This window comes from Brevibacterium sp. ACRRH (genome assembly GCF_022346365.1).
GTDB classification, from domain to species: domain Bacteria; phylum Actinomycetota; class Actinomycetes; order Actinomycetales; family Brevibacteriaceae; genus Brevibacterium; species Brevibacterium paucivorans.
The window spans coordinates 288,358-345,825 of sequence record NZ_JAKRMN010000001.1; the positions used below are offsets into that span (position 1 = coordinate 288,358).

A 57,468-nucleotide genomic window follows, 5' to 3' on the forward strand; every position below is an offset into this window, starting at 1 on the left:
CGACGTCGGTGTTGTCGTGCTGAGTAGTCATGATTCCAGTGTGCGCTTTGATTCTGGACGTTTCCTGGATTTAACCTGCATATGAATGTGCGGTTCATCACATTCCGTTTGGCGCTGTTGCGAGACACTCTTGACCGCATAAATAGCGGTCTGCTCCAATATCGCTTGATGTGACTATCTGTTTGATACGTGAGGGGGGTACGCGATGACGACACGACCAACGCTGTGGGGTTTTGTTCTCACTTTAATTTCCGTTGTGGCTTTTGCTTTAGCCGCTCCAATTGCTAAGACGATGTATGCGTCGGATTGGTCGGCCGGTGGCGTGACGTTTGCGCGCCTGACCGGCTGCGCGACCCTCCTCATGGTCCCTGCCTTGTGGGCGATGCGCGGAAAGTGGGAAAGCCTCAAAGGCAACTACGTCCGTGTTTTCACTTACGGTGTTGTGACCATGGCTGGTGTTCAGCTGCTGTTCTTCTTGGCAGTCGAACGGCTCAAACCGTCCATCGCTCTGCTGTTGGAAATGATGGCACCCATCTTGATCGTGCTCTTCTTGTGGATCCGCACGCGCGTGAACCCTGCCGTTGCCACGTTGGTGGGAATGGTGGTGGCCATGGCCGGTGTGGTCATTGTTTTGGACCCCCGAGGTGCCACGTTGGACATGCTGGGTGTCCTGTATGCGATGGCTGCAGCAGGGTGCTTGGCAACGTTCTTTGTCATGTCTGCGCGTTCCGATATGGGTGTGTCTACAGTCCCCCTCCTGGCGTTTGGAATGGGGGTGGGCGCGGTTGTCGTCGCGTTGGTCTGCGCGGTGGGGCTGGTGCCGTTCAAAGTTTCGTATGAACCGGTGACGGTAGCGCACTTCACGATCCCGTGGTGGGCTGCCGTTGTCGCGATCGTACTAGTGACGATCTTTGCGTATGTGACTGGCGTGATTGGTCTGCAGCTTATCGGTGCCACAGTGGGAAGCTTCTTAAACCTGTTGGAAGTTCCGGCATCGGTTCTGGCGTCGTGGTGGATGCTGGGCGACCTCCCTACGTATGTGCAACTGTGCGGTGGGGTTGTCGTTTTGGCTGGAGTCGTCTTCGTCAAGCTGGGTGAATACGCGCAGATGAAGCGCGAGCGTGTGCGCATCGAAGATATCGACCCGGCAACTGGCCAGATTCCCGTCATCGTGGAGGAGCCAGACGAGGACGAACACACACTGGACGATCCTCCTTCACAGGCCCCTTCGCAGACCGACCCTGCGGACACCTCGGCCGAGGTGGTTTCCAAGGTACGCTCAGCGGAAGGTTAGGTCCCGGGGAAGTTTTCGATGGTGTAGGAGTACCCCTGTTCGGTGAGGAAGCGCCGGCGGTGCTGCGCGAAGTCTTCGTCGATGGTGTTCGACGTGACGATCGTGTAGAAGGTGGCCGGGAGCGCGTTTTCTTTTGGCCGTAGGATCCTGCCCAGCCGCTGCGCTTCTTCTTGCCTGGAGCCGAAGGATCCGGAGACCTGTATGGCGACGGATGCCTGCGGGAGGTCAACGGAGAAGTTGGCGACTTTGGACACGACGAGCACTCGTACGTCACCGTTGCGGAAGTCTTCGTAGAGGCGCTCGCGTTCCGCCTCCGGAGTCTTACCGGTCAGAACGGGAGCGTTGAGCGCGTCACCCAGTTCTTCGAGCTGATCCAAGTACTGCCCGATCACCAGGATTTGGGCATCGGGGTGCTTGTTCACGATGTGCGTGGTGGCCCGTACTTTGGCTTCGCAGCTGGCGGCTAAGCGGTACCGGTTTTCGCCTTCGGCATTGGCGTAGGTGGTGCGCAGGTCCCGGTCCAGTTTGACGCGAATTTCGTGGCACGTTGCTGTTGCGATATGCCCGGCTGCTTCGATTTCTTTCCACGGTACGTCGAACTGCTTGGGCCCAATGAGCGAGAAGACTTCTTCTTCGCGCCCGTCTTCGCGCACCAGGGTGGCGGTGAGCCCTAGTCTGCGCCTGGCTTGGAGTCCGGCGGTCAGCCGGAAAACAGGTGCGGGAAGCAGGTGGACTTCGTCGTAGATCACCAGTCCCCAGTTGCGCGCGTCCAGCAGTTCCAGGTGTAGATACGACCCTTTTCGGCGGGTGGTGAGGACCTGGTAGGTGGCAATCGTGACGGGGCGAATCTGTTTGAGGTTCCCGGAGTATTCGCCGATCTCCTCCGGCGTCAAACTGGTTCTGCGCAACAGTTCAGCTTTCCACTGTTTAGCCGAAACCGAGTTTGTCACCAGGATCAGCGTGGTGGTTTGCACCTGGGCCATGGTGGCTGCGCCCACCACGGTTTTGCCTGCGCCACACGGCAGGACCACGACCCCTGATTCGCCGTGAATAAACGCGTCGATGGCACGCTGTTGGTAATCGCGCAGGCTCCACGTATCGCTCAGCCCAATAGTGTGGGCTTCACCGCTGATGTAGCCGGCGCGGTCGGCGACGGGGTGGCCCAGTTTGAGGAGCCGGTGCTTGAGTTCACCGCGCTCTGACGGGTACACCTCGGTGGATTCTTCGTCGATTTTTTCGCCCAGGATTCCCTGCATGTCCGGGTGTGCGCGCAACCGCTCCAGTAGGGCGGGATCCGTGGACTGGAGAGTCAACCCGTGCGTGGGGTGGTCGATCAGCGTGAGGACACCAAACCGGTCCATCGTGTCGACAATGTCGACTAAAAGTTCGTGTGGCACGGGAAACTTGGCGTACTCCAGCAGCGTGTTCACGACTGATTCCGCGTCGTAACCGCTGGCGCGAGCATTCCACAACCCCAGTGGGGTGATCGTGTAGGTGTGAACGTATTCGGGAGTCTTGGCCAGTTGCGCAAACGGCGCGATCGCTAAGCCCGCCACCTGCGCGTCCGGGTGCCCTGACTCCAAAAGAAGCGTGCGGTCTGACTGAACAATTAGAGGCCCGCTCATGACACCTCCTTGCTGGGTTGCGCTGCGATCACTCTGACCAGCGGGACGGTCACTTCCCCGGAGCTGCGACGACCTCGCACCATTCCACCCGCGACCGCGACGGGAGTGAGCGTCACCGCTTTGCGGTCACCAGCCGCGGTCGCAACTGTGAGTGTGAGCGGGGTGCGTGAGTCGATCGCATCCCGGATCGTCCCCGCGATTGTGGTGGGTGCTCCTTGAGGTTCGCCGGGGTGGGACATGAGTGTGTCATAGAACGCGCCGAGGTCGTTCATCCGGGTGGTGCGTGTGCGCACTGGGCGCGTGTTTGAGGGGACGCGAGCCCGGGTGGGGGCCGGTGCCGAGGACTTCATGACGTCGATTCCGTGCGTGGACAGGAGTACGCTTAAGCGTTCCGGTCCCACGCTGGAAATTGCCACGGTGGGCGCGACCCGGGTGAGTTTCGCGGCTGCGAAGAGGGGGTCGGCGATGAGCGGGTCGAGTTCTTCGGGGTCGTTGACCACAATGACGCCGCGGGCAGCGGAAACGGCGACGCGACCCAGTTTGGCGGCAGTGTCGCGGATGAGGAAGTCCAACGGGCCGGGCACCTCGGTTGAGGAAACGCGTTCGATGAGCTCAAGAATCGCTGCTGTTGACAGCCCCGACTCCAGAGCGCGGGTGATCGATGCGGGGGTGAAACGGTACACGGTTCCTTGCCCGCGAGTTTCGACGGTTGCCACTTGGTCCAGGGCCGCTGCGGTTTCCGGGTGCAAGGGGCCCGTGGCTATAGCGGTGAGGTCGGACTGGGTGATCACCGTGCGTTCCAGCTCAGGGAGAAGCGGTGTGACCAGCTGTGCGAAGTCATCTGGGGCGGCCAAGCGGTCGCGGTCAAACCACAAGGGGCTGAGCTCAGAAGTCATGCGTGATGTCACATGTTCGGCAAGTGTTGCGCCTAGGTGCGTGAGTCCGCACGCGTCGGTGGCGTGGAACGGGGTGAACGCGAGCCCTAGGTGTTCAGCTTCGGTAAGTATGCGGCGAACAGTGGGTTCGTCGAAACCGCGCGTGAGCGGGTGGCGGAACTGCGCGTGTGCCACCAAGCCCGAGGCGGTAATCGCCTGCTGATCGGGCGCGAGCTCGTTGAGTAAGGTCAACACCCGGTACCGGGCGAACGGCATGACCGGGCGGGGTGCAGGTGGCGGCTGGTGGTTGCCCAAGACGTGGACTTTTTCGTCGTTCCAGGTGGTTCCTGCGGCCACGTGAAGCGGGTTGGGTATTAGGTTGAGCCAACTGTTGACGACCGACACATACGCCGCCGCACGGTCGTCGTGAAATGTATCCCAGGCAACTGTGGGCATCCACTGGGGGTCGTCGTGCGAATCGCCCACGCCAATGATCCCCAGCGCGCGTGCTACTTCCAGCAAGAACACCACGGTGGGAACCGCCGCCGAGGTGCGGGCCGCCAAAGTGGACGCATCTCGTTTGCCTATCCCACCTCGGACCAGTTGGGAAGGTTTGAGAGCCGCGAGCGCTTCCACGACAGCGCCGAGGTCTGTCAAGACTTGGTTGACCGCCGCCGCGGCGGCATTCGTGGGTACGTTCTGTGGAACTATAATCTGTTCCGGTTGGGCTGGGGAGGGGCGGTCTGCCCACGCGGGAGGCGTCGCCGTTGCCGAGGCGGTGGTGGGCAGGATTGCAATGGTCTCTGGTTGAATGCGGAAACCGTCGCCGGATGGCCAAGCGAGGGCCGTGTTGATGAGAGCTGTGAGCACGGGGCCTTCTTGCAGGTCCGTGATGACTGGCTGTGTGCGTGCGCTACGGGCCATTGCCCATGCCAACTGAAGCTGTTGCGCGTTGAGCGACTCCAGGCCCACGGCTACCGCGGCACGGGAAGAAGCGAGACCGGCTAAGCGTTGAAACGATGCGGTGTCAGAACGGACAAGGTCACGGCGGCACTGCAAAACAGCCATGAGTGATTCCTTGGGTGCGGAGCTGATCCACGACGCGAATGACACAGTAGACATCTCGACTCAGTCTAGTACCCGTGTGGGGGGAGGTGTCGGGAGATTGCGAAGCACGGTATAATATTCGAACAACACGCGTATTTACGGACTCGCTTGAAGCGGGTTCGCCACTGTATTTACGAACTGTATTTACCACCGGCCCAGCATCTGGGCCATTGTTTTTGCTGAAGGAAGGAGGCCGCATGACCGGTGACAGACAAGACCGCGTACCTCAACGACCGTCGACCATGACGGGGGCGGACTTCCTTCTGGCCGTGTTAGCGCTGGTCTTCTCGATCGCAGGAGCGTTAGCAGTAGCCGCGGTGGTTCTCATGGGAGTACGAGACCATACGCCGCCTACATTCCTGATGGCCATTGCATATGTCGCCTCGCCACTCGGAATTCTGTTACTGGGTGTGCTGTGGGTCCGCATGGTCATGAAGCGTCGCAAAGCGTAAATCTCTTCCTTCTGTATCTTCAAGATTCTTATCTCATCTCCGAAAGGAAACAATTATGCCTATTGGTCGTGTTAAATGGTTTGACCAAGAAAAAGGATTCGGCTTTGTCACAAGCGACGAAGGCGACATGTTCTTGCACCAGTCAGCTCTTCCAGACGGTGTGAAAGTAGCGCCCGGAACACGTCTCGAATTCGACGTTGTTGACGGGCGTCGCGGAAAGCAGGTTCTCAAGGCTCGCCTTGTGGACGGACCCAAGCGGAACCGTGACCCCAAGAAGTCTGCCGATATGATCGATGATGTCATTACACTGCTTGAAGACACTTCGGCGGGACTTCGTCAGGGCCGATTCCCTGACCCTGTGTTCTCGAATAAGGTCGCTGAAGTGCTCAGGCACATCGCAGACGACCTGGAGGGCTAATGAGCGGTCTGTTTACCGCATGGCTCGAATCTGTGGATCCTGGCTCCACGATGGAACTGGACCCAGTACTCGAGAACGCTGTCGACATTGCGCGGCGGGCACTTCTTGACGTTGTACCCGCCGAGGTCGTGGGTGAGCACATCGGTGTCACCTGCGAAGCGCGGTGTAGCGCCACCCACACGTTCGCGTGTTTGGATCCGGCGTACCCCGGGTGGGCGTGGACGGCCGTCATTGCGCGTGCCCCAGAAGAAGATGCTCCCGTCACCGTGTGTGAAACTGCTTTGTTGCCCGGTGACCAAGCCTTGACAGCGCCCAAGTGGGTCCCCTGGCAAGACCGTATCCAGCCAGGTGACCTGGGCGTGCGGGACGTCTTGCCAAAGAAAGACTTTGACGACAACTTAGAAGGTGGCTTCGAGCAGGTCGAGGTGGTCGCAGGCGACAACGTCGACCAGATTCCTAACTATGAACTGGGTCTGGGGCGTGTGCGCGTCCTGTCACCAACAGGTCTGACACGTGCCGCTTCCCGGTGGGAGCGTTCCGAGTCTGGTTCCGAGGGTGACTATGCGCGCCACGCGTCCGCGCACTGCTCCACGTGCGGGTACCTGTTGCCGATCGCGGGTTCGTTGCGTATGCAATTTGGTGTGTGTACCAACGAGTGGTCGCCGTTTGATGGGCGAGTGGTGTCGCTGGACGCAGGGTGTGGTGCGCACTCAGAAACTGATGCGCGTAAACGCCGCGATGAAACACCGCAAGCGGTTGTCGACGACAAGGTCGAACACTTCGACATGGTGGACACCTCGGGATCAGAAACTTCAACAGTCTCCGATGACACCGCCCAGGGCAACCAAACGGAACACTGACGTAGAGTACGTAAATAAACGGTTGTGGACGACCGCTTAAAGGGGAGCGGGTAGGAGGACACGCGCAATGGGGGCGGGCACATGAGCTCGACATTCCGCTCATTGAGCGAGCCCAATTACCGGAACTGGTTCGCAGCAGCTCTTACCTCTAACACCGGTATGTGGATGCAACGCACCGCCCAAGACTGGTTGGTGCTCACCGAACTTACGGACCACAACGCCACTGCCTTGGGTATTGGTATGGCGTTGCAACTGGGTCCCCAGCTTCTCTTATTCCCGTTTGCTGGGGCGATAGCCGACCGATTCAGTAAACGCGGGGTACTCATGATCACGCAGGCTCTTCTAGGGGCCAGCGGTTTTGTCTTGCTGACTCTGTACCTAACCGGTGCGCTGACCATCTGGTGGGTGTACGGCATGTCTCTGTTCTTGGGCTTGGTCATGTGCGTGGACGCCCCAACCCGCCAGTCTTTCGTTTCAGAACTCGTGGGCGACCGCCTGCTACCCAACGCCGTTTCACTGAACTCAGCGTCCTTCAACGGGGCCCGCTTATTGGGTCCCGGGGTCGCGGGACTTTTGACCGCCTCGGTAGGGGCAGGAGTCGTGTTTGCGATCAGTGGCGTGGGCTATATTGCCACCCTGGCAGTGCTCATCTCACTAGATAAGTCTCGCCTGCACCCTTCGCCCAGATCCAAGGTCCGCGGTCTGAAATCTGTAGTGGGTGGTTTCAAATACATCAAAACACGCCCCGACATTGTGGTGGTCTTGTCGATCCTGTTCGTGATTTCGAGCTTGGGATTCAACTTCAATATCTTTTCCGCCACGATGGCGCGCGTGGAGTTCGGAAAGGACGCCGCTGGTTTTGGGCTCTTGTCCTCGATCATTGCGATTGGGTCAGTCGCAGGTGCTCTACGCTCGGCTAGCCGCGAAAAACCCAGGCTGCGATACGTGTTTTGGGCTGCCGGCGGATTCGGTTTTGTGGGGATTCTGGCTTCGGTCGCACCCACATATGAACTGTTTGCGATCACGCTTGTGGGGGTTGGGTTTGTCACCATCACAATGCTGACGTCAGCCAATGGTTTTGTGCAGACCACAATTCCGGCACACGTGCGAGGTCGCGTCATGTCCATGTACACGGCAGTTCTCATGGGTGGGGGAGCCGTGGGTGCCCCGATCTCTGGGTTTATCGCAAACACATACGGGCCACGAATAGCGCTACTGGTAGCAGGGGCGTCGGGAGTCATCGGGATATCGATTGGTGCGATCTGGATGATGACGGCGAAGAACCTTCGCGTCCACCGGGCCCGTTCTCGCAGGCTGGTGTACTTCACGTACGACGGGCAACACCCTCACCCGTAGTCGCATTAGACTGTGTGCGACGAAAGGAACTCGAATGACCGCGATGATCATTGCGACCGTGCTGTGTGCCTTGGCCATTTGTGTGGGGCTGATGGGGATTGTGATCCCCGTTCTACCCGGCTCAATCCTCATTTGGATCGCCAGCCTGGTGTGGGCAATTTTTGCCAACACAGCTCCCACCTGGATCGTTTTTGCGGTCATCTCGCTGTGTATCGTTGCGGGAATGGCTTCATCGTGGGTGCTTACTGGTCGCAAACTCGCGAGCATGAAAATCCCCAAGTCCACCCTCCTCGTTTCGGGTGTCCTGGCTTTAGTGGGATTCTTTGTAATCCCGGTGGTAGGACTCCTGTTGGGCTTTGTCGTGGGCCTATTCGTGATGGAATATCAGCGTTTGAAAGACGCCTCGGCTGCGTGGTCGTCGTCGTGGGAGATCCTCAAAACAGCGGCACTGGGCATCGTCGTTGAGCTGAGCTTCGCATCGATCGCGGCGCTCGCCTTCGCTATTGGGTGCTTTGTCTACTTCACATAGCGCAGTCGCGCCCGGCTGCGTGTCTCTTAGCGGTTGTCCAGCACGTAATCGATGCACGCAAGAAGCGCCTTGACGTCTTCAGGCGGCACTGAGACGAACGTGGCGATGCGCAACTGATTGCGGCCTAGCTTCCGGTAAGGCTCGACATCGACAACTCCGGAGGCGCGCAAAGTCTTTGCCACCTCGGCGGCGTCTACCGAGTCATCGAAATCCACGGTACACACAACTGCGGAGCGGTCCTGCACCTCGGTCACAAACGGGGTGGTTTCACTGCGCTTCTCAGCCCAGTCGTACACCAGCTGCGATGACGTGCGGGTGCGCTCCGTAGCCCAGTCCAAGCCGCCGTGGGTGTTGATCCATTCGATCTGTTCGGCCAGGAGCAACAGAGTGGACACCGCGGGGGTGTTGTAGGTCTGGTTCTTCCGCGAATTATCGATGGCCGTCACCAGGTCCAGGGAAGCTGGAATCCAACGGCCGGACTCCTTGATTTCTTGTGCGCGCTGGAGGGCTCGCGGGCTCATGATCGCAACCCACAGGCCACCGTCGGAGCCCATGTTCTTTTGAGGTGCGAAGTAGTACACGTCGGTTTGGGAGATGTCTACGGGGAGGCCACCGGCGGCTGAAGTTGCGTCGACGACCACTAAAGCGTCGTCGTCAATTCCGTGGGGGCGGGCAATGTCGGTTGCCACACCCGTTGAGGTTTCGTTGTGGGGCCACGCGTACACGTCAACCCCGTCGGTTGCTTGCGGGATGGTTGCGGTGCCGGGCTGGGCGTCAAAAATGACGGAGTCTTCTAGGAATGGGGCCTGTGCTGTGGCTTTTGCGAACTTGGAACCGAACTCGCCAAACTGCGCGTGTGCGGCACGCGAACGTACCAGGCAGAACGTTGCGACGTCCCAAAAGCAGGTGGATCCGCCGTTGCCCAGGACTACTTCGTAACCTTCCGGGAGTGAGAACAGCCGGTGGAGACCCTCGCGGACGCGTTTGACCAGGTCCTTTACGGGGGCTTGCCGGTGCGAGGTGCCTAGGACTGTGCGTCCGGCTTGAGTGAGAGCGGTGATTTGTTCGTCGCGGATGCGAGCAGGTCCGGCGCCAAAGCGGCCGTCGCGGGGGAGCAGTTCAGGCGGGATGGGTTTAAAAGTAGTCTCAGTCACATTTTCAAGTGTAGGTCGCGTGGAAGGTGCGGGTGCGGGCGGGTCCGTATTTTGTGCTGGTGGCCGGGCGGTAGGGCGCAGGTGCCCCGGCGGTACTATTGGCCTATGAGTCATATTGAATCGCTTGCCACGACTCGAACCGAATACCAGGACAACGCATATGAGCTGGTGGGGGACAACCCGTTTGACCAGTTCAGCCGCTGGTATGAAGAAGTGGCCCAGCACGTGCACGAGCCCAACGCCATGGTGGTTTCGACTGTCGATGAAGACGGTCCGGATTCGCGCATTGTGTTGCTCAAGGAGTTCAGCCCGGACGGGTTCGTGTTCTTTACCAATTACGACTCGACGAAAGGACACCAGATCGCAGCAGACCCGCGGGTGGCGTTGGTGTTCCCGTGGCATTCGGCGCAGCGTCAGGTGCGCGTCCGAGGTGTAGCTGAGCGGGTTCCCGCCCAGCAGTCGGATGCGTACTTTGCGGTCAGGCCGCGGGGTTCGCAGATCGGTGCGATCGCGTCCCGGCAGTCCCAGCCGGTGGGTAGCCGCGCAGAGTTGGATGAGGCGTATGCCAGCGCCGAGGCGGCTGCTGGCGACCCGGTTACGCGGCCTGACAATTGGGGTGGGTACCTGGTGAAGGCGCACACGGTGGAATTTTGGCACGGGCGCGAAAGCCGGTTGCACGACCGCTTTCAGGTGAGGGCTTCACAGGTGACGCGTTTGGATGACCCGGAGGCGTGGACAGCGCAACGGCTGTTTCCATAAGTCGCAGAGTGTTCTGGCCGAATAAAAGATGCCTAGCGATTTATCGGTTTCTTAATAGAATGATGAAATGGACCACTGACCAAGTGGTAGTCATGAGCTGAGGGGTATTGTGAAGGACCTGATCGACACTACCGAGATGTACCTTAAGACCATTGTGGAGCTTGAGGAGCAAGGGATCAGGCCATTGCGTGCTCGTATTGCTGAACGTCTGGAACACTCTGGCCCCACGGTGTCTCAAACGGTTGCGCGTATGGAGCGTGACGAACTTCTGATTGTGGATTCTGACCGGAGTCTTGAACTCACGGACTCGGGGCGTCAGTTGGCTACTTCGGTGATGCGTAAACACCGGTTAGCTGAGCGGCTCTTGTTCGATGTGATCGGGTTGGATTGGGAACTCGTTCACGATGAAGCGTGCCGGTGGGAGCACGTGATGAGTCGACAGGTAGAAGAGCGCTTAGTGAAGATGTTGCCGTCAACTGCGACCAGTCCGTATGGCAATCCCATTCCGGGGTTGGAGGATCTGGGGGTCGAAACTGAAGCGGGTTCCCAGGCGCGTCCGCTGACGGACGTGGTCGCTAAAGATAAAGACGTGACGGTGAAGATTCAGTGGCTAGGCGAACCACTTCAGGTGGACACGTTTTTGTTGGGCCAGTTCAAACGCACGGGCATTGTGCCGGACGCAGTTGCATCCCTGCGGGTCAATGGCGAGTACTTGACGTTGAGCGTTGAAGGTGAACCGGAGGTCTTGGACTTGCCACCGGAGACCGCCGACAACGTGTTTGTCACCGTGGTGTGACAAGCGACGCGATCCATTCGCGTGTAAGCACCACTGCGGAATCAGGCAACGCTACGTGCGTCAGCTCAGTCCCACAGCGGTGCATACGACATAATTTCCTCTACTTCCGGTACTTCTTGAGTTCGTGGCGGGCAATGGTCATCTTGTGAACCTCGTCTGGTCCATCAGCAAGGCGCAAGGTACGCATGTGCGAGTACATCGAGGCCAGCGGGAAGTCGTTCGTGACACCGCCACCTCCGTGCACCTGGATCGCACGGTCAATGACCTTCAACGCCATGACAGGGGCTGCGACCTTAATCTCTGAAATGAGCGTGCGCGCCACCTTGTTACCCACCGTGTCCATCAAGTGCGCTGCGTGCAGGGTCAGCAGGCGCGCCTGGTCAATCTCAATACGCGACTCAGCAATCCAGTCCTGAATGTTCGCGCGCTGCGACAGCTTCTGACCAAAGGTCACACGCTCCTCAGCGCGCTTACACATGAGCTCAAGTGCGCGTTCGGCACACCCAATCGCACGCATGCAGTGGTGGATGCGGCCCGGTCCCAAACGAGCCTGGCTGATCGCGAACCCTTCACCCTCGCCCTTGAGAACGTCCTTAGCCGGCACGCGCACCTGGTCGAAAACCACCTCGGCGTGGCCCTCACGGTCGTCATACCCAAACACCGGCAGGTTGCGCACAATGGTGACGCCGGGAGCGTCAGCTGGCACGACCATCATGGACTGCTGGCGGTGAGTGTCAGCGTTAGGGTCAGTCTTGCCCATCACGATGAACACGCCCAGGTTGGGGTGCATCGCGTTGGACGCGAACCACTTGCGACCGTCCAGAATGTACTCGTCGCCGTCCTTCTTCATGAGCAACTCAATGTTGGTCGCATCCGAGCTGGCCACGGCAGGCTCCGTCATCGCGAAGGCCGACGCCATGGTCCCGTCCAGCAGCGGCTTCAGGTACTTTTCCTTGTGCTCATCGGTCCCAAACAGCGTGAACACTTCCATGTTCCCCGTGTCGGGAGCGTTACAGTTGATCGCTTCAGGCGCGATTTCAATCGAGCGGCCGGTGATCTCAGCTAGCGGCGCGTACTCCGAGTTGGTCAGGCCCGGCCCCCACTCCGGGTGCGGGTGAAACAGGTTCCACAGGCCCTGGGACTTCGCTTCAGCCTTGAGGTCCTCCAGAACCTGCGGCATGCCGTGCGGCCCAACTTCGCGCATCTGTTCGCGGTACACCGGTTCGGCAGGGTACACGAACTCGTCCATGAACGCGTTGAGGCGCCCTTCGTAGTCTTTTCCACGTTCGGTCTGTTCAAACATGTTTTACTCCTTGTGTTGGTTGGTGAGGGTGGTTTGGTAACGCTGCATTCCGCCGATCCAACGCTGGTAGTCAGACCCCTTCATGCGATACATGTCGAGAACTTCAGGGTGGGGCAGAACCAGGAACTCGTTGTTCTCAACCCCGTCGAGCACAATCTGTGCCACGTGCTGCGGTTCGTGGACTGGGCCCGCTTGCGTTACGGCCGCGGCTGCGACTTTTTCCGTGACGCTCTGTGCGGTTGTTCCAGCCTGGAGCATCGCGGTGTTGACTCCCATGGGGCACACACATGTGACGTTGATGCCGTCGTCGCCGTACGTGATGGCCAGCCATTCGGCGAATCCCACCGCCGCGTGCTTAGTAACGGAGTATTCCGCCTGCCCCAGTTGGGTGAGAAGCCCCGCCGCCGAGGCCGTCGACACAAAGTGCCCGCGTCCCCTTTCCTGCCACCCGGGGATCAGAAGCTTGGCCGCACGGATGTGCGCTCGCACGTTGACATCGATGGCGGTGTCCCAGCTTTCCTCGTCGCCGAGCCCTGACTGCCCCATGATTCCCGCGTTCGCGAAGAACAGGTCGACGGGGCCGTATTCTTTTTCGGTTTCAGCAATGAGTGCCTCGATTCCAGCGACTGTTGACACATCGCCGTGCCAACCGTGGCACCCTAGCTTTGCTGCCACCTCGGTCACCGCCTCGGAGGCGTCAGCTACAACCACGCGGGCACCCCGGCTGACGAGCTCCGCTGCCAGGGCCTGCCCAATCCCGCCGGCGCCCCCGGTCACGACCGCTACGTTTCCGTTTACTTCCATGTGATCTCCTCTTCGAGCCCAATGAAGTCTGTAGAAACATCTTCACCGATCGATCGCTCGGGAGCAAATATTGTTTTAGTATGTGAGTACCTAACCGCCATGCTTCAAAGGAGAATCGTGGAATTTGCACCGTTAAATCTCGCAACGCCGGTTTTCGACTTCGCGCGTAAAGACTCCGACCGCCTACAACTACGTGGGCCCTTGACGGAACCGCGCGTGGAAATCACCCGTGGACAGTTGGCCAGCTTGGTCGCGCGCCGCGCGCAGCAACTATCCACTGAGATGAACGAAGGGGACCGGTTGCTCCTCATCGCTCCCACCACACCAGAATTTGTGGTGGAATTCTTTGCCGCCCAATCAATTGGGCTAACAGTCGTGGCCGTCAACCCTCTGGCTACCTCGCGTGAAATCGACTACTTCATTGACGACTCCGGTGCTAATCGCGTCGTGGCGCACCCGGCCGTGGCGCAAGCAGGCCAGGAGTCCGCCGAAAAGGCCGGTATCGCGTTCGAACTCTGCCAACTGATCACACCGGCTGACCTCGCCGAACTTCCCCCGTTTGACGACTTCACCCCAGTCGAACGCAAGGGTGAGGACGTCGCGGTCCTGCTGTACACCTCGGGCACCACAGGACGCCCAAAGGGCGCCATGCTCACGGTGAGCAACCTGACCAACGCGGCCCGCATTGGTGGCATCGACTCGAAGATGACAGAAGACGACCGAGGTGGCACCTCCCTCCCGCTGTTCCACGTGTTCGGCTTGTCGTCCGTTCTCATGGTGGCGGTTGCGCACGGAACGCAGCTGACGCTGTTGCCCCGGTTTGACCCGGTTGAGCAGCTGAAGGTCATGAGTCACGACAAACTCACGGTGGTGTCCGGGGTCCCAACGATGTGGAACGCGATTGTGCACGCGCCAGAAGGTGACTACGACTTCTCCCATATGCGGTTCGCGCTCTCCGGAGGGGCGTCCGCGGCGGTTGAGCTCATTCGTAAGTTCGAGGAACGTTTTGGTGCGGTGCTCACGGAAGGGTATGGGTTGACGGAGACCTCGGCGATGGTGAGTATGAACCCGCTGGATGGTGTGCGTAAACCAGGGTCGGTGGGGTTGCCGTTGCCAGAACTCGAGTACTGCATTAAGGACCTGACCGGTGCCGAGGTGCCAGCAGGTGAGGTCGGTGAAGTGTGTTCGCGTGGCCCGGTGAATATGCCCGGCTACTGGAAACGAGAAGACGCTACGGCCCAAGCGATCGACGAAGACGGCTGGTTCCACACCGGGGACCTGGGGCGGGTCGATGAGGACGGATACCTATATATAGTGGACCGGCTCAAAGACCTGATCATCCACGGTGGATACAACGTGTACCCACGTGAGATCGAAGAAGCGATGTATGAACACCCTGGTGTTCTTGAGGCCGCGGTGCTGGGAACGGACGACGACCACTACGGCCAGATCGTCACGGCGGTTATTACGCCCATGCCGGGGGTCACGTTGACGGAAGAAGAAATCGAGAAGTTTGCCCGCGAGAGGCTTTCGGCGTACAAGATCCCGCGGATTATCAAGTTCGTGGACGCATTGCCTAAGGGACCAAGCGGGAAGATCCTCAAGCGCGCGATCGACGTGTCGCAGTTGTAAGGTGTGGAGGTCATAAAGGTGGCCGGTAGCAGTGTTGCTACCGGCCACGTTCTTGCTATGAAGCCACTGCTATGAGGCTATGACACGGGTTCGGTGTCCTCGCGCGAAACCTCCGGGTGGCGAGTTGCCTGCGCTGGTTTCTTTGCGTACAGGAACTCGCCCGGAACCGCGTGAGGGTCTTGCCTGACCCACTTGGGGTTGGTCTCTTTCAACAACACGGCGCTCACAACCGTGATGACCCCCATGATCATGACCATGACTGTCACGCCGTGCGTGGTTCCAGAAGACGCGATGAGTGAGGTCATGAGGATCGGTGTCGCACCGGAGATCAAAATCGCTGCGAGCTGGTAGGCAAGTGAAGCGCCAGAGAACCGCACCTCGGGTTCAAACAGCTCACCCAGGAACGCGGCCAGAGGCGCGTAGACCGCGCACTGGAACACCGACGAAACGCACACGGCTACTCCGAACAAGAAAATGTTTCCGGTGTTGATCAGCATGAAGTAAATCGGCACGAACAGGAAGATTCCTGCTCCACCAAAGATGATGACGGGTCGGCGACCGATTCGGTCTGACCACAGTGCCAAGAGCGGTGTGGTCGCGATCCCCACGACACACGCCAAAGCTCCGGCAATCAACATGTGAGTGCGGTCCAAGCCCAAGTAGTTCGCACCGTAGCTAAGAACACCAGCAATCGAAATGTAGAAAATGCAGTTGGTCGAAGCGAGAAGACCACAACCCAGCAGAATCGTTTTCCAGTGCTTCTTCACAGCGACCCACAGGGGTGCCTTGACGATTTGAGACTCAGTTTCGGAAGTCTTCTTCTCCAGCTCGCGGAACTCTGGGCTGTCTTCAACCTTGTGGTGGATAAACAAGACGACGGGGAAGAGAACTGCTGTGAACCAGAACGGAATGCGCCAGCCCCACGCGATGAACTGTTCTTGTGTGAGCGCATAGGTGGCAGTGATGAAAACGATGTTTCCCAGGAAAGCTCCTGCCGGAACGCCGATCTGGTTGAACGAGCCAGAGTATGCCCGGTTCTTAGGGCCAGCGGATTCGGTGAGGAGAAGGGCAAGCCCACCCCACTGACCGCCTGCGGCCAGACCTTGCGCAAACCGGCAAAGCCCAAGCGCGATCGGTGCGACCAAACCAATGTTCTCTGCGCCTGGCAAGCACCCGATGACAAATGTAGCTGCACCCATGACAAGGAGAGATACGACGACGATAGGTTTACGGCCGAATTTGTCGCCGTAGTGTCCGGCAATGACACCGCCAAGAGGTCGGGCGATAAAGCCTGCCCAGAATGTTGCGAAGCTCAGAAGGGTGGCAACCAGTGGACCTTCCGAGGGGAAGAACACATGTGGGAACACCAAAGCGGCTGCCGTTCCGTAGAGGAAGAAGTCGTACCACTCGATTGAGGATCCAACGACACCGGAGGCAAGAAGTTTTCGGTGCTTGAGGTGGTGTGCGTTAGGGGTGGCAGTTGCAGATGACGCGGTCATGGAAGCTCCTATCGCCTTTGATGAAAGCTCGTACCGATCGTTTGATCGGTTTGAATAAGTGTGACGCACGCCACCGAGTGAGTCAAGGGTTTGAAGTCGCGGCGTCGTGAAGTGTTGTTTTTCTGTGCGCTAGCGTCGGTGAGGGGGCGGTGATGATCCGCTTGAGGTAGAAAAGTAGAGCCGGATCACGCAAATATAACCACGGATCAAAATTCGTTATAAACTTTTTTATGTGCTCTGACCTGGAGTTATATAGAAAAATGCGTCCTATCTGTGCTCGGGTTGTAACTGAAATGTGACATTGGGGTTTCGTTCGGTTACAGTTTTCACTGTTGGATTTTGAACTGATCCACTCACGGGCTGCTACCGCTAGTCACACGGCCCAGTGAGAGTACCGATGAAAGTGGCGGCCTAGGGCTGGTAGATGGAGGAATCTCGTGGCTGGAAAGAAGATGGGACGTCACGGGTCTGACGCACGCGTCAAGACGCCGCTGACTGAACTCACTGAAGCACTGAACGCCAACTCAGGCGCAATGGGTAAGCGTGCAGCTGTTGTAGCTGCTGCTGGTGGTCTGCTCGTGACCGCTACTCTCCCTTCAACTGCTGACGCTAAAGACGATGCAACCGTTTCCGCGGATGCACCAAAGGCTGAAGAAGCTGAAACCTTCACCGCCCAGAAGGCAACTGCTGTAGCAGACGCTGACGTTGCTGACATCGCAACCGGTGTGGCTGCAAACGTCACCGCAAAGAAGGCTCCTGAACCAGTTGCTGAACCTTCCACCGATGACGCTGACGCTGACGCTAGTGCTCCTACCTCAAACAGCCGTTCCGGTGCCTCGGCTGCAGGTTCGTCGAGCTCGTCCTCCTCTTCCTCGAAGAAGAGCTCGAAGAGCTCCAAGTCCGAAGCTAACGAAGACGTTGCACTCCCAAGCGGATCAAAGGCACAGCAGGTTATCGCCCTGGCTCGCCAGTACGTCGGAACCCCTTACGTATCCGGCGGAACCAGCCCAAGCGGTTGGGACTGCTCCGGCTTCACCTCGTACGTATACGGCAAGGTGGGCGTGAAGTTGCCTCGCACCTCGGGTGCTCAGCGCGGCGCTGGAAAGACCGTGTCGCGTGCACAGGCCCAGCCTGGTGACATCATCTGGTCGCCTGGACACGTTGGTATCTACGCAGGTAACGGCATGATGTACGACGCAGGTAACCCACGCGTCAAGACCTCCTACCGCTCCATCGACTGGATGGTTCGCTCCGGAGCCACGTTCGTCCGCGTTCTCTAAGACTTCGCAGATGTGAAAGCGAAACCCCCGCGCAAATCGGTACAGCGCGGGGGTTTCGCGCATTCACGGTGAACTTTTGACAAACTGTTCGTAATTCTCTTCAAATCGGCGCCAACCGCAGGTAAATCGCGGTGCACGCCCGGTAATCTAGGTTCTGCTGAACATTTTCACTGCTCACGATGTAAGGAGGCCAGCATGCACAACCGCAGTGGTCGACTTATATCGTTTGCGGAACCCATACATTCGATAAGTGTGGAGCCCGTAAGTGGCTCCTGTCTGTCTTTAACGAGGCGTCGCGCTTTTGCGCGGCGCCTCGCGCGTTTTCCCATCCGCCTCAGGAGAAAAAAGTGAAAACACTGGTTCTTAACGCTGGCTATGAACCCATGTCGATCGTGTCCTTTAGGCGCGCGATTGTCCTGGTTTTGGCGGGCAAAGCCACCGTGCTGGCAAGCGAAGACATGCTCATTCGTAGCGCACACGTATCCATGGACCAGCCTTCGGTGATTCTGCTCAACCGGTATGTGCAACCACCTCGGGGGCGGACAACAGCGCTTTCCCGTAGGGGAGTGCTGCGACGTGACAAGAACCTGTGCGCGTACTGTGGCGAAGGCGCGAACACCGTGGACCACGTGCTTCCGCGTAGCCGAGGCGGCCAGAACTCGTGGACCAACCTGGTCGCATGCTGCCGCTCATGCAACAACGTGAAAGGAAACCGCACGCCAGAAGAGATGGGCTGGAAGCTCCTTTTCACTCCGGTGGCCCCACAAACCGGCCACTGGTGGTTGCGGGACATCGACAACCCGGCCGAACGCTGGTTGCCGTTCCTTGAACTGGCGCGCTCACCCGAGGTTGCAAAAACCGCCTAGACTGTCGCACCTCGGGCCCGGGGTGAGCCACGGGCGAACCCTCTTCGCTAGGGCACGTTTATCGACGCGCAACACATGTGCAACAGTCGTCGGGCAACCGTTGTCGTTTCGTAGCGGGTCGAACGCTGAGGAAAAAACCGGCAGGAGTAGACTGAAGGATAAGCGGTTTCGATCTGTAAGGAGTGCCCGTGTCGGAAGAGCAGATGACCACCGAAGTTGCCGATCCTGAAGCAATCATCGTTGGAATTGACGGTTCGAGTGCCAGCCGTAACGCGCTGACCTGGGCGATTGATGAAGCTCGGGCGCAGAAGAAGTCCATTCGACTTGTTGGCGCTTACACTGTCCCAAGCGTGGCTTCTGCGACCGTAGACGTATCGTATGTGCCCATCGACGACAGCGCGGTGCGCGCAACGGTTTCGGACTCGCTCAGAGAAGCGGCCTCGCTGGTCAAGGATGCAGGCGTCGAAGTTGAGGCGATCATCGAAATTGGTGACGCTGCCGGAGTTTTGGTTGAAGAATCAAAGCAGGGATCGCTGGCTGTGGTTGGGTCCCGCGGCCGAGGTGGTTTTGCCGGCCGTCTTTTGGGTACCGTGTCGTCGGCTTTGCCTGTTCACAGTCACTGCCCAACCGTAGTGATTCCGGTTTCGTGGTCGGACGACTCTGATCGCGCCCCTGAACAGACGGCTTCGCGTCCTATCCGCAATGCTGGCGGTGACTCGTTTGAAGAAACCATTGACGCCGACACGGTAACCGGGCCCGACTACACCGGCCAGGTAGTCGTAGGTATCGACTCGCTGGGCGCAGAGTCGCAAGCTCTGTGGGAAGCGGCTGAACTCGCTAATCGCCGAGGTAGCTCCCTGGTTTTGCTTGGCGTCATCACCACGACTGTTGTTGGGCCGGAATGGTTGCCTTCAACCGGTGACATGAAGCGTTACGTCGATAAAGGCGCTGACAAACTTGCGATCGCTGCGCAGGCTGTGCGCGAAAAGTACCCGGACCTTGACGTGAGCTGGTCGCTGTACGACGGTCAGCCGGCAGAAGCGCTGGTACGCGCCTCGGATACGGCGTCGGTTTTGGTTATTGGGTCCCGAGGTCGTGGCGGGTTTGCGGGTCTCCTTTTGGGATCGACTTCCCAGTCTGTTTTGCCGTACTCCAAGTGCCCCACCATGGTGGTTCGCGTTAAGCGCGAATCCTGAGGTTCGGTCCAGGTAACTCAAGAAGCTTTTATACATCGTCTGTATTGACGGAGGGTTTTCGTGCTGTTTAAAAAAGTGTTCGCATTGACGGCGCTTGTTGCGACCGTTCTTGCTGGTGGTGTTGCATGCACCTCCAACGTTAAGGAAGAGCGTGGTGAGCAAGGAGCCTCCACCTCATATGACGGTGTTCCCGAAAGTGTGAAGGAACGCTTGCAACGTTTGGCAATTGTGAAAAACAAAGAGGGTGTTTCCGTTGACGCTCAGCTAGTGGCGGTCAACGGCGCCGCGTCCCTGAACGAAGAGGTCGAGAAGTTCGCGCTCGACCAGCTTGAAGAAGGTGGCGCTTTCGCTGGTAAGAAGACCTTCACTCCAGCGCCCACACCTGCAAGCAAGCAGGCTGAGCTCGAGACGTTTATTCGTGAGCCTGACGAAAAGCCTGAAGGGTCCGATGACTCTACAGCGGAAGCCGGCGGTCTTACGGAACCAAATTCCACCTCGGAACCCGAGGGCGTAACAGGGGGCGCAACGGAAACTGACTCCACGTCGACAACGGAGCCTACCGAAAACGAAACCACTGCGCCGGGAGCTGAAGAAACAGCGGGGGCAGGCGACACCTCGGCCGATGGCGACGCCGACGTCACCCTGCGCAACGAGATCCTTTTTGCCGGCGGTAAATACGTGGTAAGCCGAGTTGAAGCACTGGTGAAGGGTGAACAGTCGGTGAAGTTGCTGGTCACGGACCTGGAAGCAGACAAGACTGTGCCGGCCAAAGACATGTTCACCGGTGAAACATTGCCAAGTGACGACGACCTGGATGACCTGACCTTTGGCAAGGACGCGTTGCCGTCCTATAAAGACCAGAAGAAAAAGTATGAAGAGCTTTCTGACCTGGGTAAAGAGGTCGCAGACAACGGGTCGAAGGATGTAGCGAAACTCGATGAGGACAGCGAAGAAGGTTCCGGCTTTTCATGTGCGCTGGCGGCCTGCGTGGCCTTGACCTACGATGACGGTCCTGGTGGAAACGACCTCACGGATCGTCTGATTAAGTCGTACAAGAAGCACAACGCGCGCGCCACGTTCTTTGTCATTGGCAAGAACGTGAAGGAATACCCTGAGGAAGTTAAACGAATGGTTGATGCGGGGCACGAAGTGGGTAACCACTCGTACACGCACCCGATTCTCAGCAAGATTGGTGCTAAGAAGGCAGATAAGGAGATCGCCGACACTGACGCAGCGCTTGAAGACGCAGGGCTCGAGAAGCCGACGCTCCTGCGACCACCGTACGGTGCCACCAATCGCAAGGTCGATGAGATTGCAGGCGATTATGACAAACGCGTGATCATGTGGGACGTTGATACGCTCGACTGGAAGACTAAGTCAACACCCAAGACGGTCGCGGCCGTCAAGAACAACGTACACCCTGGTTCGATTGTTCTTATGCACTCGATTCACCAGCCGAGCGTTGATGCGACAGATGACATTCTGAAGTTCCTGGAAAACCAGGGCTACTCGATGGTGACCGTGTCTGAGCTGTACCGTGGTTCGAAGTTTGATGCGGGGAAAGAATACTTCTGCAAGGGCTCTCACATGGAGATGTGTTCAACCCCGGACCACCCCTACGTCACGAAAAACTCGTAACCGTAGGGCCGAGCGTACGGTTTACGTGTGACAGAGATTATATTGACAGGTCCCCTTCATTTTAATTTGAATGTTTAGTGGACAAGTCACTGCTTATGTAGGGCGTGCCTACTAGGAAAGGACGATTATGGGACTTCTCTGGTCGATTATTTCGTGGATTATTATTGGTGGTCTGATTGGGCTTATCGCCCGTGCTGTTATGCCAGGTAAGCAGGGCATGGGCTTCATGATGACTGTGATTCTGGGTGTTGTTGGTGCCATCGTGGGTGGCTTCATCGGTGGCTTGCTCGGTGGTGACGGCGTTTCGGGAATCATGAACAACCCGTGGAGCCTGGGAACCATCCTGTTGGCTGTTATCGGTGCGCTAATCGTGATGGTTATTTACGGTTTCTTGGCGCGTAAAGCTAACGACTAATTCGCTAGCTAACGCTCAAAGTGGCTCCGGCATTGAATTGCCGGGGCCACTTTTGTGTTCGGGCTACGTGGGGTCCTTGTGATGCTCTTTAGCGGCAGTCCAAAAGGCGCAAAGCGAGCGAAACTACGCTATATAATGCGCCGTCTTGCTCGCTTTGCGCCGTCAAGACTTGGCTAAATCACCCTGAGTGCTTCACTCGGGCTGATCTACCGGGCGCACGTGACTCACCATGCAGGTGTAGCGACCACACAAAAAATCGTTTAGCCAACACAAGCCGAAATGCTGTGTTGACTAACTACCAATTTAGTTCGTTTTTTTCACGTTTTCGGCCCAAAATCTGTCCATTACCCACCACAACTAAAGAAAATCATCTGGCTTGTGGTGAGTAACTGGGCGTTATAGACCAACAAACACAAACGCCGCAAAGCTAGAACAGGGTTCTAGCCTTGCGGACTATTTGCGGACTGAGGGCGATTATTCGCGGGATACTGAATAGCTAAGTGAGCGTTTCCCCTGGTCAGATGGTGCGCCCCCGGCGTGATTCGAACACGCGACACCGGCTTTAGGAGAGCCGTGCTCTATCCCCTGAGCTACGGGGGCAACTAGACCAGGCAATACTACCAGGTCGTCGGATTTACGTATAAGTGCCGGTTGCGCAAAGTGAGTGTGACGGCGCAATATATTGCGCCGTCACGCTCACTTTGCGAGGTGTGGCTTTACAGCAGTTCCAGGATCGTGGCGTTGGCCTGGCCGCCACCCTCACACATCGACTGCAGGCCGTACTTAATGTTGTTGTTCACCATGTTGTGAATCATGGTGGACATGAGGCGGGCACCCGATCCACCCAGCGGGTGGCCCAGCGCAATTGCGCCACCGTGTGGGTTCAGCAAGTCAGGGTTAGCGCCCGTTTCCTTCAACCACGCCAGTGGAACAGGGGCGAATGCTTCGTTGATTTCAAACGTGCCAATGTCGTTGATCGACAGACCGGACTTCTTGAGTGCCTTCTCCGTTGCTGGGATAGGCGCGGTGAGCATCATGATTGGGTCGGCGCCGGCCAGCACAGCAGTGTGAACACGCACCAGTGGGGTGAGGCCCAGTTCCTTAGCGCGCTGCGAGCTCATGACCAGCATGGCTGCGGAGCCGTCGGAAATCTGCGACGCGTTACCAGCGTGAATAACACCGTCTTCCTTGAACACGGTCTGGAGCTTCGCCAGCTTCTCGACGCTACCACCTCGGCGGATGCCCTCATCAACGGATACGGTGCCGTTTTCAGTTTCCACCGGAATGATCTGGGACTCGAATGCACCGGCGTCAGTTGCGGCAGCTGCGAGTTCGTGTGAACGCACCGCAAACTCGTCCAGCTCGGTACGCGAGAAGCCCCACTTTTCAGCGATCATTTCCGCGCCGATTCCCTGGTTGGGGTCGTCTCCTTGGTAACGGTCCTTGAACTTGGTGCCGTAGGGCGACTTACCCATCGAGGACGAGAACATGGGGTTGCGTGACATGGACTCGACGCCACCGGCGATCGCGATGTCGTACTGACCAGAAGCCACTCCAGCGGCAGCAAAGTGCAGTGCCTGTTGCGACGATCCACACTGGCGGTCAACCGTCACACCCGTGACGGATTCGGGAAGTCCGGCGGACAGTGCTGCGGTGCGTGCGATGTCACCGGTCTGCTCGCCGGCCTGCGTGACACAGCCCCAGATAACGTCGTCAATGAGGTTGGGGTCAATGCCAGTGGTCGAAACGATATCTTCAATTACCAGGGCAGAAAGGTCTGCCGGGTGGATTCCACTGAGCATTCCTTCGCGCTTACCGGTGGGGGTGCGGCGAGCGGCAACAATAACTGCGTCGTTCATTTTTCTCCTCGTGCGGTAGAACCTATCCCGGCCAAGCTTATGCGCTAAGTCACATATTCATGAAACGTTGTCCAAGGTATGGAGATGGCGGTGTGGCACCACTAAGCAAGACTTGAAAACCGATAGTGTTGCGATGTGTCTATGAGCAATTCCTCTATCAACTCTGCAGTCGCCGAGTGGAACGAACGTGCCACAAAAATCGGTGGCCGAGACACGATGCTCAACTTCCGTGACTCGCGTGACGGCTCACTCGATCTCTCTGGCGCTCACCCTTCCGGCGTGGCACAGCTACTTGCCGGGCGTGCCACGCGCCTGTCCAGCCTCATTCGCAACGCGGAACAGCTTGCGGATGCACGTCGCCGGGTCAAATCAATCCGCCACAAAGCCGACCAGCTGTCCTATGAACGAGGAATCCACACCGCGCACTTAGCGATCGGTTTCGCTCAGTGGTCGCGTGACATCGACGGCACCCGCACCGACTTTTCCGCCCCTATTTTGTTGCGCCACGTTGAACTGGTGCCCCGCGGAACTAACGTCGAAGACTTCGAAATCACCCTGGCCAACGACACCGTCGTCAACCCGGCTTTGGTGGAGTACCTGCGCAAGCACCACGGTGTCCACATCGACACAGACGAATGGATCGCCTCCACGCAGGAGTCGCACGGTTTCGACCCCACCGGCGTGTACAAGCGACTGCGCACGGTAACCCGGTCGGTCCCGGGACTGCTCGTGGGCCAGCGCCTAGTGGTGTCCACATTCGCCAACATCACCACGCCGTTCGGACGCGACGACCTCCCCATGGACCACCCCGTCGTGCGCGCCCTGGCTGGTGACGCTGACGCTCGGGGCTCCCTGTCCCGAGGTCGTTCCAGTGACCCTGCACCTGCACCCGCTGCGGGGGAAGGGAAGGGAACCGCGGAGGCGGCGACGACCTCGGCGAAAAAACCACGACTGTCCGCAGGCGTTTCTGACGCCAACACGAAAAACCTCCCCACGCTGGGAGCGAACGCGGAGTCTGAAAACGCGGACGCGACGAAAGCGGCTGGCAGCAAGGCAGTTTCAGCGGCTAAGACCTCGGGTGAGAAAAAACAGAAGCGCTTGCGCAAGAGGCGCGAACTGCGCGCCTCGATGGCCGCGCAGACGACCCCGCGACTACCGGACCGTTCACCGTCCTCAGAATTCCTGGCACTTGACGTAGACGGCGACCAGCAAGCCGTTGTCGACGCGGCACTGGCGGGAGAGTCTCTCGTTGTCGACACGCCACCAGGAACGGGCAACACTCAGGTGGCCGCTGCGCTCGCCACCTCACTGGCTCACGCAGGCAAGAGCGTGCTTTACGTTGCGCAAAGCTCGGATGCGTTGGATGACCTCGCCACTCGACTCGACGACGCAGGTGTTCGTAACTTCGTCGTCGACGGTCGCGAACGCATGAGCGAGGTGAAGAAGCAACTCGTTTCACTCATCATTTCCGCGGAACGCAGCTCAAAACCCGAAAACACTGACCTGCTCAAGAAGCTCACCGACGCGCGCGACCGACTGAACGCGCACACAGCGTCACTGCACCAAGAGCGGCAGCCGTGGGGCACCTCGGTCTTTGCCACCCTGGAGCACCTTGCGGCGCTTACCGCCTCGGACCCGGGACCCTTGACCGACGTGCGGTTCGATGACCGTGTCATGAAGCTCAGCTCGGCTGCGCGCGACGCACTCAGAGACGAGTTGCTCAAACTATCCGACCTGGGCGCGTTCACGATGGATGTGGAAGACACCGTGTGGTTCGGGGCGCGATTCGCTAACAACGAAGACGCCGAAACCGCACGCGCTACCGCCGAACGAGCCGCCCGCCTGGTCACAGACCTGACGAAGCAAACTGAACCCGTTTTGCGCGCGGCTGGAATGAACCCGGCACGCAACGTCGACGAATGGGGCGCGTGCCTCAAGACGATCGTTGACGTGTCGCGCCTGCTCAAACGGTTCAAAGAGCAGGTGTTCGATGCCAACCTGGAAGAGCTCATCGCAGCGACTGGTTCAGGGCAGTACCGCAGGGAACATAACATCGACCAGGGCATGTTTGAACGTGGTCGTTTGAAGAAAGAAGCTGCGTCACTCACGCGCGGACCCGTTGCCGACCTGCACGAAGAACTTCAGAACGTGCGCGAACTGCGCGACCAGTGGTACCGGCTCACGCGCGACACGTCCCAGGCGCCGCGGGCCGTTGACGGTGCAGTTGAAGCGTTCGACGTGTACCAGGAACTCGAGATCAAGTTGCGGCAACTCGACCCCATCATGGACGACACCCCTGACGGTGGCGACCTGGGACGCATGCTGGTCGAGGAACTCCAAGCCCGCTTGAGTGCGATGGGTGAAGACCGGGCGGCGCTGGCAGATTTGCCGGCGCGCACCTCGGCGGATGACAAGCTGCGAGAGGCCGGACTGGGTGACCTTCTGGATGACCTGCGCGCACGCAAGGTGCGTCACGCGGGAGTGGGAGCCGAATTCGACCTGGCCTACTGGGCAACCGTGTTGCAGCAGATGGCCGCGGCTGACACACAGATCAGTGGCCACGACACCCGTGCGTTGGACAGTTTGGCTCGAGAATTCCGCGAAGCCGACCGTGAGTTCGTGAAATCCGGTGGCGAACGCCTCATGTACGCTCACGCTGCGGGGTGGCGTCGCGCTATCGCAAGCTTCAAGGCCGAAGCAGAAAGCGTGCGCACAGCGCTACGCGCTCCTCACCTGCACATTCGACAGCTCGCGCTTGAAGCGCCTCGCGTGCTGTCGGCGTTGGCACCAGTGTGGATGATGAGCCCGTTTGAAGTGCCAAACGTGTTTGCGACTCAAGACTTTTTCGACGTGGTCATCATTGCCGACGCGGCTCGTCTGTCGGTGCCCGAGGCACTGCCGTCAATTGTGCGAGCACGCCAAGTTGTGGCTCTAGGGGACCCGAGGTTGCCTGGTCCTAAGCCGTTCTCGGTGAGTGTGAATAGGCACGCTGTTCCTGCAGAGCCCAGCTCATCGAGCGTGTTCACCGAATTGGCTGAGTTCCTTCCGCTGAAGGGGCTGCGCACGTACCACCGATCTGCCCCACAAGGGTTGCTGGACCTGGTCAATGGGCACTTCTATGAGTCGGCTATTTCGTCTTTGCCTACTGCACGTACCAGCGAAGGCAGCGGTCTGGAGTTTGCTTACGTTCCCGATGCGACGGGTGTACCGGATTCGGTGACCGGCCAAGTGGAGAGCCCTGACCAGGAAGTTTCGCGTGTTGTTGACCTGGTTTTGCGTCACGCGCGAACCAAACCACGCCAGTCGCTTGCAGTCATCACCTTGACACCGTGGCACGCGCAACGTGTTGCGTCGGCGGTTCAGTCTGCGATCAGACAGTACCCGTACGTGGCGTCGTTCTTTACCGACACCACAAAGGAACCGTTTGTTGTCACCGATGTTGAGCGTGTTCAAGGTTTTGCACGCGACGCAGTGATTTTCTCCGTGGGTTACGGACGCACCTTGCAGGGTCGTGTCCTGTATAACTTTGGGTCGCTCGAACAGCCGGACAGCGAAAAGCTCTTGGCTTCAATTGTCACTCGTGCGCGCCAGAAACTGACGTTGGTGTCCAGCTACGGACCTACAGACTTAGAACGTTCGCGCCTCAAGCACGGCGCACGGTATTTGCTTGAGTTGATTTCGACGGTCGTGGCGACGTCGCGCAGTGAAGCGACACGCACCGGCGAACAGGAATCGGCTGGTGCGCGTGGCATGCGAGACGCGGGTGGTGCCACAGGTGCGACGAATGCGCAAAACCCACTTGTCAACGACATTGCTGAACGTATGCGCAAGCTGGGCGCGCACCCTATTGTGAACTACCACGGGATTGATATTGCAGTGCCGGTTGGCAAGACCGTGGATCAGGGCATGGTGCTGGCGATCGAAACCGACGGCCCTGCTTACGCATCGACGCCAAGCGTGCGCGAACGTGAACGCCTACGCCGTGACTCGCTTGAACGCCGTGGCTGGACCTGTGCGCGCATGTGGTCGATGGACGCATTTGCCAATCCGCAAGCGGTCGCCAAGCGCATGTATGACCTGTGGCGTGATTCCGTGGAAGCACACTCGCCACAGTCGGTTTTGGACGCCGCGCGTGCGGCTTCAGTTGTCACCGGGCGTCGCGGGTCCCGACCCAAAGTGACCCCGGGGTTGCCCCTGCACGCGTACTCTGAGACCGAGCTCCACCAGATGCTCGAGTGGATTCAGTCGGATAACCAGTTCCGTGATGATGCTGAACTTGAACACCAGTTGCAGACGGCTCTGGCTTACCGTGGGCACACTGATCTCAACGACACGATTGCTAGGGCTGTGCGCCGCTACCGTGAGGCGCAGGCACGTGCCAAGGCCGTGTTTGAAGAGCAGTCGCAGGAGGGTGCTGCAACCAGCCCAGGTGACGAGGGCCGGGAGCTTGACCAGGACGAGGTCATGCCCACATATGACACGGGCGTATTGCGGGACGAGGACTTGATCGACGCCGGGCTTCGCGAAGAAGAGCGAGAAAACGAGCGTGACGACTCGTAACGGAAATTCGGACGAACAGTCAGAGGCACAGCGCCGGAAACGAGCTCAACTAGCCAAAGAAAGGTACCGGCGACTGTTGGGTAACCGGTCGGGAGAAACCGCTGCGAGTGACTCTGGTTTGTCGCACGAGAAGCCACCTCACTGGGGCGACCAGTTGTTTACGCGCCCCGATCGTGGGTAAACAAAAAGAAGCAGGCGCCCCGAACATCAATGCGGAGCGCCTACTGCGAAAACTTATTCAGCTCTTACAGATTAGTGCTTCCCGGCGTCGCCAAAGTCGCTGTCAACGTTGTCAGATGCAACGGTGTTGACCTTAGCATCAGCAGGAAGGCCAGCGTCTACGTTCTGAGCAACCAAAAGGTCGCGGATTTCGGTGAGCAGTTCTTCGCTGGTAGCTGGAACGTCTTCTTCTTCAGCGTTGCGGTTACGCCATTCGTTGAGGCGGTTCATTGGCATGATGATGATGAAGTAAACAACTGCAGCAATGATGAGGAAGTTGATTGCTGCGGTGATAACGGCACCGAAGTCAACAAACGTTTCCGGGACTTCTGGGCGGATACGGAATCCGAGTCCACCAACTTCAGGTGAACCAATAGCCGCGATCAGTGGGTTGATGATTTTGTCCGAAACAGCGGTAACGATTGCGGTGAACGCGCCACCGATAATAACGGCGGTCGCCAATTCGATGACGTTTCCGCGCAGAATGAAATCCCTAAATCCTTTGAACATGTCTGCCTTTCAACGGGCACGCCAGATTGGTGCCGAAAATACTGAAGTGGATTTTGCGCTCAATTGAGCATTAATAATTTATCAAAGTTTAAGGGTCAACTTCTTGTCGGTCTCTCGTTTAGTAACTAAAAACACATCATGAGGTGTTCTGCGTCTCACTGCTTCCCAGCAGCCCAAAACTCAGCCCTGCATTCCCCGCTAACTTGGGCGCGTCCTCCTGTTTCACAGCTATGGTCACCACACTTGTTTGTCCGGTGAACTGGTCGTTCGCAGTCGTCACGGCTATCACCAACGCGTTGTCCACCAGCGAACTGGCCTGCTCAGCTGTTGCGGAATACACCTGGATTCGGTGGCCGGGTTTGAGTACCGAGGTGGTTGCCGGGTCGCTCACACTGATGGGCACCCGCACGTGCCCTTCAGGGATGTTCGCGGGCGCGGCATCCAGCAGTGCTGTTGTGGTCACCGGTGTGCCTGCGTCCAAGGAAGATGCCGAGGTCGTTCCCACTACCTGCGAAGGGTCAGTAACTGCGTTTTCCGGTATGAGTTGAGGAGGAAAGACTTTGGTTGTGACCTGGCGAGATGCGATGACGGTGCCGGGGTCGATGTGCGTGTTCGCAACCACGATGCGATCACCGTGGGAGCGGGGGATAAGCACCATGACGAGGGTTACTGTTGCGAGCCCCGCGCACACTGCTGCCAGGAGTCGACGTTGCGTGTGCGTGAGTCGACGGGGCGGTGCGTGGGGGCGTTTCTTGTCCGTGGAGCCTGTCAGGCGCTTCAACCATGCGTTCATACTTCAAGTGTGTGAGCGCGAACCGGCTACGGGAAGGGCTCTGGCGAATCTGTGGAAAACTCGTTCACCTGTGCCATTTAGTTGAAGGGGCTTATGACCCAGAAGACCCTGACGAGCTCGAACCGGATGAGCTTGAGGAGGAAGGTGAGGTCGACGACGAAGAACTTGAAGACGATCCTGATTCAGATGACCCAGATCCGGCTGAATTGCCAGATTTAGACCCGCCGGACTCAGAGCTACGCGAGTCAGTGCGGTAGAAACCGGAGCCTTTAAACGTGACACCCACTGAACCGTAGACTTTGCGCAGTGACTCCTTGCCACATTCGGGGCACGTGGTCAGTGAGTCGTCGCTGAAGCTTTGGTGGATATCGAACGAGTGATCGCATTCGCGGCATGCGTAGGAGTAAGTGGGCATCATCAACCTTTCTGACCGCCCAATTATATGCACACATGCACGCGCCCGAATGTGTCGCGCCATGCGCCGTGCCCCTACACCATGTGCAACCCGTTCTCAGTAACAACGCCATCAACCGTCAGATCCCATGGGGCAATTGGAAACTCGGCGCCGTACTCGGAGTCAAAACACACGCCTACGCTCAACAACGTCCCACCCCGTGACACCTCACCTAGTGGTGCCACTCCCTGCGGCCCAAACGTCCGGTCGTAAAATCCGCCACCGTTGCCCAACCGGCCACCTTGGGTGGAAAAGCTCAGGCCGGGAATCAGCGCAAGGCCGAGGTCGTCGATCAGCTGTTCTGGCCCCATAGTTGGGTGTGGCTCGCGAATGCCCCACTTGCCAACCGGGGCAAGGCCACGCAAGGGACTCGTCACCTCCCCAAACATCAACGGCTCACCCGGTTCAGTGACAACAGGCAGGAACACGCGCGCACCATCGAGGCGCGCCTGGTCCAAGGCACCGTCAATCGACGGTTCGTGGGCAATGCTGGCGTACGCCAGGATATTGGGGTGCGCACCTTTACGCATGACAGATTGGATGAGTGCGCCCACCTGAGTATTCAGGTCCAAACGCGCAGAGTGATCCGCGGGGAGAGCCTCCCGGCGAGACCGAATTTGTTGACGCAACTCTTTCTTACGGGCGTGTGCCACAGAACCTTCCATATCATCACCTTAGAATGAGGGCATGAGTAACTCGAAGTCTGTTAAGAAAGCCGTCATTCCCGTTGCTGGTCTGGGAACCCGTTTCCTGCCCGCAACCAAGGCGACTCCAAAGGAAATGTTGCCGGTTGTCGACAAGCCGGCCATCCAGTACGTGGTTGAAGAAGCGGTCAACGCCGGTATTCAGGACGTACTCATGGTGACCGGGCGTAACAAGCGCCCGCTGGAGGACCACTTTGACCGGGTTGACGGTTTGGAAGCAGCGCTTAAAGCAAAGGGTGACGACAAGAAGTTGCGCTCGGTTCAGCACGCTTCTGAACTTGCAGACATTCACTACGTGCGCCAGGGTGACCCGCTGGGTCTGGGACACGCCGTGCTCAAAGGTGAACAGCACGTGGGTGACGAACCGTTCGCGGTTCTCTTGGGTGATGACCTCATCGATGAAAATAACCCAATCCTGCCCACCATGATGGCGGTACAGGAAGCGACCGGTGGTTCAGTTGTGGCCCTCATGGAGGTGCCCGCTGACAGCATCAACCTTTACGGTTGCGCGGCCGTGGAAGACACAGACGTTGAGAATGCCGTGAAGATCACTGACCTGGTTGAAAAGCCTGCCGTTGATGAGGCTCCGTCGAACCTGGCAATCATTGGGCGTTATGTTTTGGCTCCCGAGGTGTTCGAAGTCTTGCGTAACACCCCACCCGGCCGTGGAAACGAGATCCAGCTGACTGACGCTCTCAAGACCTTGGCCGAAGACCCCAACTCAAACGGTGTGTACGGCGTGGTCTTCAGCGGAGACCGCTACGACACCGGTGACAAACTCAGCTACCTCAAAGCTGTGGTGACGTTGGCTGGGCGCAGGGACGACCTCGGCGAGGATCTGAACGCGTGGCTGACCGAATACGTTGCGGGTCTTAAGTGACAGCTGGCCAGTTTGAACCACCGCAGTTCAGCGCGGTAATCGCGTATGATCCTGCGGTGGTCGCGCCTAAAGCACTCAAACAAGCGACGTACGTGTGCTTGATTAATGAGTTCAACGCGGTAGAGCATCCGGTTGAAAACGCTGAGGATGTCAGTGCTCTGCTCACGAAGGCCAGGACCACGTTGGATTTGGTCGTGTATTTGGGCGATTTGCCAGTGCGGTCCATTGACCCGGTATGCCACACGATTGAATTGGAACTCGACTCCCGAACGCCTGGTGTTGTGAACGTGGCACGTGATGTGCTCATGGAATCCGGGCACAACCGGGCCATGTTTGAACACATGGTGGCTGGTTGGGTGGGTCGGACCCTTGTGATGACATTGCCGGCGAATTCGGGTGCGCTCACCGAAACGCTCATTGAGATTTTGCCGGCGTATGCGGAACTCATGGACCCCAACCCCCAGCCACCCAAACCACGTTTGACCGCAGCCGGTAGTGCAGATGACCAGGGGCAGGGGAGCGACACTGCCACAATTCTTCGGATGCCTAAGCGTTCGCGCGATTAGCCATGGTGGATTGGTGGCCGTCTCGGCTGGTCGATACTGACCTGACTTTGCGTCCGCTTGAGCGAGCGGACAAGCGTCAGTATGTGGAGGTTCGGTCCGTCAACTCGCAGTGGTTGGAACCGTGGGAGGCCACCACGCCAGGTGCTGTGGGGGAGCTGCCCACGTTTTCGCGTTTGCGCAAACTGCTGAACAGTGCTGGAAAGCGGGGTGAACTACTTCCGTACGCAATTGTTGTGGACGGTCGTTTCCGAGGTCAGCTCACCGTCAGTGGGATCAGTTGGGGATCGCTGAGGTCGGCGTCGCTGGGGTACTGGATCGACTCACGGGTCGCAGGCAGGGGGTATACACCTCGGGCCGTTGCCCTTGCGACAGATTTCTGTTTCTTTGAACTTGGGCTTCACCGCATGGAGATCAACATTCGACCGGAAAACTCAGCCAGCTTGCGCGTTGTCGAAAAACTGGGATTCAGGGACGAAGGCGTGCGCAAGGAGTACATGCACATCAATGGTGAATGGGCAGACCACCGTACGTTTGCGTTGCTTTCCACTGAGGTGCCAGAAGGTGTATTGAACCGGTACCGCAGGAACGCTCAGTCGCGCGTATCACGCGAATAATACAGAGGCTTTCGCAACACTCCGCACGTTGTCCTCAGCGGTGAATCACATTGCTCATAAGGTAAGAATGTGGACACGAGTATCGTCATTCTTATCATCATCGGAGTGCTTGTGTTCGCGTTACCATCCCTGGCAAAAGGGGCGGCAAAGACAGGTGACGCGGACACGGTTCCGCCGTCTGCCCGCGCCCCACGAACTGGCTCGCGAACACATTGTGACGGCCAGGCATCTCAGCCGAACATGTTGCTTCAAGGCGCTATCGCTGACATCCCTGAAACTGGTGTCCCACTCGCAGCTCAGCCGCCAAACATTTCTTTGCGACGCCCTGAACCTCATCTCACCGTGGTCTCCGGTGGGCGGGACACAGCCGAAATGGCGCAAGAAGACACCCACGACCACATATACCTAGCCCCGGCATCCGGGATGGAAACCGTCGCTGTTTCACACCGACCATTGGACACTCACATGACCGCACAGACTCCTAAGAACCACGCACCTCAGAACCACACGCGCAAAACCACTGCTCCAACGGCCGCTACACAGGCACGCATGGCCCACACCAGGGCAACCGGGGGATCGCAGGGTAGCGTGACCGTCTCCGCGCCAGGACAGCACGAAACCAACAAGCTCAAGCGGTTGCTGGCGTTGGGCTTCGCAGGCTTCTTCGTGGCGGCAGTGGTCACGGGAGCGTTTTCGATCTTTGGTCCTTTGAGTTTTGCAGCGCCGGTACTCACGATGGCTGCTTCGCTTGCGTGCCTCACCGGAGTGGTCGCACTCAACGGTGTGCACGAACCTGAAACGCCACGCGCCAAGCAGGCTTCACGCGCCCAGAAGACTGTGCGCACTCAGCAGACCGTGCGGGCTGAAAAAGCACAGCCTGTTGCGCGTACAACCGCCCCGAAACTGCGAGTTTCCGAGCCCGAGGCGATCACCTCGGAAATCCCTGCCGTCAAGGAAGAAAACGGCAAGGTGGACGTCGCCGCGGCTCGCGAGCCAGAGCAGAAACTCAGCGTGACAGATGCTTCTGAAGCCCCGGAACTTCACTTGGGCGAAAAGTTCGAAGAACTCAGCCAGGGCAAGGGCTGGTTCCCCAAGGACATGCCTGTCCCCACGTACGTCACAAAGGCGCAAGCGGAGCCGGCAACCACCTCGGGCAAGATGGAGGCAGCGCAGACCTCTTACGGCGACTCCCCATCTGACCGTGAAGAGTTGGCACGTGCGTTTGCCGCCGAGGTGGGCGCGCGCCCAGAACTCGAAGACGCGGCAAAGGACGCGGCGGCTTTGCGTCACGGCAAGGCGGCGATCCGCTCAGACAAGAAGCTGGCGAACGACAACGCCCGTGCCGTGGTCGACGACGTTCTGGCGCGTCGTCGCGCGTAGTTTTAGCTACGCGGCGTGGCCACGTACTTAACTTCGAGGTACTCGTCGATTCCGACGTTGGAACCTTCACGGCCCAGGCCGGACTGTTTGACGCCTCCGAACGGTGCGGCCGGGTTGGACACCAGGCCGGTGTTCAGACCCACCATGCCAACCTGCAGCTCTTCTGACAGGCGCAGTCCACGGTCCAGGGATTGCGTGAAAATGTAGCCGGCTAGTCCAAAGTCGGTGGAGTTGGCCTGCTCAATCGCTTCGTCGTCGGTGGTGAAGGTGAAGATCGGGGCTACTGGGCCAAAGATCTCTTCAACTGCGATGTCAGCGTCGCGGGGGACATCGGTCAGAACGGTGGGCTGGTAGAAGTAGCCGGGGCCGTCGATCTTTTTGCCGCCCGTTGCGACCTTCGCACCCTTGGCAACAGCGTCGCTCACCAGGCTGTCGACCTTTTCGCGTGCGGACTCTTCGACCAATGGCCCAATGTCCACGCCTTCTTCAATTCCGTTGCCCACGGTGAGCGCTTCCATCCGCTCGACCATCTTCGCAGCGAAGTCTTGGGCTAGGGATTCGTGGACGTAGAAACGGTTGGCAGCCGTACACGCTTCACCAATGTTGCGCATCTTGGCAAGCATGGCGCCTTCGACGGCTGCGTCCAGATCGGCGTCTTCGCATACGACAAACGGAGCGTTTCCACCCAGTTCCATGGATGACTTCATGACGTTTTGGGCCGCCTGCTCCAAAAGCCCGATTCCCACACCGGTGGACCCGGTAAAGGACACTTTGCGCGCAATCCCGGATTCCATCCACGGGGTGACAACGCGACTCGCTGACTTTGAGGTCACTACGTTGAGCACACCGGCGGGAAGACCCGCGTCCTCCAGTGCTTGCACCAACATAAGTGAGGTCAGCGGGGTGAGCTTGGCGGGCTTGAACACCATGGTGCATCCGGCAGCGATCGCTGGTCCGATCTTGCGGGTGCCCATGGCCAACGGGAAATTCCACGGTGTGACCAGCACGCACGGTCCTACGGGCTCACGCGAAACCATGAGGCGGGTTTTGCCGTCGGTGGACATCGTGAAATCGCCACCAACACGCACGGCTTCTTCAGCAAACCAGCGGAAGAATTCGGCCCCGTAGGCAACCTCGCCCTTGGATTCGGTAAGCGACTTACCCATTTCAGAACACATCACCGCAGCGATGTCGTCCTGGCGTTCCATAAGCAGTTCATATGCGCGACGCAGGATCTCGGAGCGTTCGCGCGGAGCCGTTGCGGCCCATTCCTTTTGGGTATCACCGGCGACCTTGATGGCTTCGAGAGCGTCGTCCTGGGTGCCGTCAGCAACCTGTGCGATCACCTGGCCGGTGGCGGGGTTTTCCACGTCGAACGTGTTGCCACCCTGGGCATCACGCCACTGCCCGTTGATGTAAAGGCCGGTAGGTACCTTGTCAATAATGCTCTGCACGTCCATGCTTTGCCCTTTCGTTTGAGCCAGATGTGAGGTGTTCTTTAAGCCAGGTGTTCTTTGTACTCGGGGTTCTTCTCTATGAAGTGCTCAACGTAGGAACACCCCGCCTGGATTGAGAATCCGTTGCTGACCGAGTCGTCAAGAGCGTGCCGGACCACTTTGCCCGCCAGCCCGTGACCACCGTACTCAGGTTGAGTCACGGTGTGGTTAAAGTCGCGGATACGTGCTTGAGCGTCTTCCGCGTATGCGCAAAACGCGATCGAAGCGCCTTGGTATTCCGCACTGTAAAGACGGTCCTTGTCGTTGTGGACGATCGTTACGTCGTCTGCATTGAACTCCATAAAGCCCACTGTATGCGTTCGTTATGCTGAGAGCATGGCGAGTCAGGAAGTTTTGCATATTGATTCTCACCAAGTAGACGCTGCGCTGGACTTTACAGGTGCCGTAGAGGTTCTGCGCAACACCTTGGCGGAAGGCTTTGATCCGGAAACTGATGGCGTGCGAACCCGTAGTGAACTCCGAGGTGGCGAGTTCCTCTTCATGCCGTCCCAAGTTGGCGACTATGCGGGCGTGAAAGTGCTCACCGCAACCCCGGACAACCCGGAGCGTGGTGAACCGCTCATCCAAGGAACGTGTCTTCTGCTCGATGGCACCACTCACCGTACGCTGGCAACCATCGATGGGGTTGCGCTCACCAACTTGCGCACCCCTGCGGTGTCGATTGCTGGTGTTATCCCGTTTGCTCGCAAACGCAACCCGGAAGGTTTGTCTCTGGTGGTGTTCGGCAACGGTGTGCAGGCGGTGCCACACATTCGTGCCGCTCACCAAAACCTGCCCATCACCCGTACAAGCGTGATCGTGCGCACCCCCGGCCGAGGCGATCACGTCGTTGAGGAGGCCCGCACACACGGAATCGAAGTCGACCAGATCGTCGCGGGATCCTCGCAGGCGACTGGGGCCACCCAGGAGGCTGGGCTGGTAGTGACTGCCACCTCGGCGTCCGAACCTCTTTTTGACGCCTCCCTGATCAATGACAGCGCATGCGTTGTAGCGATGGGGTCGCACAGTCCGGAGGCGCGCGAACTTCCGGGCGAACTGTTAGGCCGGTCGACCGTTATGGTGGAAAGCATGGCCACGGCGAAAGCAGAGTGTGGCGACGTTATTCAAGCCGTCGACGAAGGACACCTGACATGGGGAGACGTCCACACGTGGGCAGACTCGCTGGATGCAGGTGCAGTGGCTAGTGACGCCCCGGTGGTGTTCAAATCAGCCGGTATGTCGTGGGAAGACATCACGGTCGCAGCTGCGATTTACGAAGCCGTCAAAGGTGAGCGTGGCTGACACGTTGGCCTCTATGTGAGTGGCTGGCATTCGTTGTGCTTTCGAGGTCGCTGACCACAGCATGATATGAGTCACAAAATTTTTCGCTCCTTTACTGATCGAGCGTTAAGATGAGCTCGTTGGTGCTAAAACGTCAAAGGAGACTCATGAAAGCAGTTCAGCTACCAGAACTCTCAGGCCCCGAGGCCCTGCAGGTCATCGACACCGACATCCCGGAACCACCAGCCGGATGCGTCGTCGTTGAAGTACACACGGCCGGTGTGACCTTCCCGGAACTTCTGCAGACCCGCGGCATGTACCAAACGAAACACCAAGTCCCGTTCGTCATCGGCTCTGAAGGTGCAGGAACCGTCCACGCAGTCGGCAAAGGTGCTGACTTCAACGTGGGCGACCGCGTCGCTTTCATCACCGACAAAGGCGCCTGGGCACAGTACGCAGTAGCCCCGGCAACGCACACCGTGAAACTCCCCGACGAAGTGGACTTCGAAGCAGCCGCCGGAATGCCTATGAACGTTCTCACCGCAGACTTCGCACTGCGCCACCGCGGCAAACTTCAAGCCGGACAAAGTGTGCTCATCCACGGCGCAGCAGGCGGTTTAGGTAGTGCCCTCGTCCAGGTTGCGCTCGCGATGGAAGCTGAAGTCATCGCAGTCGTCTCAACCGAAGAAAAAGCAACGATCGTCAAAGAACTGGGCGCACAACATGTGGTTCTTGCCGACGGTTTCAAAGACCGCGTAAAAGAGATCAAGCCCCGTGGCGTCGACCTGGTCGCTGACCCTGTGGGCGGTGACCGCTTCACCGACTCACTCCGTTGCCTGGCCACCTACGGAACCCTCCTGGTCCTGGGATTCACCGCCGGTGGAATCCCCGAGGTCAAAGTCAACCGCCTGCTTTTGAACAACATTTCCGTTGCAGGCGTGGGCTGGGGTGCAGCAACCGTACCCAACCCGGGACTCATCCAGGAACAGTGGCAGACCCTGCTTCCGCACGTGAAAGCCGGAAAACTTAACCCGCGCATCCACGCAACGTTCCCACTTGAAGACGCATCCGCAGCCCTAGCTGAACTGGACAACCGGACAGTCATGGGCAAGATCCTACTCACCCCATAAACACACTGGAGGACCCATGAGCCAAGGAGTGCTCACCGATCTCACCAACGGTATTCTCACGATTCAGTTCAATCGTCCCGAAGCCATGAACGCGTTGCACCTCGACGCCTTTCTTACGCTTGAATCCGCACTGGCTGACCTGTCCCCAGAGGTGCAAGCGATCATCGTGAAAGGCAACGAACGCGCTTTCTGTTCCGGCGCTGACGTGAGTCTCATGTCCCCAGGTCAAGGGAGCCTGGGCATGGAAAAAATTACCCAACTCATGCAGACCTACCGCGACGTCGAAGTCCCCGTGATTGCTGCGGTGTCCGGTCCAGCTGCAGGGATCGGGTGCTCCTTGGCCCTCATGGCCGACTACGTTCTCATGAGCGAAAAGTCATACCTCATGCTCGCGTTCACCCGAATCGGGCTCATGCCTGACGGTGGGGCAACCGCGTTAGTCGCGGCCAGCGCTGGCCGCCACCGCGCCCTCCGAATGGCGCTGACGGCAGAAAAACTGCCCGCCACCTCGGCGTTGGAATGGGGGCTGGCGTCCGAGGTCGTCGACCCCGATCTCTTGGATACCCGGGCCAGCGAAATTGCGGCCACATTCGCGAACTCCGCGACCGTCGCGTTGGGACGCACCAAACGTGCCATCAACGACGCAACCCTCACTGAACTTGATGCGGCTCTGGGCCGGGAGGCAACAGGGCAAGACGCTCTTCGTGAAACAGAAGACTATGCAGAAGGCGTAGCCGCATTCTTGGAGAAACGACCCGCAGTATTCAAAGGAGTTAACCGTGCTTAAAGGACGCGCCTCAACTCAAGGCGACAACTTCCCGCTCAACCTCACCACGTTCCTGACACGTTCAGTGAGCGTGTTCCCAGAGCGTGAGATTGTCCACCGCACAATCGACGGCGAATGGCAGCGTAGCAACTACGCCGAACTGGGACGTCGCGTAAAGAAACTGGCCAACGTGCTGGGCGACTTGGGAATTGGGCCAGGAAGTGCCGTTGGGGTGCTCGACTGGAACTCACTGAGGTGCCTGGAACTGTACTTCGGTATTCCTGCCGTCGCCGCGACCCTGGTGCAACTGAACCTGCGACTGGCAGCCCACGACCTCGAATACGTGGTGTCGCACTCAGGCACCGAAACCGTGTTTGTTGACGAATCACTCCTGCCAATTGCGGAGCAACTGGCACCTAAGGTGTACGTCAAGAAATGGGTCATCATGACGGACAAACCGTCATCTGAAGTCTCCACAACGCTGGACAACGTTGTCTTCTTTGAAGACCTCATGGCAGAAGCCAGTGAAGAATACGACTTCGAATTCGTCGAAGAAAACACCGCCGCATTCGCCGGGTACACCACCGGAACCACTGGGCGTCCCAAGGGAATCTTCTACTCCCACCGTTCCGTGGTGCTCCACGCTTTGAACCTGTGCCAGATCCTGTCAGTGACAGAAGCAGACACGGTCATGCCGTGGACCCCCATGTTCCACGTGATGTCGTGGGGCTTCCCACAGTCGGGTGTGGCAGTTGGCGCCAAGATGGTGTTGCCCGGCAAGTTCAGCGCGAACGACATCGCTGAAGTGGCGCCTGCGCTAGTCACCGAACAGGTGACACTTGCCAATGGAGCTCCTGCCATTTTTGCGCCAGTGCTCGAATACTTGAAGACACTGGACAATGTGCCAGACCTGTCGCGACTGCGACTGGTATCTGGTTCGACGGCTCCTGCTTTGGCCCTCATTAAGGGATTCAAAGAAGTGGCCGGAGCCAATGTCATCCACGCATACGGGGCATCTGAAACCACCCCGCTTGTCACCGCAAACGTGCGCACCAAGCCAGGGTCAACGCTCACCGAAGACGAAGAATGGGACCTCAAGCGCTCGCAAGGTCTTCCAAGCTTGCTTGTAGAAATGAAGATCGTGGACCCAACTGGTGAAGAACTACCGCGGGACGGTAAGTCCGCAGGCGAACTTCTGCTACGCGGACCGTGGATTACCGAAAGCTACTACAAGCTTGACGACAACTCTGATCGCTTCATGGACGGATGGTGGCGTTCGGGTGACGTCGGTGTCATCGAGCCAACAGGACACCTGCGTCTGACCGACCGCCTCAAGGACGTCATCAAGTCTGGTGGGGAATGGATTTCGTCAATCGACATGGAAAACTCCATCCTCGACAACGACAAGGTCCTGGAAGCTGCAGTGATTGGTGTTCCTGACCCCAAGTACCAAGAACGCCCAGTAGCGTACGTGGTACCTCGTCCAGGTAGCACCGTTACACAAGACGACGTCTACGCAACCCTGAGCGACCGGTTCGCCAAATGGCAGTTGCCAGATCAGGTGATCATTACAGAAGAACTGCCACGCACCTCGGTCGGAAAGCTGGACAAGAAGCTGCTGCGGGAGCAGTGGAACGGATAAAGGCCCACTAGATTGGGTGGGACTGGCTCAGTCGTGGGTGAAGATATACGTGTTGTCTTTACGCAGACCCGCCAGGTCCCACCCGTCCTGGGTGAGCTGCACAATGCCACGGCGCAGAGCGTGACGCCACTGGGTTGCAAGCTCTGCGTCGGCGCCACGCAGGGTCTCAATGTCTGCTGGAATCTGCAACGCCGCGTACGTGGTGGATCGAGGCACGTCGCTTTCCACCGGCTCACCGGACTCCCCAACGTGGAGCGCGTAGTTCATGTCCAGGTCATCAATCGTGTCGAGACGCTTGGACGACGTTTCTTTAGGCGCGCGGTCCAAACTCCAGCTCACCATCATGCGGTCTGATGCCTGACCTGCGTTGATGCCGTCGCGCATCTGACCGTAGAAGTCCTGGTAGTAGTCAACGAAGTGGACACCCAGCTTACGGAAGTTAAACGCCGCGTTGCGTGCGATCAGCGGGTCGAACGTCCACGTCATTTGCATGATGCCGTGGTTGAGGCACCACAGGCGTTGGTGAAGCTTCATCGCGGCACCGGTTCCGCGTCCCACCTGGTCGTGGCGTACCCCCGCAATGTGTGAGTGCATAGCTTTACCGAGAGGCCGGCCAAAGAACCCTACGGTGACGCCAATGAGCTCGTCGGTTTCATTGTCGAACGCGCCACCCACGTAGTTTCCCGAATGGGCAAGCGCCACAAGCAATCCAGGTTCCAGCTGCGTGGTTCCCGCGCGCCCCACGTTCCACACGTTGTCTAACAGCAGTGACGCTTCAGCGGCTTCGTGTGCGTCGTGGAGTTCACGCATGGTGACGTTGGCGGCTTCTTGGGCCTGGGCAAGTTCGTTTTCTGCGAGCGCCAAAACGGCGGAGCTTGTAGTACTCATGCTCAAAGTTTGCCAGGCGTCCCCGGTGAAGTCACGCGCGTTTCACACTGCTGCGCGATAAAAGAATGACCTGCGTGCTTCGATGAGTCCTTCGTCGTCAAACTGGATGAAGTCGGCGAACCCTTCGTGGGCTTCGCTGCCGTCTTTCAGCACTCCGTCGAAGGTGCCGTGAACGGCCGCGGTGGATCCTTCAACCACGACCATGTTGACGGTGTGCGCACCGGATTCGATCACGCGAGAGTTGCGGTAGAACTCCCGGATTTCCTCACCTTTGAACGTGTCGTATCCGGGGCGGTCGTAGGTTGCATCTTGTGCAAAAAGGTCCGAGGTGGCTTCCGGGTCACCTTTGTCCACGGTTGCGTAGTAGTTGAGGGCCAGCTGTCGAATATCCATGCTCCTCACCCTAGTCATAAAAGCGCTGAAAAATACAGAGTGGCTACAGATTCGTTCGAGGCGTGAGTTCATATTGAGAAATACGTAGCGATGCGGTTTAACACCACTTGGACGTTGATAACGTGTAACTAACCGGCTCATACGAGCCAGTCAACAGAAGGGATAAACCGTGTCTGAATACAAAGTTGTAAATCCGGCAAATGGCGAAACCGTCAAAGAGTACCCCACCGCTACCGATGACCAGATCAAAGATGCCCTGGAGCGCAGCCACAAGGAGTACGCGAGCTGGAAGACCACCCCGGTAGAACAGCGTGTAGAAATTTTGCGCAAGGTCGCTGCTATCTACCGTGAACGTTCGGAAGAACTCGCGAAGATCATCCAGACTGAGATGGGTAAGGTCATTCCTGCCGGTCAGGGTGAAGTCGAGATTTCGGCTCGGATCTACGAATACTACGCAGACAACGCCAAAGCGTTCATTGAAGAAGAAAAACTGCGCGGCGCCAACGACGGGGACGCGTACTTGCTGCGCAAACCAACCGGGTCGATTCTGGGCATTATGCCGTGGAACTTCCCGTACTACCAGGTAGCTCGCTTCGCAGCACCTAACCTGGCTCTGGGCAACACGATCCTGCTCAAGCACGCTCCGCAGTGTCCATGGTCAGCAGAAGTCATGGAACAGATCTTCCAGGAAGCGGGTCTTCCTGCCGACGCGTACATCAACATTTACGCAACCAACGAACAGGTTGCGGACGTTATTCTGCCTGACCTACGTAACCAGGGTGTTTCACTCACCGGTTCCGAACGCGCCGGAAAAGCCGTGGCGGCTGAAGCGGGGAAGAACCTCAAGAAAGTCGTCCTGGAACTGGGTGGATCTGACCCATACGTGGTACTGGACACCCCAGATGTTGCCAAGACTGCAGATCTTCTTTTCAACACCCGTATGGGCAACATGGGGCAGGCGTGCAACTCGCCAAAGCGCATGATCGTCATGGAAGACATCTACGATGACTTCGTTTCTTCCATTACGCAGGCAGCCAAAGACATCGCAGTGGACAACCCGTGGGAAGACCCGGGCACGCTCGCTCCGCTGTCGTCGACTGGGGCAAAGGAACGCTTTACTGAACAGGTCAAGGCGACCGTAGCTGAAGGGGCAACCCTCCTGGCTGGTGGCGAAGACTACGACGGTCCAGGTGCGTGGGTTCGCCCGGTTGTCCTCACCGATGTCAAGAAGGGGAGCCGCGGGTACTACGAAGAACTCTTTGGCCCTGCATTCATGGTGTTCAAGGTCTCGAGCGAAGAAGAAGCCATCGAACTTGCCAACGACACTCCGTTCGGACTGGGCTCAGCGATTTTCTCCTCGGACTCATCCCGCGCAGAAAAGGTCGGAGCGCAGATCGACTCTGGAATGGTATACATCAACACTCCAGAAGAAACGCGCGAATACCTGCCATTCGGTGGTGTGAAACGTTCGGGCATTGGTCGCGAACTAGGACCACTCGCAATGGACGAATTCGCAAACAAGCAGCTTTTCTTTAAAAAGAACGCATAACCTGCAGTGACGATTCGGGCCCGAGGTGAGAACCACCTCGGGCCTGAACGCGTGAGGATCCCATGACAAACATCACCGTTTCAGCTCTGGTCATTCAACACCCCAGCGAATCTGCTCTTCTCATGGTTCGTAAGAGGGGGACTACCTCTTTTATGTTGCCGGGAGGAAAACCCGAGCCTGGCGAGACAGCTCGGGACACGGTGGTGCGTGAAATTCGCGAAGAACTGGGGCTGCGCCTGGATGAAAGCCAGCTGTTTTTCTTAGGGACCTTCACAGCCCCCGCTGCCAATGAAGCCCGGCACACGGTGACTGGACACGTCTTTGTGTGCGAAACGGTTCCGGCTGATCTCAATATTGACGCGCCACAGTGTCTGCAGGAGATCGAAGACATTGATTGGTTTAGCTACGAACAGCTACCACCGGACACGGATGCCCGGCAGTTCGCACCGCTGACGCGCACACAAGTCATTCCGGCTCTTGTGAAGCACTGGAGCCTAGGGCGCAAAGAACAGGGCTAAACACACCACCGCCACCACGAGCACGCTCGCTGCGATAATGCCCGAGGTGACAGCCAAGCGTGCGCGCGGGCGTTTGCGGGGGCGGGCGAGCGGACCGTGCAGGGGAGCTGGTGAGGGGCGTGGATCTGTGTTCGGGCCCGACGGGAGACCGTAGAGATCAGTTGACCACGGATCGGACTTGTATGGTTGCATGCCTGTTCACTTTCCTTTTTGTGTGCCACATTCAGTCAACGTCACAGGCACAAAAAATGGGACTGCCACATGTGGCAGTCCCGAAACAGGTCGTTGTTGATTAGCCTTCCGAGGTGTCAAACCAGTCCGGTTGCCATTTTTCTTGGTTGGTGGGCATGCAGAGAAACACCAGGACGACAAAGCCTCCGAACGGGGCCATCGACAAGAGGTACCACCATCCAGAGTAGCCGGCATCGTGCAACCGTCGAATGGTGGCTCCCAGTGAGGGGAGCATCGTTGCCAGGCTGATGAGGGATGTAAGTCCACCGCCTGCAAAGAGGAGTAGCATTCCTAACCCGGCGGCCGCGCCTCCTCCTGCGCCACTTCCGTCGTATGACGCTGACGCGGCCGCACTCAAAATGCCGGCGAAAACCATGATGTAGCCGATTGCGAAGAGAATCCCGGGAATCAGGCTAATCAGCATCAATCCCAAGCATGGCCACCAGTATTCGCCACGTGACGCAAAGCCGTTGAAGCGTACGTACTTCTTAAAGAAGCGCTTGTTTGCTTCCATGAAACCGATTCCGTACCACGGCTGGTTGAGCGGGACTGTGCCGTCGGGCCCGGGGTGTCCGAACCCCGGTGGCACGCTCATGTACTGCTGCGCGTAGGGCTGTGGGTACGGTGTCGCCTGCGGTTGCCCATAGTTGTACTGTGACATGTTTAGCTCCGAAAGGGGTTCGTATCGACGTCATCTTTATCCTACGAGACCGGTTGGAGCAACTGCCCATGCCTGCGTTGCTGTTTGGTTACGTTGCAAAAAGTGGGAGCCACATCCGTGACTCCCACTCGTTAAAAAATGATGTTGCGGTTATGCTCCTTGGTCATACCATTCGGGCTGCCATTTTTCTGGCTTGCTTTCAAGAGCACAGAAAATAAGAACGACAATGCTTCCAAATGGTGCGAAGCACAGCAAGTACCACCATCCGCTGAAACCTGCGTCGTGAAGACGGCGAACACAAAGCGCGATGGAAGGCAATATGACGGCCAGTCCAAACACGAATAGGAGTCCAGCGGAGATGAAGAGAAGGGCATTTCCGAAAGTGGCAGCGCCACCGCCTGTACCCGTTGAAGAGTATGAAGAAGCGGATGCAGCTGCGTCCGCTGACACCACCATCACAACTCCGATAATGTAGGGGATCCAGAGGATGGCGTTAATGACCATGAGGGAGATCACTGGCCACCAGAATTCGCTACGAGAGGCAAATCCGTTGAAACGCACGTATTTCTTAAAGAAACGGACTGTCGCTTCTTTAATCGACGCGCCGTAGTGGGGTTGGTCCAGAGGAACGGTTCCGTCGGGTCCGGGCTGTCCGAATCCTGCAGGCATTCCTCCGCCCATGCCCTGGTTTGCATAGGAGTTTCCGTAAGTAGGCTGCTGACCGGCGCCACCCGTTGGCTGGGAACCATAGGGCTGCTGACCGGGGCTGCCTACCGGCTGGGAACCATGTGATGGCTGAGCAGCACCTGCTGGTTGGGAGCCGTAAGGCTGACCAGTTCCGTAGCTTTGTGATTGGCCGGGCGCTCCGGATGCGTAGGGGCTGTTGCCACCAGGCTGTGGGGCGTTGCCGGATCCGGGCGTGTTTGGGTATTGAGGGTAATTACTCACGCTTTTCATAGTACCTGGATCGCAGTGTGTGTAAACATTATGACTATGAGCATTGACTTAGAGATTGCACATAAAGCCACTATTCGTCCTATTTCAACCATTGCCGCCAAACTGGGCCTCAACGTCGAGGAAACCATCCCCTTTTGGCCCTGTCTGTGTTGTTGTTTAGCTACGGTGCACAACAAAAGTGGGAGCCACATCTGTGACTCCCACTCGTTAAAAATGTTGTAGATGTTATGCGCCTTGGTCATACCATTCGGGTTGCCACTTTTCGGGTTTGCTTTCCATCGCGCAGAAAATAATAACGACAATGCTTCCACATGGTGCGAAGCACAGCAAGTACCACCATCCGCTGAAACCTGCGTCGTGAAGACGGCGAACAGTAATCGCGATGGCAGGCACTATGACGGCCAGACCAAACAAGATGAAAAGTCCATAAAGAATCAAGCCAAAGATAGTTCCGATAGCGGCAACGGCACTGCCACCACCCGTGTCCGCTGACGTCATCGCACCTCCGATAGCGGCGAGGATGAAGAGGACGAACTGAATAATCGCTAGTGAAAGCACTGGCCACCAGAATTCGCTCCTGGAAGCAAACCCGTTGAAACGTACGTATTTCTTGAAGAAACGGATCGTCGCTTCTTTCATCGATGCGCCGTAGTGGGGTTGGTTAAGAGGAACAGTTCCATCAGGTCCGGGCTGTCCGAATCCTGCGGGCAATCCTCCTCCCGTGCTCTGGTTTGCATAAGAGTTTCCGTATGCCGGTTGCTGCCCAGCGCCACCAGTTGGCTGGGAGCCGTATGGCTGAGAACCGTAGTTGTGTGATTGGTTGGGCGCTCCGGATGCGTAGGGGCTGTTACCACCAGACTGGGGGCCGTTGCCGGATCCGGGCGTGTTTGGGTATTGAGGGTAATTACTCACGCTCTTTATAGTACCCGGAAGATGTTTATGTAAACATTATGACTATGAGCATTGACTTAGAGATTGCGCGTAACGCAACCGTCCGTCCTATTTCATCAATCGCAGCCAAACTGGGTCTCAACGTCGAGGAAATCATCCCTTTTGGCCATGACAAGGCAAAGGTCCCTGCAACCACTGTCGTTGCTGACCGCGAAGCTGCCGATTCATCAACTCCGTCCACCACGCCTGCCAAACTCATTCTCGTCACCGCAATGAGTCCCACACCTGCAGGAGAAGGAAAAACCACCACTTCGATTGGCCTTGCAGACGGCATCAACGAAGTAGCCCGTGAAGAAGGCTGGGAAGTTCCGGAAGACAAAACCCCGGCAGTTCTTGCGCTACGTGAACCGAGCCTGGGCCCCGTTTTTGGGATGAAAGGTGGAGCCGCAGGCGGTGGATACGCCCAGGTGCTGCCTATGGAAGACATTAATCTTCACTTCACGGGTGACTTTGCGGCTATTGCTCTGGCTAACAATTTGGCATGTGCGGCATTGGACAACCACATCCACCAGGGAAACGCACTGGGGATTGACCCTCGCCGGGTTGAGATCCGTCGCGTTGTAGACCTCAATGACCGTGCTCTTCGCGATATTGCAATCGGTCTGGGTGGCTACAACAACGGAATGACTCGCGAAGACCACTTCGACATTGTTGTGGCAAGCGAAGTCATGGCAGTGTTCTGCCTGGCCACGTCGATCGCCGACCTGAAGGAACGCTTGGGCAACATCGTCGTTGCGCGCACGTTTGACAAGAAACCGGTCACCGTCGCTGACCTTGAAGTTGCCGGTTCCATGGCAGCGCTCTTGGCTAAGGGACTGTCGCCTAACCTGGTGCAGTCGATTGAAGGGACCCCAGCGTTCATCCACGGTGGTCCATTCGCAAACATCGCCCACGGGTGCAACTCGGTTCTCGCGACAACAGCTGCGATGAACTACGGCCAGTATGCGATCACCGAGGCTGGATTCGGCGCTGACTTGGGTGCCGAGAAGTTCATCGACATCAAGTGCCGGGCCGCGGGAATCTTCCCTTCAGCTGCCGTGATTGTGGCTACCGTGCGCGCTCTGAAGTTCCACGGCGGAGTCGCTAAAGCTGATCTGGAGAATGAGAACGTCGACGCAATGCTTGCCGGTTTGGTGAACCTGGATAAGCACATTTCAAATGTGCGCGACGTTTACGGGGTTACCCCGGTCGTTGCCGTCAACACGTTCCCGTCTGACACCGATGCCGAGCACGAAGCCCTGCTTGACGCACTCAAAGAACGTGGAGTGGAAGCATCGCTTGCACGCCACTGGGCGCAGGGTGGAAAGGGAGCAACCGACCTTGCACGCAAGGTGATCGCGGTTGCGGAAGCGACGGACACCTCGGGCAAGGAACCACAATTCACCTACCCACTTGACGCAACGCTGGAAGACAAAATCACGACCGTTGCCCAGCGTGTCTACGGTGCCGACCGGGTAGAACTTCCCAAGAAGGTGCGCAACAAACTGGCGTTGTTCGCCGAGGACGGTTACGGCAACCTGCCGGTGTGCATCGCGAAAACCCAGTATTCGTTCTCGACTGACGCAACCCAGCTGGGTGCCCCAACCGGGCACGTGCTCGAGGTGGCCGACGTGCGTTTGTCTGCAGGTGCGGGCTTCGTCGTAGTGGTCTGCGGCGACATCATGACCATGCCGGGACTCCCAAAGAAGCCGGCAGCCAACACGATCGACGTTGACGACGACGGCAACATCAGCGGTTTGTTCTAAACAGTTCACGCTGGCGCTTGTGTGGCAGAATCAGAAGCCACTCACGTAGCTGACGCAAAGCGGGGCGCCCCTGGTATATCACCAGGGGCGCCCCGCGTGCACACTCAACTGACCGTGCCCGGCCGATCAGAGCCAGCTAAAACCTCAGTACCTTAGAACGCTGGGAGAACAGCGCCGTCGGTCCAGGTATCTTCGATGTACTTCTTGACCTCAGGTGAGTGCAGAAGTTCGTCGAGCTTCTTGATCGACTCGTTGTCCTGGTCGCCGTCACGCACTGCCAGGAAGTTGGCGTATGGGTTGTTCTCGGCGGATTCCACCAGGATTGAGTCCTTAGTGGGGGACAGGCCAGCCTCAAGCGCGTTGTTTCCGTTGATGATCGACGCATCCGTGTCTTCCAAGGTGCGTGCCAGCTGGGCAGCGTCGGCTTCCTTGAAATTCAGGTTCTTGGGGTTGTCCTTGATGTCGTGGATGGTCGCAGTGGTTGCGTCCTTGCCGTCAGCCAGGGTGATGACACCTTCCTTGGCCAGCATGTCCAGCGCACGACCCTGGTTAGCTGGGTCGTTGTTGATGCCAACCGTTCCGCCGTCAGGCAGTTCGTCAACCGACTTCACTTTCTTGGAGAACAGCGCGATCGGTTCAATGTGAACACCTTCGAATGCGTGGAGCTTGTAACCCTGTCCTTCGGCTTCGGACTCAAGGTATGGCTTGTGCTGGAAGTAGTTGGCGTCCAGGTCACCGTCAACGAGCGCGCGGTTCGGCAGCGTGTAGTCGGTGTACTCCTTGATCTCGATGTCGAGGCCGGCGTCCTTTGCCAGGTTATCGTCGACGTACTTGAGGATGTCACCGTGCGGAACCGGTGAAACCCCCACTGTGAGCGTGGTGACGTCGCCGTTCTTCTTACCTACTTCCTTTGAGCCACCGCCTGCAAGACCACAACCGGTGAGCAGAAGGCTGGCAGCTGCAACAGCTGCGGCAATGCGGAGTTTCATGTGTTTTCCTTTTCTCTTTGCGTGAAATTGTGAGTGGGGGCAAGTGCGGTTCCGGTGTTTACCTGTGGTCCACGGCGTGTGCGATCCGGTCGCCTACGAACTGCAACACGCCCACGAGTGCCACCAGCACGATGATGCACACCAGCATCGTGTCTCCCTGGTAGCGCTGGTAGCCGTAGGAAATGGCGAGGGCGCCAACACCTCCGCCGCCGGCCGCGCCTGCCATGGCGGTGTAGCCAACCAGGGTCACTGTGGTCATGGTGGCTGCCGAAACCAGGCCGGGCAACGCCTCGGGAATCATGACCTGACGGATGATTTGCCCGTGGCTGGCTCCCATCATGGTGACGGCTTCGATCTTGCCGGTGGAGACTTCGCGCAAGGCCGCTTCAACAAGGCGGGCGTAGAACGGGATCGCACCTACCGTCAGTGGCACGACCGTTGCGTACCATCCAAGTGCGGTTCCCACCATGAAGCGGGTGAATGGGATGAGCGCGATCATCAGAATGATGAACGGGATCGAACGCCCGATGTCCACGATCGTTGACAGGATCCGGTACAGAACCGGGTTGGGGGACAGAGAGTTCTTGGCTGTGCGCCACAGCAGGATTCCCAATGGCAGTCCCAAGACAACGGAGAACAAGGCTGACAGCAACGTCATGAACAGGGTTTCGCAGAATGCGGGCCACAGTTCATTCGCGATGACGGGGTTGTTAAGCCACATCGCCGGCCTCCTTTCCGTTGTTGTGGGTGTTGTCCGCTGAGGTCGTTCCGCCTACCGTGTACCCGGCCTCCTGGAGTGCCTGGGAAAGGCGGGGCAGATCTTCGGGTTGTTGGGTGGATACGCGCAGGCGTCCTACTTGCCGGTCGGCGATGACTTCGACGGTGCCGGCTTGGACGGCCGAGATCGGCACCCCAGCCTGCGCGGCAGCTTCGAAAACACCTGAGACTGTGCCGGCTCCCGCCTCGGCGCCAGTGACCGAGGTGGCAGGCAGGGCAACTTCCAAGGTCCCGGTGATGTCGGTGCCTTCTGGAAGAGGGATGAGGCTTTTCGCTAGTGGTGAGGCGGGGTCGCTCAGAACACTTTCCAGCGTTCCGGTGTGGGCGATCGTTCCGTCGACGAGGTGGGTGACCGCGTCACAGATTTCGCGTACCACTGACATTTCGTGGGTGATGATGAGCACGGTGATGCCCAAGCGGTCACGCAAGGAACGCAGAAGCTGCAGAATCTGGCTGGTGGTCTGTGAGTCCAGCGCCGAAGTGGGCTCGTCACACAGCAAGAGCGAGGGTTCTGTGGCAAGGGCGCGGGCGATACCCACGCGCTGGCGCTGACCTCCGGAGAGCTGTGCCGGGTGGTTGTTGGCGCGGTCGGCTAGTCCTACGAGCTCGAGGAGTTCTTGTGCCCGTGCCTTGCGCTTAGCGGCTGGGACGCCTGCCACCTTGAGCGGGTGCTCCACATTGCCTTGCGCGGTCAGGGAGTCCAAAAGGTTCGCATGCTGGAACACCATGCCGATCGACCGGCGGGCGCGCCTGAGACCCGAGGCTGATTGCCCGGTGATGGCGGTACCGTCGATGGTGACGGTCCCGCTGGTGGGCGTTTCTAGCCCGGTAATACAGCGAATGAGCGTGGACTTTCCGGCACCCGAACGTCCCACGATTCCGTGGATCTGACCGTCGGGGATGGTGAGGTTAATTCCATCCAGCGCCGGAGTGCCAGCAAATTCTTTGCGAAGATCGCGCAGTTCGATCACGTGGTACTCCTTGTGTGGTTTAGCGTCTTTCATATTGCGGAACGTTGATGCTAAGTGGGGTCGGGTTTGTCATGAAATGACATAGTGTGACCGGGAGCACTTTGGAATGTGACACGTATGACATTCGGTGGCGTTTAGGGTAGCCAGAAGGAGACACGGCGGGGATTGCCAATCAGGCGCGTGGCGAGTGGTGTTGAATGGTTCATTATGACGACTTCGAGGCCAAGCTCTGCACAACGCTTTAGGCCAGAGATTCAGTTTTTGCGAGCCCTGGCCGTCGTCGCTGTCGTCATTTATCACATCAACCCCGCTTGGTTGCCCGGTGGTTTTGTGGGTGTGGATGTGTTCTTCGTGATCTCCGGATTCCTCATTACGGCCGGAATCCTCAACCGCATCGAAACCACAGGACAGTTTTCGCTCATGCAATTCTGGGCGAACCGCGCTCGCCGAATCCTACCTGCCGCAACGGTAACCATTGTGGTGGTGTCGGTGCTGTCGTTGTGGTTGTTGCCTCTAACGCGACTCAAAGATGTGGCCACGCAGGGGATCGCTTCAGCGCTTTACATCCAGAACTTCGCCCTTGCGCGTCAGTCTGTGGATTACATGGCTGCTGATGCGAAGCCCACTCCGTTCCAGCACTTCTGGTCGTTGTCCTTAGAAGAGCAGTTCTATGTGGTGTGGCCCCTGTTGGTTGTGGTGGCAGGTCTGATTGCAGGGCAGGTTCTGCGTAGGTATCCAACCGGGTTTTATCAGCACCGCAGGCGCTTCCGGGGCATCACTGTGGTGTTCTTCTCTGTGTTTGTTGCGATCAGTTTCCTTGCCAGCGTGGTGCATGTGGCAAGCGGTGACCCGGCCGCGTATTTCGTGACATGGACGCGCCTGTGGGAGTTGGGGGCCGGTGGTCTGTTGGCGTGTGTGCTCATCGAGTGGACGTCACACCCGTGGTTGCGGCTGGCCCTTCAGTGGTGTGGACTTGCGGCCATCGTGAGCAGTGCGGTCATGTACTCCTCGGCTACTCCGTTCCCCGGTGTCGCCGCGTTGCTGCCCATCGCTGGGACGGTGGCGGTCATCGCAGCGGGGACCACCTCGGGCGTGGGTTCCCCAGACCGTGTCATGCGCTTGGCACCCATCCAGCGGGTGGGGGACTGGTCATACTCCTTGTATTTGTGGCACTTCCCGGTAGTGGTGTTCGCGGGAGCCCGCATCGACGGTGGCATTACCGCGCTGGGTGGACTGTTGGTTTTTGCGGTGAGCCTGGCGTTGGCGTGCGGCAGCTATTACCTGGTGGAAAGGCCCATTTTGTCGTGGACGTGGCTCAAGACCCGCCACGCTCACACGGTTGTGGGTGCGGTGGCCGTGGCGGCAGTTGGTGCCGTGGTCGCTGTGGTCCCCGGGTGGGTGAGTGCGCACGAATTGCGCCAGCAGAACCTGCGCGACGATGTGCTGGCTGCTCCTACTGTTGATCTGCCTACTAAGTTGGCGCCTGGGTACGGGTCATTGCGCGAGTACGACTACGACGTGTTCTTTGGCGAAGACACCACCATTGAACCTGCTCCTATTAGCGCGCGAGAGAGCGAGCCCAAGTTTCCAGAGTGTTCGTTTGAGGTTCCCGTTCCGGTGTCTGAAAAGCGCACGCGCGATTGTGTGATTGCGGGTTCGGACGGCGAGCGGACGATTGCAGTCGTGGGGGATTCGCACGCGGCGCAGTGGGTGCCGGCCTTGCGAAAGGTCGTCGAAGGCACCGACTGGCGGGTCGTGGTGTACTTGCGACAGAAGTGCCCGTTTACGGTGGGTGCGTTCAACGCTGAGCGGTCCGGGGGCCTGCAGTGTCAAGACGCGAACCGTGATGTTGTGGAGAGGTTGAAAAAGGACCGGCCCGAGGTGGTTCTCACCTCTGGCCTGGTCCGAGGTGACGCTGTGGCTCAGGACGGTGAGAAGACGCCGGGGACTAAAGGGTTCGCGGACGTGTTTCGGGAACTGAGTGGCGAAGGCACCAAGGTTTTAGCGTTTGTCGATTCACCCAATCCGCCGGGGGACATGCCTGAGTGCGTGAGTGAACACATGGACGATCCATCTGCGTGTGACTTCAAACGAAGTGAAGCGAAACTGGACCAGGGCACGAACGCGGCCATGCGCGAAGCGGCGCGTGAGGTGTCGGACGTGGAATTGGTGGAGACAGCTGACGCGTTTTGCGTTAAGGACGTGTGTCCGGCGGTTGCTGGCTCGCGGCTGGTGTACCGCGACTCTAACCACGTGTCGCCGGCATACTCAGAAACCGCGGCGCCGTGGTTGGAGTCGATGCTCGGGATCGACGAGTAGGCGAGAGGTGCAGGGCCACCCAGTTGGGGGTCATTCAGCTGACATTCAGAGAGCTCTTAGCTTTATTAAACTGTTACATGATCTCTTATGATGGTGACGTTTTGTCCCCGTACGAGAGTGTGTTGATGAGGAAATTCCGTCCAGAGATACAACTCCTCCGAGCCATCGCTGTGCTCGCTGTAGTGGTATATCACATTCAGCCTTCGTGGCTTCCGGGCGGTTTTGTTGGTGTTGATGTCTTCTTTGTGATCTCTGGATATCTGATCACGGCGCACATGCTGAAAGAGGTTGAATCTACGTGGCGTTTGTCGCTGAGCCAGTTCTGGGCGAATCGGGCTAGGCGTATTCTTCCCGCAGCAACGCTTGCGATTGTTGCTATTTCGATCGTTTCGCTTTTTGTGCTCCCGAGCACTCAGCTCAACGATGCTACAAAGCAAGGCATCGCCTCGGCCCTTTACATACAAAACTTCCTACTTGCGAATCAATCGGTCGACTACCTCGGGCAGGATGCGGCACCGTCGCCGTTCCAACATTTCTGGTCACTTTCCGTCGAGGAACAGTTCTACGTTGTCTGGCCGCTCCTGGTTCTGGCGGCTCTCTGGATGTCGAAACGGGCAGGATCTAAAGGCCGCCACGCATCTGTGAACAACCCGGAACGATTCCGGGCTTATGTGTTCGTACTGTTTAGCGCGGTCTGTGTGATCTCGTTTGTATGGAGTGTTGTGACGGTAGGAGCTGGCGATCCTGCCGCATACTTCATCACCCCCACGCGCGTGTGGGAGCTGGGCATTGGTGGATTGCTTGCGTGTGTTCTTGGTGATCCCCAACGGTTCAACAGCGCTCGCAAAGTGTTGGCTGTTACGGGACTTGTCTCGATTGCAGTCGCGTGTGTCACGTATACCAGTGAAACGCCAGCTTTCCCGGGTGCCTCCGCTTTGTTGCCTACTGTGGGAACGGTTGCAGTGATCGCTGCCGGTTGGACTCGCGGGGTGGGATCGTTGAGTCCAATCATTAATTGGAAGCCTGTCCAATTGGTGGGTTTGTGGTCATATTCGTTGTACTTGTGGCATTTCCCTGTCGTGGTGTTTTTCCATCAGCGGAACGGACGTCCGGTTGAAGGAATCGCTGAGTTCATTGCGGTGTTTGCCGTGAGTCTGGCACTTGCGATGCTTTCCTTCTACTACGTGGAGCAACCTTTGCGTGGCCTGTACTTTCTTAAGAAACGAAGCAGGCGAGCACTTATTGCAGCTGGAACGTCAATGGCTGTGACTTGTGGTGTCGCCGTGGTGCCATTTGCATCGCATTCGCTCGAAGTCGAGCGTGAGACACGTAAAATCGAAGCGCTCAAAGCTGGCGATGTAGAAGATATTGGTAGCGCCTCGCTTAGTAAGACGTCTTTCACCCGCTTTGCTGATGGCTACTCCGACACAATTTTGCCCGTTGTCCCACGCGCAATCGAGGACAGGCCGTACTACCCCAAAGACTGTCCCGCTACCCCTGCGGAGCCTGAAACAAAAACGGCTGCAGAATGTGTGATGGCTAACCCTGGAGGTTCGAAGACCTTAGCCCTAGTGGGAGATTCGCACGCGAGCCAGTGGGTGCCTGCTTTTCAAGAAATGCTGAAAGGCACAGATTGGAAACTGGTCGTTCATTTGCACTACTCATGTCCCTTTAACCTCGCTAAGCGGGGATACGAGAGTGACGGCCGTTTGGAATGTACCGAACCAAACAAGAAGACCATCGAAAAACTGAAGGACGAGAAACCCGACCGTGCGGTGATCGCGAACATGCCGGCTACAGACTTCGAGCATCAGGGTGACGAAGATCGGCCGGGGCAAAAAGGGTACACGGATGCAATGCGTCCGCTAACCGAAGCAGGCATTGACCTGACTGTGCTGGGTGACACGCCTGTGCGAGCAGGAAAGACTAGCATTCCAGACTGCATCGCCAAACATCGGGACAGCCGTGACTATGACAAATGCGATCTCAGCTCCGATGATGTGAGTGAGTTCCGTGAAGCGGGTCTAGCAGTGCGAGATGCATCGGAAGACGTTGGTGCGCAGTATATTGACGTTCGGAAGAAATTTTGCACGGAACAGGAGTGTCCCGTTGTTGTGGGAAACGTCCTTGTATATCGTGATCACAACCATGTTAGTGCGACATACGTACGAACTCTGACACCGTTTCTTCACGACCAATTGCGTCTGAAGAGCTGATGAATGGAACGACTGGATGACGGTGGATCTGTCTGCTTACAAAATTGTTGCCATTGTGCCCTGTCACAACGAGGAAGTGACTGTCCGCAAAGTAGTCACCGACCTCAAATCAGCCGTTCCGTCAATGGACGTGTATGTATATAACAACAACTCCTCAGACCGCACAGTAGAAGAAGCCATTTCCGCAGGAGCGATTGTCCGCCACGAAGAGCGCCCTGGAAAAGGTAATGTCGTTCGCCGGGCATTCGCCGATGTCGAAGCCGACATTTACGTCATGGTAGACGGCGACGACACATATGAAGCCTCGCATGTCCCCGCCATGATTGAAATGCTGGTAAACGGTCCGTATGACCACATCCTGGGTGTTCGGCGCGACACTAACCCCGAGTCCTCGTACCGTGCAGGGCACGAGTTTGGCAACCGAATGTTCAACGTCATTACGAGTAAGCTTTTTGGCACCGAAGTCAGCGACATGCTTTCCGGTTACCGTGTCTTTTCGCGTCGTTTCGTCAAATCATTCCCGGCAGTGAGTAAGCGCTTCGAAATTGAGACTGAGCTGACCATCCACATGATGTCGTTGCGTCTTCCTTGCGCCGAATGCAATGTCGACTTCCGTGACCGTCCAGAAGGCAGTGAGTCGAAGCTTTCCACCGTGTCGGATGGTTTTAAAATTCTTGGTACGATCGCGCAGATGATGCGACACGAACGGCCGAACTTGTTCTACGGATCGCTTGCCTTGCTCATGGTGATTGCGTCGCTTGTGTGTGGTGTACCTGTCATTGTTGAGTTCATGAACACCGGATTAGTGCCACGTTTCCCAACAGCGCTCTTGGCAGTGGCGCTCATGATTATCGCCGCCATCTTTGCCACCGTCGGCATTATTGGCGATGCGTTACGACGTGTGCGGCGCGAATCAGCGCGCCTGCACTATCTGGAACTACTTCCGCCCAATAAGACAGTGGGCCTGAGCGAGTCTTCATCCTAAATGCCCGCTGTCTCTCAAAAATGGCGATCCTTATTTGTGGAAGTCGTGCGCTTCCTCATGGTTGGTGGAGCCGGGTACATCGTGGATGTGGGCCTCTCCAACCTGTTGGTGTACGGCTTTTTGGGCATTCCTGCCACAATGCCAGGAAGCCCGGTAAAAGCGAAAATCATTTCAACGGTTGCCTCGGTCATAGTCGCGTGGCTCGGAAACAAACTGTGGACCTATGGCGACCGCACGACTGGGTCTAACGTACGCGGATTCATTCTCTTCGTGGTGGTGAATGCCATTGGCATGGTCATCACGGTGCTACCGCTGGGTGTGACGTGGTATCTGCTCAACCTTCGTGATCCGATCTCATACAACATTTCCACCAACATCGTGGGAATCGCTCTTGCCATGATTTTCCGGTTTTACGCATACCGTACGTGGGTTTTCAAAGAGGCGGATGCTCCTCGTAAAGAAAAAATCGAGGAATAGTGACGAAAGTGATGAGCCTTTCCAAGCACAACAAAGTACTACTGTGGGACGTCGGCCTCTTGTTACTGTGCCTCGCAATTGCCACCGTTACTTTCTTGGGCTTTTACCCAGGGCGTGCCGAACACGACA

At 57.9% G+C, this 57,468-nt stretch carries 55 protein-coding genes, 1 tRNA gene and 1 pseudogene (2 of these 57 cut by a window edge); 33 read left to right on the forward strand and 24 right to left on the reverse strand.

Features of this window, described 5'->3' with window-relative positions; translation table 11 throughout:
- Positions 1–31 carry the 5' end (the start) of a response regulator transcription factor gene (locus MHX53_RS01325; RefSeq protein ID WP_239270971.1) on the reverse strand. It extends 728 nt beyond the left edge of the window, so only the first 31 of its 759 coding nucleotides appear in the window; it begins with the start codon at positions 29–31; its stop codon lies off the left edge, out of view.
- A gap of 174 nt (positions 32–205) precedes the next feature.
- Between MHX53_RS01325 and MHX53_RS01330 the strand changes: the two genes are divergently transcribed.
- The gene (locus MHX53_RS01330) at positions 206–1,294 is read left to right on the forward strand and encodes an EamA family transporter (protein WP_239270972.1); all 1,089 of its coding nucleotides are present in this window, start codon (positions 206–208) and stop codon (positions 1,292–1,294) included.
- On the opposite strand, the gene MHX53_RS01335 is transcribed toward MHX53_RS01330, so the two are convergent.
- Both MHX53_RS01335 and MHX53_RS01340 read right to left on the reverse strand, forming a co-directional pair.
- Complete coding sequence (locus tag MHX53_RS01335; RefSeq protein WP_239270973.1) at positions 1,291–2,919, reverse strand: DNA repair helicase XPB; 1,629 nt, start codon at positions 2,917–2,919, stop codon at positions 1,291–1,293. The genes MHX53_RS01330 and MHX53_RS01335 overlap by 4 nt on opposite strands.
- Positions 2,916–4,916 (reverse strand): helicase-associated domain-containing protein, encoded by a 2,001-nt coding sequence (locus MHX53_RS01340; protein ID WP_239270974.1) that lies wholly within the window; start codon positions 4,914–4,916, stop codon positions 2,916–2,918. Before MHX53_RS01340 ends, MHX53_RS01335 begins: the two co-directional genes overlap by 4 nt.
- 182 nt (positions 4,917–5,098) lie before the next feature.
- Here MHX53_RS01340 and MHX53_RS01345 point away from each other — a divergent pair, with 182 nt between their 5' ends.
- The 5 genes from MHX53_RS01345 (at position 5,099) to MHX53_RS01365 (ending at position 8,516) form a co-directional block, all read left to right on the forward strand.
- Positions 5,099–5,353 (forward strand): hypothetical protein, encoded by a 255-nt coding sequence (locus tag MHX53_RS01345; protein ID WP_239270975.1) that lies wholly within the window; start codon positions 5,099–5,101, stop codon positions 5,351–5,353.
- Positions 5,354–5,408: 55 nt separating this feature from the next.
- Complete coding sequence (locus MHX53_RS01350; protein ID WP_102239088.1) at positions 5,409–5,771, forward strand: cold shock domain-containing protein; 363 nt, start codon at positions 5,409–5,411, stop codon at positions 5,769–5,771.
- On the forward strand, positions 5,771–6,631 hold the full coding sequence (locus MHX53_RS01355; RefSeq protein ID WP_239270976.1) for a DUF3027 domain-containing protein: 861 nt from the start codon (positions 5,771–5,773) through the stop codon (positions 6,629–6,631). The genes MHX53_RS01350 and MHX53_RS01355 overlap by 1 nt, the downstream gene beginning before the upstream one ends.
- Positions 6,632–6,712: 81 nt before the next feature.
- On the forward strand, positions 6,713–7,987 hold the full coding sequence (locus MHX53_RS01360) for an MFS transporter (protein ID WP_239270977.1): 1,275 nt from the start codon (positions 6,713–6,715) through the stop codon (positions 7,985–7,987).
- A gap of 34 nt (positions 7,988–8,021) precedes the next feature.
- Positions 8,022–8,516 (forward strand): DUF456 domain-containing protein, encoded by a 495-nt coding sequence (locus tag MHX53_RS01365; RefSeq protein ID WP_239270978.1) that lies wholly within the window; start codon positions 8,022–8,024, stop codon positions 8,514–8,516.
- Positions 8,517–8,542: 26 nt separating this feature from the next.
- Here the strand turns inward: MHX53_RS01365 and serC are convergent, their stop codons facing one another.
- The gene (gene serC / locus MHX53_RS01370; RefSeq protein WP_239270979.1) at positions 8,543–9,670 is read right to left on the reverse strand and encodes a phosphoserine transaminase; all 1,128 of its coding nucleotides are present in this window, start codon (positions 9,668–9,670) and stop codon (positions 8,543–8,545) included.
- A 105-nt stretch (positions 9,671–9,775) separates the two neighbouring features.
- Here serC and pdxH point away from each other — a divergent pair, with 105 nt between their 5' ends.
- Both pdxH and MHX53_RS01380 read left to right on the forward strand, forming a co-directional pair.
- Entirely contained in the window at positions 9,776–10,429 is a 654-nt protein-coding gene (gene pdxH / locus MHX53_RS01375) for a pyridoxamine 5'-phosphate oxidase (protein WP_239270980.1), read from the forward strand.
- Positions 10,430–10,538: 109 nt separating this feature from the next.
- Entirely contained in the window at positions 10,539–11,225 is a 687-nt protein-coding gene (locus MHX53_RS01380; protein WP_239270981.1) for a metal-dependent transcriptional regulator, read from the forward strand.
- Positions 11,226–11,325: 100 nt separating this feature from the next.
- Here the strand turns inward: MHX53_RS01380 and MHX53_RS01385 are convergent, their stop codons facing one another.
- Together MHX53_RS01385 and MHX53_RS01390 are read right to left on the reverse strand one after the other, a co-directional pair.
- Positions 11,326–12,528 (reverse strand): acyl-CoA dehydrogenase family protein, encoded by a 1,203-nt coding sequence (locus MHX53_RS01385; RefSeq protein WP_102239095.1) that lies wholly within the window; start codon positions 12,526–12,528, stop codon positions 11,326–11,328.
- Between the two features lie 3 nt (positions 12,529–12,531).
- Complete coding sequence (locus tag MHX53_RS01390) at positions 12,532–13,332, reverse strand: SDR family oxidoreductase (protein ID WP_239270982.1); 801 nt, start codon at positions 13,330–13,332, stop codon at positions 12,532–12,534.
- 117 nt (positions 13,333–13,449) lie between these two features.
- Here MHX53_RS01390 and MHX53_RS01395 point away from each other — a divergent pair, with 117 nt between their 5' ends.
- Positions 13,450–14,964, forward strand: a complete 1,515-nt coding sequence (locus tag MHX53_RS01395) for an AMP-binding protein (RefSeq protein WP_239270983.1) — start codon at positions 13,450–13,452, stop codon at positions 14,962–14,964.
- Between the two features lie 77 nt (positions 14,965–15,041).
- Here MHX53_RS01395 and MHX53_RS01400 read toward each other — a convergent pair whose 3' ends face one another.
- The gene (locus MHX53_RS01400; RefSeq protein WP_204514882.1) at positions 15,042–16,463 is read right to left on the reverse strand and encodes an MFS transporter; all 1,422 of its coding nucleotides are present in this window, start codon (positions 16,461–16,463) and stop codon (positions 15,042–15,044) included.
- 437 nt (positions 16,464–16,900) lie between these two features.
- On the opposite strand from MHX53_RS01400, the gene MHX53_RS01405 reads away from it, so the two are divergent.
- The 5 genes from MHX53_RS01405 (at position 16,901) to MHX53_RS01425 (ending at position 21,858) form a co-directional block, all read left to right on the forward strand.
- A complete protein-coding gene (locus tag MHX53_RS01405) occupies positions 16,901–17,743 on the forward strand; it encodes a C40 family peptidase (RefSeq protein ID WP_239270984.1) in 843 nt (280 codons plus the stop codon).
- A 347-nt stretch (positions 17,744–18,090) separates the two neighbouring features.
- Positions 18,091–18,609: an HNH endonuclease gene (locus MHX53_RS01410; protein WP_102239100.1), complete on the forward strand. Its 519-nt coding sequence runs from the start codon at positions 18,091–18,093 to the stop codon at positions 18,607–18,609.
- 188 nt (positions 18,610–18,797) lie between these two features.
- Positions 18,798–19,805, forward strand: coding sequence for a universal stress protein (locus MHX53_RS01415; protein ID WP_239270985.1), 1,008 nt, complete (start codon positions 18,798–18,800; stop codon positions 19,803–19,805).
- Between the two features lie 60 nt (positions 19,806–19,865).
- Complete coding sequence (locus MHX53_RS01420; protein ID WP_239270986.1) at positions 19,866–21,443, forward strand: polysaccharide deacetylase family protein; 1,578 nt, start codon at positions 19,866–19,868, stop codon at positions 21,441–21,443.
- Between the two features lie 127 nt (positions 21,444–21,570).
- On the forward strand, positions 21,571–21,858 hold the full coding sequence (locus MHX53_RS01425) for a GlsB/YeaQ/YmgE family stress response membrane protein (RefSeq protein ID WP_204514879.1): 288 nt from the start codon (positions 21,571–21,573) through the stop codon (positions 21,856–21,858).
- 527 nt (positions 21,859–22,385) lie between these two features.
- On the opposite strand, the gene MHX53_RS01430 is transcribed toward MHX53_RS01425, so the two are convergent.
- Positions 22,386–22,458, reverse strand: a tRNA-Arg gene (locus MHX53_RS01430).
- Positions 22,459–22,574: 116 nt separating this feature from the next.
- Positions 22,575–23,717, reverse strand: coding sequence for a thiolase family protein (locus MHX53_RS01435; RefSeq protein ID WP_102239103.1), 1,143 nt, complete (start codon positions 23,715–23,717; stop codon positions 22,575–22,577).
- Between the two features lie 141 nt (positions 23,718–23,858).
- Between MHX53_RS01435 and MHX53_RS01440 the strand changes: the two genes are divergently transcribed.
- Together MHX53_RS01440 and MHX53_RS01445 are read left to right on the forward strand one after the other, a co-directional pair.
- Positions 23,859–28,277, forward strand: coding sequence for a DUF4011 domain-containing protein (locus MHX53_RS01440; RefSeq protein WP_239270987.1), 4,419 nt, complete (start codon positions 23,859–23,861; stop codon positions 28,275–28,277).
- Positions 28,264–28,458 (forward strand): hypothetical protein, encoded by a 195-nt coding sequence (locus MHX53_RS01445; protein ID WP_239270988.1) that lies wholly within the window; start codon positions 28,264–28,266, stop codon positions 28,456–28,458. Before MHX53_RS01440 ends, MHX53_RS01445 begins: the two co-directional genes overlap by 14 nt.
- A 71-nt stretch (positions 28,459–28,529) precedes the next feature.
- Here the strand turns inward: MHX53_RS01445 and mscL are convergent, their stop codons facing one another.
- Positions 28,530–29,006, reverse strand: coding sequence for a large conductance mechanosensitive channel protein MscL (gene mscL, locus MHX53_RS01450; RefSeq protein ID WP_204514876.1), 477 nt, complete (start codon positions 29,004–29,006; stop codon positions 28,530–28,532).
- A 136-nt stretch (positions 29,007–29,142) separates the two neighbouring features.
- Positions 29,143–29,799, reverse strand: coding sequence for an SAF domain-containing protein (locus MHX53_RS01455; RefSeq protein ID WP_204514875.1), 657 nt, complete (start codon positions 29,797–29,799; stop codon positions 29,143–29,145).
- 11 nt (positions 29,800–29,810) lie between these two features.
- Here MHX53_RS01455 and MHX53_RS11715 point away from each other — a divergent pair, with 11 nt between their 5' ends.
- Complete coding sequence (locus MHX53_RS11715; RefSeq protein ID WP_343212346.1) at positions 29,811–30,056, forward strand: hypothetical protein; 246 nt, start codon at positions 29,811–29,813, stop codon at positions 30,054–30,056.
- Between the two features lie 14 nt (positions 30,057–30,070).
- Here MHX53_RS11715 and MHX53_RS11720 read toward each other — a convergent pair.
- Positions 30,071–30,277, reverse strand: a pseudogene (locus MHX53_RS11720) (zinc ribbon domain-containing protein); the annotation flags it as partial.
- 11 nt (positions 30,278–30,288) lie between these two features.
- Positions 30,289–30,918 (reverse strand): 5-formyltetrahydrofolate cyclo-ligase, encoded by a 630-nt coding sequence (locus MHX53_RS01465; RefSeq protein WP_239270990.1) that lies wholly within the window; start codon positions 30,916–30,918, stop codon positions 30,289–30,291.
- Between the two features lie 22 nt (positions 30,919–30,940).
- Between MHX53_RS01465 and galU the strand changes: the two genes are divergently transcribed.
- The 4 genes from galU (at position 30,941) to MHX53_RS01485 (ending at position 34,397) form a co-directional block, all read left to right on the forward strand.
- Positions 30,941–31,837: a UTP--glucose-1-phosphate uridylyltransferase GalU gene (gene galU / locus MHX53_RS01470; RefSeq protein ID WP_102239109.1), complete on the forward strand. Its 897-nt coding sequence runs from the start codon at positions 30,941–30,943 to the stop codon at positions 31,835–31,837.
- Positions 31,834–32,403, forward strand: coding sequence for a hypothetical protein (locus tag MHX53_RS01475; RefSeq protein ID WP_239270991.1), 570 nt, complete (start codon positions 31,834–31,836; stop codon positions 32,401–32,403). Before galU ends, MHX53_RS01475 begins: the two co-directional genes overlap by 4 nt.
- 2 nt (positions 32,404–32,405) lie before the next feature.
- Positions 32,406–33,017, forward strand: coding sequence for a GNAT family protein (locus MHX53_RS01480; RefSeq protein ID WP_239270992.1), 612 nt, complete (start codon positions 32,406–32,408; stop codon positions 33,015–33,017).
- 69 nt (positions 33,018–33,086) lie between these two features.
- Entirely contained in the window at positions 33,087–34,397 is a 1,311-nt protein-coding gene (locus MHX53_RS01485) for a hypothetical protein (RefSeq protein ID WP_239270993.1), read from the forward strand.
- Between the two features lie 2 nt (positions 34,398–34,399).
- On the opposite strand, the gene MHX53_RS01490 is transcribed toward MHX53_RS01485, so the two are convergent.
- Positions 34,400–35,857, reverse strand: coding sequence for an NAD-dependent succinate-semialdehyde dehydrogenase (locus tag MHX53_RS01490; RefSeq protein ID WP_239270994.1), 1,458 nt, complete (start codon positions 35,855–35,857; stop codon positions 34,400–34,402).
- A gap of 38 nt (positions 35,858–35,895) precedes the next feature.
- Positions 35,896–36,195 (reverse strand): GNAT family N-acetyltransferase, encoded by a 300-nt coding sequence (locus MHX53_RS01495; RefSeq protein WP_239270995.1) that lies wholly within the window; start codon positions 36,193–36,195, stop codon positions 35,896–35,898.
- Positions 36,196–36,229: 34 nt separating this feature from the next.
- On the opposite strand from MHX53_RS01495, the gene MHX53_RS01500 reads away from it, so the two are divergent.
- The 4 genes from MHX53_RS01500 (at position 36,230) to MHX53_RS01515 (ending at position 40,712) form a co-directional block, all read left to right on the forward strand.
- Positions 36,230–37,195 (forward strand): ornithine cyclodeaminase family protein, encoded by a 966-nt coding sequence (locus MHX53_RS01500; protein WP_239270996.1) that lies wholly within the window; start codon positions 36,230–36,232, stop codon positions 37,193–37,195.
- A gap of 146 nt (positions 37,196–37,341) precedes the next feature.
- Positions 37,342–38,304, forward strand: a complete 963-nt coding sequence (locus tag MHX53_RS01505; protein ID WP_239270997.1) for an NADPH:quinone oxidoreductase family protein — start codon at positions 37,342–37,344, stop codon at positions 38,302–38,304.
- Between the two features lie 16 nt (positions 38,305–38,320).
- On the forward strand, positions 38,321–39,091 hold the full coding sequence (locus MHX53_RS01510; protein WP_239270998.1) for an enoyl-CoA hydratase-related protein: 771 nt from the start codon (positions 38,321–38,323) through the stop codon (positions 39,089–39,091).
- Entirely contained in the window at positions 39,084–40,712 is a 1,629-nt protein-coding gene (locus MHX53_RS01515) for a long-chain-fatty-acid--CoA ligase (RefSeq protein ID WP_239270999.1), read from the forward strand. The genes MHX53_RS01510 and MHX53_RS01515 overlap by 8 nt, the downstream gene beginning before the upstream one ends.
- Positions 40,713–40,739: 27 nt before the next feature.
- Here MHX53_RS01515 and MHX53_RS01520 read toward each other — a convergent pair whose 3' ends face one another.
- Entirely contained in the window at positions 40,740–41,600 is an 861-nt protein-coding gene (locus MHX53_RS01520) for a hypothetical protein (RefSeq protein ID WP_239271000.1), read from the reverse strand.
- Positions 41,601–41,642: 42 nt separating this feature from the next.
- A complete protein-coding gene (locus MHX53_RS01525) occupies positions 41,643–41,993 on the reverse strand; it encodes a nuclear transport factor 2 family protein (protein ID WP_239271001.1) in 351 nt (116 codons plus the stop codon).
- 169 nt (positions 41,994–42,162) lie between these two features.
- On the opposite strand from MHX53_RS01525, the gene MHX53_RS01530 reads away from it, so the two are divergent.
- Together MHX53_RS01530 and MHX53_RS01535 are read left to right on the forward strand one after the other, a co-directional pair.
- On the forward strand, positions 42,163–43,542 hold the full coding sequence (locus MHX53_RS01530; RefSeq protein ID WP_239271002.1) for an NAD-dependent succinate-semialdehyde dehydrogenase: 1,380 nt from the start codon (positions 42,163–42,165) through the stop codon (positions 43,540–43,542).
- Positions 43,543–43,604: 62 nt separating this feature from the next.
- A complete protein-coding gene (locus MHX53_RS01535; protein ID WP_239271003.1) occupies positions 43,605–44,060 on the forward strand; it encodes an NUDIX domain-containing protein in 456 nt (151 codons plus the stop codon).
- Here the strand turns inward: MHX53_RS01535 and MHX53_RS01540 are convergent.
- The 4 genes from MHX53_RS01540 to MHX53_RS11725 form a co-directional block, all read right to left on the reverse strand.
- Positions 44,037–44,252 (reverse strand): hypothetical protein, encoded by a 216-nt coding sequence (locus MHX53_RS01540; protein WP_239271004.1) that lies wholly within the window; start codon positions 44,250–44,252, stop codon positions 44,037–44,039. The genes MHX53_RS01535 and MHX53_RS01540 overlap by 24 nt on opposite strands.
- A gap of 100 nt (positions 44,253–44,352) precedes the next feature.
- Positions 44,353–44,952, reverse strand: a complete 600-nt coding sequence (locus tag MHX53_RS01545; RefSeq protein ID WP_239271005.1) for a DUF805 domain-containing protein — start codon at positions 44,950–44,952, stop codon at positions 44,353–44,355.
- A gap of 150 nt (positions 44,953–45,102) precedes the next feature.
- Positions 45,103–45,900 carry a DUF805 domain-containing protein gene (locus tag MHX53_RS01550; RefSeq protein ID WP_239271006.1) on the reverse strand — a complete coding sequence of 266 codons (798 nt, stop codon included), beginning with the start codon at positions 45,898–45,900 and terminating at the stop codon, positions 45,103–45,105.
- A 234-nt stretch (positions 45,901–46,134) separates the two neighbouring features.
- Positions 46,135–46,821, reverse strand: a complete 687-nt coding sequence (locus tag MHX53_RS11725; protein WP_239271007.1) for a DUF805 domain-containing protein — start codon at positions 46,819–46,821, stop codon at positions 46,135–46,137.
- A 44-nt stretch (positions 46,822–46,865) separates the two neighbouring features.
- Between MHX53_RS11725 and MHX53_RS01560 the strand changes: the two genes are divergently transcribed.
- On the forward strand, positions 46,866–48,605 hold the full coding sequence (locus MHX53_RS01560; protein WP_239271008.1) for a formate--tetrahydrofolate ligase: 1,740 nt from the start codon (positions 46,866–46,868) through the stop codon (positions 48,603–48,605).
- Positions 48,606–48,757: 152 nt separating this feature from the next.
- On the opposite strand, the gene MHX53_RS01565 is transcribed toward MHX53_RS01560, so the two are convergent.
- Genes MHX53_RS01565 through MHX53_RS01575 form a run of 3 tightly spaced genes read right to left on the reverse strand, consistent with a single transcriptional unit; the run spans position 48,758 to position 51,342 of the window.
- Complete coding sequence (locus MHX53_RS01565; RefSeq protein WP_239271009.1) at positions 48,758–49,594, reverse strand: MetQ/NlpA family ABC transporter substrate-binding protein; 837 nt, start codon at positions 49,592–49,594, stop codon at positions 48,758–48,760.
- Positions 49,595–49,652: 58 nt separating this feature from the next.
- Positions 49,653–50,315: a methionine ABC transporter permease gene (locus MHX53_RS01570; RefSeq protein WP_239271010.1), complete on the reverse strand. Its 663-nt coding sequence runs from the start codon at positions 50,313–50,315 to the stop codon at positions 49,653–49,655.
- Positions 50,305–51,342 (reverse strand): methionine ABC transporter ATP-binding protein, encoded by a 1,038-nt coding sequence (locus MHX53_RS01575; protein ID WP_239271011.1) that lies wholly within the window; start codon positions 51,340–51,342, stop codon positions 50,305–50,307. The genes MHX53_RS01570 and MHX53_RS01575 overlap by 11 nt, the downstream gene beginning before the upstream one ends.
- Positions 51,343–51,549: 207 nt before the next feature.
- Here MHX53_RS01575 and MHX53_RS01580 point away from each other — a divergent pair, with 207 nt between their 5' ends.
- The 5 genes from MHX53_RS01580 to MHX53_RS01600 form a co-directional block, all read left to right on the forward strand.
- Entirely contained in the window at positions 51,550–53,661 is a 2,112-nt protein-coding gene (locus tag MHX53_RS01580; protein WP_239271012.1) for an acyltransferase family protein, read from the forward strand.
- Positions 53,662–53,786: 125 nt separating this feature from the next.
- Complete coding sequence (locus tag MHX53_RS01585; RefSeq protein WP_275433423.1) at positions 53,787–55,877, forward strand: acyltransferase family protein; 2,091 nt, start codon at positions 53,787–53,789, stop codon at positions 55,875–55,877.
- A 16-nt stretch (positions 55,878–55,893) separates the two neighbouring features.
- Entirely contained in the window at positions 55,894–56,862 is a 969-nt protein-coding gene (locus MHX53_RS01590; protein WP_275433424.1) for a glycosyltransferase family 2 protein, read from the forward strand.
- Entirely contained in the window at positions 56,863–57,339 is a 477-nt protein-coding gene (locus MHX53_RS01595; protein ID WP_102239131.1) for a GtrA family protein, read from the forward strand. It begins immediately after the preceding gene.
- Positions 57,339–57,468: the start of a glycosyltransferase family 39 protein gene (locus tag MHX53_RS01600; RefSeq protein WP_239271015.1), read on the forward strand. The gene runs 1,379 nt beyond the window's last position; 130 of the gene's 1,509 nt are visible here — the first part of the coding sequence; its start codon is at positions 57,339–57,341; its stop codon lies off the right edge, out of view. The genes MHX53_RS01595 and MHX53_RS01600 overlap by 1 nt, the downstream gene beginning before the upstream one ends.

Coding starts and splice junctions, on each gene's coding strand:
- MHX53_RS01330 (WP_239270972.1), top strand. CDS start 206: ATGACGACACGACCAACGCTGTGGGGTTTTGTTCTCACTTTAATTTCC.
- MHX53_RS01335 (WP_239270973.1), bottom strand. CDS start 2,919: ATGAGCGGGCCTCTAATTGTTCAGTCAGACCGCACGCTTCTTTTGGAG.
- MHX53_RS01340 (WP_239270974.1), bottom strand. CDS start 4,916: ATGTCTACTGTGTCATTCGCGTCGTGGATCAGCTCCGCACCCAAGGAA.
- MHX53_RS01345 (WP_239270975.1), top strand. CDS start 5,099: ATGACCGGTGACAGACAAGACCGCGTACCTCAACGACCGTCGACCATG.
- MHX53_RS01350 (WP_102239088.1), top strand. CDS start 5,409: ATGCCTATTGGTCGTGTTAAATGGTTTGACCAAGAAAAAGGATTCGGC.
- MHX53_RS01355 (WP_239270976.1), top strand. CDS start 5,771: ATGAGCGGTCTGTTTACCGCATGGCTCGAATCTGTGGATCCTGGCTCC.
- MHX53_RS01360 (WP_239270977.1), top strand. CDS start 6,713: ATGAGCTCGACATTCCGCTCATTGAGCGAGCCCAATTACCGGAACTGG.
- MHX53_RS01365 (WP_239270978.1), top strand. CDS start 8,022: ATGACCGCGATGATCATTGCGACCGTGCTGTGTGCCTTGGCCATTTGT.
- pdxH (WP_239270980.1), top strand. CDS start 9,776: ATGAGTCATATTGAATCGCTTGCCACGACTCGAACCGAATACCAGGAC.
- MHX53_RS01385 (WP_102239095.1), bottom strand. CDS start 12,528: ATGTTTGAACAGACCGAACGTGGAAAAGACTACGAAGGGCGCCTCAAC.
- MHX53_RS01390 (WP_239270982.1), bottom strand. CDS start 13,332: ATGGAAGTAAACGGAAACGTAGCGGTCGTGACCGGGGGCGCCGGCGGG.
- MHX53_RS01400 (WP_204514882.1), bottom strand. CDS start 16,463: ATGACCGCGTCATCTGCAACTGCCACCCCTAACGCACACCACCTCAAG.
- MHX53_RS01425 (WP_204514879.1), top strand. CDS start 21,571: ATGGGACTTCTCTGGTCGATTATTTCGTGGATTATTATTGGTGGTCTG.
- MHX53_RS01435 (WP_102239103.1), bottom strand. CDS start 23,717: ATGAACGACGCAGTTATTGTTGCCGCTCGCCGCACCCCCACCGGTAAG.
- MHX53_RS01440 (WP_239270987.1), top strand. CDS start 23,859: ATGAGCAATTCCTCTATCAACTCTGCAGTCGCCGAGTGGAACGAACGT.
- mscL (WP_204514876.1), bottom strand. CDS start 29,006: ATGTTCAAAGGATTTAGGGATTTCATTCTGCGCGGAAACGTCATCGAA.
- MHX53_RS01455 (WP_204514875.1), bottom strand. CDS start 29,799: ATGAACGCATGGTTGAAGCGCCTGACAGGCTCCACGGACAAGAAACGC.
- MHX53_RS01465 (WP_239270990.1), bottom strand. CDS start 30,918: ATGGAAGGTTCTGTGGCACACGCCCGTAAGAAAGAGTTGCGTCAACAA.
- galU (WP_102239109.1), top strand. CDS start 30,941: ATGAGTAACTCGAAGTCTGTTAAGAAAGCCGTCATTCCCGTTGCTGGT.
- MHX53_RS01480 (WP_239270992.1), top strand. CDS start 32,406: ATGGTGGATTGGTGGCCGTCTCGGCTGGTCGATACTGACCTGACTTTG.
- MHX53_RS01490 (WP_239270994.1), bottom strand. CDS start 35,857: ATGGACGTGCAGAGCATTATTGACAAGGTACCTACCGGCCTTTACATC.
- MHX53_RS01495 (WP_239270995.1), bottom strand. CDS start 36,195: ATGGAGTTCAATGCAGACGACGTAACGATCGTCCACAACGACAAGGAC.
- MHX53_RS01500 (WP_239270996.1), top strand. CDS start 36,230: ATGGCGAGTCAGGAAGTTTTGCATATTGATTCTCACCAAGTAGACGCT.
- MHX53_RS01505 (WP_239270997.1), top strand. CDS start 37,342: ATGAAAGCAGTTCAGCTACCAGAACTCTCAGGCCCCGAGGCCCTGCAG.
- MHX53_RS01510 (WP_239270998.1), top strand. CDS start 38,321: ATGAGCCAAGGAGTGCTCACCGATCTCACCAACGGTATTCTCACGATT.
- MHX53_RS01520 (WP_239271000.1), bottom strand. CDS start 41,600: ATGAGTACTACAAGCTCCGCCGTTTTGGCGCTCGCAGAAAACGAACTT.
- MHX53_RS01525 (WP_239271001.1), bottom strand. CDS start 41,993: ATGGATATTCGACAGCTGGCCCTCAACTACTACGCAACCGTGGACAAA.
- MHX53_RS01535 (WP_239271003.1), top strand. CDS start 43,605: ATGACAAACATCACCGTTTCAGCTCTGGTCATTCAACACCCCAGCGAA.
- MHX53_RS01540 (WP_239271004.1), bottom strand. CDS start 44,252: ATGCAACCATACAAGTCCGATCCGTGGTCAACTGATCTCTACGGTCTC.
- MHX53_RS01545 (WP_239271005.1), bottom strand. CDS start 44,952: ATGTCACAGTACAACTATGGGCAACCGCAGGCGACACCGTACCCACAG.
- MHX53_RS01560 (WP_239271008.1), top strand. CDS start 46,866: ATGAGCATTGACTTAGAGATTGCGCGTAACGCAACCGTCCGTCCTATT.
- MHX53_RS01565 (WP_239271009.1), bottom strand. CDS start 49,594: ATGAAACTCCGCATTGCCGCAGCTGTTGCAGCTGCCAGCCTTCTGCTC.
- MHX53_RS01570 (WP_239271010.1), bottom strand. CDS start 50,315: ATGTGGCTTAACAACCCCGTCATCGCGAATGAACTGTGGCCCGCATTC.
- MHX53_RS01580 (WP_239271012.1), top strand. CDS start 51,550: ATGACGACTTCGAGGCCAAGCTCTGCACAACGCTTTAGGCCAGAGATT.
- MHX53_RS01585 (WP_275433423.1), top strand. CDS start 53,787: ATGAGGAAATTCCGTCCAGAGATACAACTCCTCCGAGCCATCGCTGTG.
- MHX53_RS01590 (WP_275433424.1), top strand. CDS start 55,894: ATGACGGTGGATCTGTCTGCTTACAAAATTGTTGCCATTGTGCCCTGT.
- MHX53_RS01595 (WP_102239131.1), top strand. CDS start 56,863: ATGCCCGCTGTCTCTCAAAAATGGCGATCCTTATTTGTGGAAGTCGTG.